This window comes from Bradyrhizobium sp. BR13661, from assembly GCF_029892425.1.
GTDB lineage: Bacteria > Pseudomonadota > Alphaproteobacteria > Rhizobiales > Xanthobacteraceae > Bradyrhizobium.
On sequence record NZ_JARXWB010000007.1, the window covers coordinates 1 to 54,179 of the forward strand.

A 54,179-nucleotide genomic window follows, 5' to 3' on the forward strand; every position below is an offset into this window, starting at 1 on the left:
AGTCATTGACGATCGGACCCGACGACATCGGCCGACTGCAATGATTGGCGGCAACGGCCGCTCCCGACCTGTGCGTTTGCACACAACCAAGACCCTCAGCGGACTCGGGGCGCTTCATTCAAAGTTGAGCATTTGATCGCGCGAAAGGTAGATATGTTCGGCTTATGCAACCGAGCGCCCAAGGCTGGACGGAAATCCCATGGCACCACCTCGTATCACCTTAAGTTTGACTGCCGATGGCCTGTTTGAGATGTGGCTCAATCCTGAGCGGCGTGACCTCCTCGTCCAGAGGCTGCAAGCGTTAACAATCGAGAACGAGCACTGCCATCTAAGCCCTGCACCCTTTGCAGAACTTGAAGTCGCCACTAAGGCCTATCGCGAGGGTGACCGGGTGCTTGAGTGGGGCAAAGTCTATTTCAGGACCGACGAGTGGGATGAAAAATACTTTCCGCACGTCGTCAGGCGACCATGAAAGAACATTCCTCCTGCCTCTCAAATGAGTGTGGGTCTAGTCGCCCTGTTCCGCGTTCATTAATTTGGTCTCTCGTCCTAGCCATCACGACGCTAGTTGCGTCACAACTTGTCCGTCTGCATCAACATCAAGCGGCAAGTTGGCTTCTCTGGGACTACGCGGGTCGGATTGCTGCTCTCACTGTTTTGGCGGCTACGCCTTCTGCTCGGGTCGCAGCATTTCGAACCAGTAAACGTCAAATTTACCGATTTGAAATTGTCCTTTGGATACTCGGAATTTGCCTGTTGGATCGTTTTCTCCAGTTGCCGCTTTATCTTCTCGATGCTGCATTCCCTGCAACCGTTCTCGGCGTATATCCAAACTCGACTGGATGGCTAAAATCGTTCGATCTTACTTTTGGTTTGGTGCTGGTTGCGGCCAGCGAAGAAATCTTCTTCCGCCAATACATCTGGCATGGATTTCGGCCTTATCTTGGTAACGATACATTCGCCGTTCTCGCCACGTCAGTTTTGTTCGGCGCATATCACTGGTGGTCCGGCCTTGGCAATGTTCTTTCCGCGACCATCTTTGGCATTTTCTTCATGTTAATGCTGCGGCGATCAAGTGCGCTATGGCCGGTCGTACTTGCACATTATTTGGTAGATTTGATCCACTTCGCTTAACGAGCTTTGTAGTCCGTGAGTTGCGACCGCTTGTGGCCCATCGCTGCCGCATCCACGGCCGAGGATATGTCGGCTGTCAGGCGTAGACCGGGCTTAACTTAAACCGGGTCAAACCGTCGCGATTGACCCAAACCGGAAGTCCGGCATGTTGGTGTGGGCGCTGTGTCGGCTATGATAGTGTCTACCCTTGAAGGGACGATTATGGCTTTCGAGTTTCGGTCCGGCATGAAGATGTACGAAGTCACCTGGGAACGTGACGGAGAGAAGCTGCATGTTGTCAACCTTCATGCGGCGGATGAAGTAGGAGCCATCGTTCGAGCGGAAGAGATATTTGCCGAGCACCCTGAACTCGACTTTGATCGCAATGACACTGTAGTGCGCGTTCGTCTTCTCGTCTGAGGCCCACTTGTGTCCCGAAAGCGGTCCTCGTAATCGGTTATTCAAAGTTGAACATTCCGCCGCACACAGAGTAGATAAAGTTGCCCTATGCAACCGGGGCAGCAACTTTGTTGCAGTCCGTTCTTTGTGCCGCTTGGGATCGGTAGACAAATGAAGCGTCCACGTCCGCAACCGCCAAAAGACGCACCTCCAGACGCGGTATGGTTTGGGGGGCCGATCTCTTGGTTCTCGATTTCGCTGACCGTTCGGGCGGATGACCTCCATCCGGAGCACGTCACTCATCAGCTTGGGGTCGAGCCGACCCATTCACAAGTCAAAGGCCTACCGCGTTCGGCGAGGGCAGACGCACCTCCTGCTAGATTCGGTTCCTGGACGGTTCGTCTAACGTCGGAAGAGACCGACGAATGGGACGTTATGGAAGCGGTTAGAGCAATTATCGCCCGCTTCCCTCAAGCGCCCGCAGTCTGGGAACAGCTACCTGCGGGGGCACAAGTTCGCCTGAGCTTTGGTCTCCACCTCGAAACTAGAAATCAGGGATTTTCGATACCTGCTGACATCCTCAAGTTCGCGGCCGACCGCAACATCGAGCTTGATTTCGACATATACAGTGAGCGAACGGCGACTGTATGAGGACCGCTTCTGGCCCATCTGCGAAGTTGAGCCAGATCTGTCGGAGGTCCGCTCATTGCAGTGGAGCCGACCAGATTTGCTCAATCTGAGTTCTTCGCATTTTGACCCGAACCTGACTCGCGGTCGCTAGTGAGAATCACGGATAGAGCTCCACAAATTCACCGATCGCTCGCGTGGTGGCCTTCATCTTCGTGTCGTAGTCCGGGTCGCTCTTGAACGGTATGGATTGAATGATGACGTCGAGTGCTTTCTTCATGTCTTCGTAGGCTCGAAGCGCATCCTCCTTGTCGGAGAAAAAGCGAGTGTGCACCATCCAATCGTATATGCCGCAGGTGATTGCGAACGGCGCAACCCCGCCGTCACGTTCGAGGGTGATCCTAGCCCCCTCACCGTGTTCCTCATCGAGCAGAATGACACCCGCCTCTGAGCCGGATTGTCCGATCGTTCGTCCTTGATCAAATGACTGCCACATCGAGGTCTCGATCCCCTAAATTGCCGCAGACTGGAATCGACCTGAATCGAGGCGTGCACAAGTCGGCTTGTGGCCCGTGGCTGACCTCACGCCAGAGCGCGGCGATGTCCGCTTGCGAGGGATGACCCGACCAAGACCGTGCCAGCTGCCGAGGGCAGCGATTGACCCACATGGGACATGGACGCCTTGGCCGGTAGACGCGGATTCAAATCAATTTTTGATTGCCATGCCGCCTATTCCTGCGAAAGGCTAATCGCAGACTGGTTACCGAATTTTCCATACGACCACGGCTTACGACATTTCTCCGCCGCAAGGGCGTGCCGCTTGGAAGACGCGCTTTTATGGAGGAATGAAGCAAAATGTAAGGGATGAGCGAGCAGCCCTTTAGCCACGCGGTCATCCGGATCTGCGAGGGCGTCGTTCGACTGATCCACCCACCTGCGGCCCGCCGCGGCGACCGCGGCGGGCTGTCATGATTGATGGCTTGGGTGCGGAGCGCCGCACCTTGAGTCAGCCTTGACTAGCGATCCCGGCCACGGCCGCGGTCGTGATCGTGATCGCCATCACCGTCGTCGTGATCCTCGGCGAATGTGAACAGGTTCATGAGATCGCCGATCGCCGGACGATTGAGCGGGACATAACGATTGTCGTCGCGGTCATGAATCGGATTCGGCAAGTGATCGCGGCTGACGGCCGAGATTTGCGGTAGATTCCAGTTACGTTCGATGAATTTCAGCACTGAGACGTGATCGTAGTAGGTATGATCGACATAACCCGTCTTGGCAAACGGGGACACGACGATGAACGGAATGCGCGTGCCGTCGCCGAAGAAGTCGACCGGCTGCACATAGCCGGAGTCGTAGTAGCCGCCGCCCTCGTCGGTCGTGATGATGATGGCGGTCTTGGCCCAGAGCTGCGTGTTGGCCTTGACCCGATTGATCAGGGTCTTGAGGAACAACTCGTAGAGATCCGATGTCGAATCTGCGGGGTGACCAGCCAGCGCCTCGAATGGGCGGACGAACGACACCGCGGGCAGGGTGTTGTTCTGAACGTCATTCAGGAACGCGCCGTAGTTCTGCAGCTTGGCTTCCTCGGACGGGCTTTTCATGATGCTGAAAAAGCCGGTCAGCGGATCGCAGATGCCGCAATAAAAATGGAACGGCAGCGGCACGCCATCGACGGAGGTTTTGAAGACCGTCGTGTCGTTACCGCGGTCGGAGTTGTAGTATTTCCAAGAAATGCCCTTCGCCGTCATCACGTCGGCAATCGTCGGGGCGCTTTGCGGGGGCAGGGTGAACTTGTCCGAGCCCAGCGCCATGGGTGAGCTGCTGTTCTGGTTCCAGTACATGTTGTAGTTGTTGACGAGATAATAATGGTTCGGCGCACAATTTCTGTGATAAACGCCGTTCTTGGAGAGCTGCTCGGTGACGGAGGCGACGCCGGGCGCATTTGGGTCGGAACAGTTCACGTAGGACCCGCCACCATAGCCGTCCTGTTTGTAGTAGTTGTTGGTGCCTGAAACCGGATCGGGGTTCTCGATCTGATTGGCGTAAGGAACCGCGGCTGAGCCGTCCAGTTTGTCCGGATTGGTGAAGAACGCCGCATGGCCGGTCACCAGAGCCAGGAAGTTGGCGCCCGTGCCGCCCATGATCGCCTGGTGATAATTGTCGCTGATGGCATACTGGTCGGCGAGCGATTTGAAGAATAGCGCATCACCCGGCTGTGCCTTGCCGGATGCGTCGGTGAAGGGGTTCATGTTGTAGAACCCCATGGAGATGGCGCCTTCCATGGGATTGAACCCGCCCGCCGGAAAGGGAGCGCCGTTAGATCCCGTGCCGATGGTCTCTTCAACCCAGACAAACTTGTCGTTCTTGCCGCCATCGATATCTTGCCACATCTGGAAGAACCGGTGCACGGGATCGCCGGTATAGGCGGCGTACGGCACGTATTTGCTGATCTGGAACGGACCGTTGGGCAGGTTTGCCGGGAAGCGCGTGTCGAGCACGTTCTGCGGCAGGCCGGTAGCTAGTGGGGAGGCCCAGGTGGTGTAGGGTTGCGGCAAGGTCGCATACGCGCCTGCGGATGCCGTCTCGGCGTTGTAATGCACTTCGTCGCGGCCGATGCGCTGCTCGGCCTTCTTGAAATGCGGACCCGGCGTGCCGTCTTCGTTGACGATTCCCTTGCTCAGGAGATTGTCGATGGTCTGGCCGGCCTTCGGCTTGTAGGTGCCGAACAGGTTGTCGAAGGTGTGGTTTTCACCGACGATGACAATGACGTGCTCGATCGGTGTCGTAGTTGCTCCGGCAAAGGCCGGTGCGATGCTTCCCGCCGTAAAAATGACGGTTGTCGCGAGGCACAACGATTTGTACCGCCCCGTGTGGTTTTTCATGGTTATCTCCAAAAATGAAAGTTGCGGTTGGTAGCGGGGAATGTTGGGTTCGAACGGTTTTCCGATCCGCCCAACGACTTTCGCCAGCGTGAGTTGCGGCAGGATGTCGGTCGGGAGTCAGATTTGTGAAACGCATGGAGAAGGACGAAAGAGAGCTCGCGTTCAATTCTCTTCGGCTCGGCAGATGGCAGCCGTGCCTGTCCAGCAATCGAAAAACCCGACTTGTCATCAATCTCAAGACTGCAAAAGAAATTTGGGCTGACCGCTTCTGCTATTGGTTGCCCGTGCCGACGTCGGAATTCGAGCAATGTCCATTTTGCGGCCCGCCAGTTTCGGCCAGGCCATGTCGGTGACAAGCAGCCAAAGCTACTGCGACCGAGGCTAGGCCGGACAGGCCCGGTCACCTTGGGCAGCTGGCCGTCCTGCGACCCTGGACGGTCTGCCAGGGGGGGCGGGCACCCCAATTTGGTTAACACTCTCTTTACGCGAATCGGCGCCTGCTGGCGTCCAATCAGCGGGCCTTTCGACCCATCCCAGTTGCGTTTGTACATGCGTGGCCCGGCAATGCATGCCATCGGCAACCAAGGGTGCAATTTGAGCAAGAACGCGAAGGCCTCCGCTCCCAGCAAGCTCGAGGTGTTGACAGGTCAGCTCACCGAGCTCGGCAACAAATATATCGAGGACAAGGACTATATCAGCGCGCAGCTGACCTTCAGGAAGCTGCTGCAGCTGGACAGCAAGGACGTCAACGCGCGCTTCATCTACGCGCATCTCATCGAGGACGGCACTCACAAGAAGCACGCCGAGGCGCGCGATCTGCTGCTGTCGATCCTGGACGACCACCCCGAGATCCTCAACACGCCGACCGAGGACAATCTGAACCTCGTCAGGGGCGCGGCGCTGAGGTGCAGCAATATCGGGCCCAATGACAGGGCCATCGACCTGCTTCGGAAGCTTGCCCGCGCGTCAAATCGCGCCGACGACCATTTTCATCTCAGCGAAGTCCTGACGCGGTGCAACGCCTTCGAAGAGTCGATTGCGAGCCTTCAAAAGGCGATGCAGCTCGATCCCAGGGGATTCGACACCGAGGCGAACAGGGAGACGCTGAAATTTGCCAGGTCGCAGCTGAACAAGGCGACCTCCGGCAGTGCAAAGGACAGCAAGAAGGTCGGTCGCTATCCCGAGACCTCGGATTTCACCGGAGATCTTCGCAAGCTGATCCGCAACCATATCGCGGTCAATCTGAACAGCGCGCCGAAATTCATCGACAAGAGCACGCGCTTCTTCACGATGGGATCGTGCTTCGCCAGGAATCTCTCCAAGAACCTGATCGAGAGCGGCTACACCAGCCACCACATGGAGATCTCGGAGTACATCAACACGACCTTCGCCAACCGGGTGTTCGTGGACTGGCTTCGCGACGCTGATATCGACGAGACCATCAAGGGCAGGTTCGTCGAATTGCTGCCGCCGGGCTGGAGCAAAGAGAACACGCTCCAGGCCATCAAGAGCAGCCATGTGTTCATCCTGACCCTCGGTGTCGCGCCCGCCTTCTTCGACAGGGACACCGGCAGCTTCGTCCTGCCGCGCCCGACCGCGCTGAATTCTCGGGCGCTTGCGGAGAAGTACCTGTACCGGACCACGAGCGTGCAGGAGAACGTCGACAACGTTCTCTACCTCCTCGATTTCGTCAGAAGCGTTGCGCCCGACATCAAGATCGTCGTCACGGTGTCTCCGGTGCCGTTGCAGGCGTCGTTCGAATTCGAGTCCGCCGTGCAGGCCGACTGCCTGTCGAAGAGCACCATGCGGCTGACCGCTCATGAGGTGGTGAACAATTCTGATATCCAGAACATCTTCTACTGGCCGTCGTTCGAGATCTTCCGATGGGCCGGATCGAATGCCGGCGATTTTTACGCGGCCGATGACGGTGCGGCCTGGCACGTCTCCGAGGACAAGGTTTCGAGCACGATCCGGGCGTTCGTGGAGATGTTTTCGCCGACGTGATGGCGGACGTGTAAGCCGCCGACTTAACCTACAGCCGCCGCGATTTGACGAGGCGGACGGCTCCTTTGGCTCCTGCCACGCCACCTGCGACGGCGCACACCAGGATTGCGAGCAGCACGACGGGGTCCAATCGCTGTGGATACCTCCTGGGACATGCCCGAGAAACGATACCCCGATCGCCAGCGCTGCGTAGCCAAGTGCGGCTGCTCCAAGCAAGCAGCCCGCCAAGCCTGCAAGCAGGTCAACCAAAGACGTTCTCAAAATCCTTAGTCGCTGATCGGGACCGTTAGTGAACACTCGCCGGTATTAGGTCTACGCCGTCGCTAACGTCTTTCGGTCCCGCCAGCTCAGAATCGGCCGTTCGAAATAATGATAGAGCCCGGCGGCGAGGACCAGGCAGATGCTCGCATAGAGAACGGCCGAGATGAACGTCGCCACCGAGGCGTGCGGCTCCAGTCGCCAGAACGAATGGATCACGATGATCACGGGAAGGTTGATCAGATAGAGCGCGTACGACCATTTCGACAAGGCGGTCACGCCTGCCGCTGTCCGATAGGGGAGCTGGACACGGCCGACGCCGGCGACGATGAGCAGGGCGACCGACAGCTGCACGAGGTTGAACAGCAATGTTCTGGCGAAGAAGCCGTGATCGAGCTCCGCTTGAGGCTGCGCCAGAACAAGAATCGAAACGGCAAGGATCATCAGGCCCGCCACCAAAAGCGCCGGCTTGTGTGACGGCCTGATCCACCTCATTGCGATATAGGCGAACACGCCGGTCATGATGGCATCAAGCCGGAAGATCGCGACCTTCCGGATTCCCGCTTCCATCGTCGGCTCGAACAGGATGACGGCGCCGATCCTGGTGGCGAGAGAGATCAGGAAGACGAAAGCGCCGGCCGCGATGAAGGTTCGCGTCGAGCGACCATGCAGCTTGCTGAAGGCCATCACGATGAGCGGAAAGAACAGATAGAACAGCTCCTCGATGGCGAGGCTCCAGGACTCCGGAAAGAACGCCGGAATGGGATGCGCGAAGTTCTGCAGGAAAGCAAAGTACGGAGCCAGCGGCGGGAGCCCCGAATTCTGGTAGATCAGGATGTTGAGCCCGAGGAACAAATAGTAGCTCGGCAATGTCCGGATCCAGCGGCGGGCCCAGAAGGTTGGCAGCAAGCTCTGCCAGGGCGCGCCGGACTGGACCTGTTCGAACAGGATGCCCCCGACCAGGAATCCGGAGAGGACGAAGAAGATCTCCACGCCGAGCGTTGCCGTGACATTGGCGAAGACGCTGTCCTCGGGATGCTCGAAGAACCAGCTGCCATGCGAGGCGAGCACGAGGCTGACCGCCAGCGCGCGCAAGAGATCCAGCCATCCATCGCGGCTGCCAGACGGAGGCGATCTATTCTCTTTCACTTAACGACCTGCCAGTGGCGCAAAAAGCGCGCCATTGTCCGTCGCGAGTGGTTACTTTTGTCCTACGAGAAAGGTGAGGCGGAGTTCGTCACGGCAGGGCAGGCGGCTGCTTCCCGGGACATTTCGCGCGAGAGCGTCACCGAGAGCCGATGGGAGCGGCGTGCCTCACACCAAGAGCTCTGTTTTATACTTCGCCGCAAGCGCCTTTGCTCGTTGTATGCGCTCCACCTGCTCGGCCTTGCTGAGGTTCGGCGGTGGCGCGTTACGGCTATCGACGGGATCGCCAACCTCCATGAAGAACTCGTCCTGCCCAGCTGGTGTGCACATGCAGAGCATGCGTGCCGGTTTGTCCGAATTGTTCTTGAAGGCGTGGGGCGCGTTCGCCGGGATGTTTACGGTCGATCCGGCACTCGCCTTATGCACCTTGTCCCGGAAAGTCAGCTCGATCTCGCCGTCCAGGATCGTGAACATCTCCTCGAAGTCGTGACGATGCGGCGGCGGGCCGCCGCCCGGGGGAATGAGCATGTCGACCAGACAGTAGCGGCCGCTTGTATCCTCTCCGCTCACAAGGATCGTGTAGGTCCCGCCCGCCACGGAGACATGACGCAGTTTCGGGTCATCGGGGCTGGCCAAGGTGAGCTTGTTGTTCACATTGTCGGGCGGTATCGCCGCGGAGGGTTGATCGCTCGAATTGACCGTGTTGGCCATCTGACGGCGCTACCTTTCTGATTTGGCTATGTCCGAAAAGTCATGACCGACTCTTGGGACACATTCGACGGACGTCGTGGGAGTACGTACTTCAAGGTCGAAACGCCCTACTATCCGGCGCGCCCATTAGGGGCAGCTCAAGCCGGCAGCATTAAGGCCCTGCGATTGACGTTGCAGCCGGGTCATATCGGTTGACGACGACCAAAAAACTTTCGCGCCCCCTTGGAAATCGAAGCTGATGAGCGCGCAGCATCCCGTCATGCGCCATCACGGCGCCGGACACGCGGCTCCCGTCTTCGCCCACGCCTCCACCAGCGCGCCGGCCTGGGCCTGCGTGCCCGGCACGGGGGAGCGGCCGAAGCCGGGCTTCCAGGCCCAGCCGACAAGGGTGTCCTTGCCGATGTGGTCGATCAGGTCTTCGACCTTGCGGCCGCCGTTGCGGGCGGGGTCGCGGATCTGCTCGCAGATCTCACTGATGCTCTTGCCTTCCCAGGCCATCTCGCGCGGGGCGAGGTGCCATTCGGGATGGCCGGGAATGCGGCCCGGCTCGAAATTGGCCTTCTGGTGGCAGGTGTGGCAGCGCATCGCCGCGGCGCCGTGGCCGTCGGCGCCGCGAGTCACCAATGGTTGATGCGGGTGCGGCGTGTCGCCCTGGCGGGGGCTGTCGCCGGCGGGATGGCAGTTGGTGCAGCGCGGATGCGTCAGCACTTTCCCGAGCTCGGTGAAAATCGCGGCCGAGCGTTTTTCGGTGTCGACGATGTTGGCGAAACTTTCTGGCGAGGCGAGGCCGTGGCTCATTGTGTCCGAGGCGGCGTAGCCTGCGCAGAGGCTGCTCGTGAGGGCTGCCACCGCGACCATCATCTTGAAGCGCGCGTTGATCATCGCTGGCGCATTCATTTGGTGGCGACGAGATAGCGGCTGGAATCGGCGAGGATCACGTCGCGCACCGCCTCGTGGTATTTGATGTAGCCGGTGCAACGGCAGAGATGCCCGTCGAGCGCATCCGCAATCGTCTGCTCCAGCGCATCGCGAGCGACGGGGGTGCGCGCGAGACGTTCGAGCAGCACCTGGCCCTCGTTGAGAAAGCCTGATGTGCAATAGCCGCACTGGAACGCGAAGTGATCGATGAAGGCCTGCTGCAGGGCCGAGAGCTGGCCGCCCTTGGCTTGGCCTTCGACGGTGCGGATCGACTTGCCGTCGAAATTGACGGCGGGCGCGACGCAGGTCGGGCTGGTGTAGCTCGTGCCGTCGGGCTCGTCGACGATGATGGCGCAGCTCAGGCACTGCGCGGCGCCGCAGCCGAACTTGGTGCCGGTCATGCCGAGCATCTCGCGCAGGAGATCGTTCATCGAGAGATCGTCGCGGACGTCCATCGGGCCGTGCTTCTGGCCGTTGATGGTGAGGCTGAGGGTCGTCACGCGAGCACTCCCTTCAGGAGATTGGCAGTCACCGGCAGCGCGCGGAAGCGATGGCCGGTGGCGTCGTGGATGGCGTTGATCAGCGCCGGCACGATCGGGATCATCACGACCTCGGCCATGCCCTTGGGCGCTTCGTCTGCCGTGAGCGGCCTCAGCATCTCGATCTCGAGATCGCGCAAGGGAAGATCCGAGCCGCGCGCGACGAGGTATCGGCCGAGATTCCATTCGCCGTTGCCGGGGCCGCCTTCGAACGGCGGCAATGTTTCCAAGAGCGCGTAGCCGACGCCCATGGCAAAACCGCCATGGGACTGGCCCATCACCACTTCGGGGACGAGCGCGGTGCCGCATTCGAACACGCTGTAGGCCTTGGCGATGCGGACCGCGCCGGTTGCGCGTTCGATCTCGACGCGGACGAGCGTGCCGCACATCGAGGTGTAGGCGGTGCCGATGCGGTTGTTGTCGGTCGGCGGAAACTTGACGCTTGAGCGGTTGATCCGTTCGAACTTGTTGTTGCCGCGGCGGATCGCAAGCGCGTCGATCTCGGCGCGATATTGCTCGCCGAACAGGGGGAAGCGCGCACGCGACCAGGCCCAGCGCGAGAAACTATGCGCGACGGCGCCGGTGACGAAACCGCGCGCATGCGCGGTTGCGGCGAGGGTGGCGAGCGCCAGCGGTTCGAGGCCGGGCATGGTGAGCTGGCCGTTCTGCCAGCTCGCATTTGCGGATTGTCTGGCGCGCGCGTCGGTCTTCGGAATGCGCCACAGCTCCAGTGCAGCGGGCCACAGGCCGAAGCGGAAGATGACGCGGGCGGCTTCGGATGACGAGTGCGTGCCGACATGGGCGCCGATCGAGGCCGAGGTCGCCGAGGAGATCGAAGGCACCCAGCGCGGATTCTTTTCCGCGGCGTCCTGGGTCTTCTGGTCCATGGTGTAGGGATCGCCCGAGGTGACGAGCCCGAGCACCTCGTAGCTGTCGACGCGGGCGACCGAGACCTCGTCGGCAATAGTGCCGAGATGCCCGGCGACGCGGTTCGCCAGCGCCGTGCCGATGCCGTTGCCCATCTCGACATGGTCGCAGAAGATCGCGATTCTGCCGTCGGCGCCGAGTTCGACGCGGCCGAGCGAGCAGTCTGCGCCGGAGCCGTAATCCTTGGTGACGCAGGCCACACCCGTGCCGACCAGGCGGTCGCCCGAGGTTTGCCTGAGGTCGCTGCGCTGCTGCCAGATCGGATGCTTTTCGAGCTTGTCGAGAATTTCCGGCGTGCGCACCGAGACGATGTAGGGATTGCCGGTCATGGTCCGGCCGTTCTGCTTCAGCGCATTGCGGCGGCGAAACTCGATGGGGTCGAGCTTGAGCTCGGAGGCCGCTTCGTCGATCAGCGCTTCGAGCGCGGTCATGGTCTGCAGCGTGCCGTAGCCGCGCATCGAGCCGGCGGTGACGCCGCGCGAATGCAGCGCCGTGGTGGTGACGTCGACCTTGGGGATATCGTAGATGCCGATCGCGCCTGTTGCGGCGACCACCGCGACGTTGGCGGAGAAGTTCTGCAGGCCGCCGCCGTCGAGCACGTGATCGGCGGCGAATGCCTTGATCAGGCCGGTCGAACGATCGATGCCGATGCGCGAGCGCATCTTGATCGGATGGCGTTTGATGCCGCCCTGGAATTGCTGGTAGCGGTCATGCGCCAGCCGCACCGGCTTGCCGGGGAAACAGATCGCAGCCAGCGCGACGTAGAGAATGAACGGCGTGTGGTCGCGGCCGCCAAAGCCGCCGCCGACATGGGCGAACTGCGCGTTGATATGCGAGGGCTTGTAGGGCGCGTGCGCCTTGGCCAGCAGATGCGCGAGCGATTCCGCGGCTTCGTAAGGAGATTGCACGCCGAGCACCAGCTCGAGATTGCCCCCTTGGCCGTTGTACCAGGCGAGCCCGCATTCGGGCTCCAGGAACATCGGGTCGACCGATTGCGTCTCGAACTCGCGGTCGAGCACGAGCAGTGAGGCATTGTCCGCGGCCAATTCAGCGCGGATCTGGTCGCCGAGCTTTGCGGCCTTGACGTAGTCATCAGGCATGTCCTTCGCGAGCGGCGACCACACCGGAAGTGCTGCGTTCTGCACCTTCTTCGGTGAGACCCAGCCGGCCTGGATCGGCGAATAGACATCGGGCTTGTCGGGCGAGGGACCCGCAACGCGGGTGAAGCGGTAGGAGCCGTAATCGGGCGCGATCACGGGCCCGGTCTCTTCACCAAATTTTACGAATGTGCCGTCGCGCAGCACCAGGCGGGCCTGGTCGAAGGCGTCGAATTTTTCGTAGATCAGCAGCGCGACCGGCTGGCCCAGATAGAGCGGCGTCTTGCCGGGCGGGCAGAACAGATCGCCGGCGTAGAACTCCGGGACTTGCGTGCCGATACGGTCGAGATCGCTCGCCGTGACGATGACGGAAGGCTTGAGCGGGCCTGCGAGGCGGGCGAGGTCCATGCCGGTATAGACATGCGTGGCGTCGTTGGCGCGGACCAGGATCGCGTGCGAGGTGGTCTGCGGCCATCCCGGCATGTCATTGGCGCGGAAGTCGGAGGCGTAGAGCTTTGCGCCGGTGACTTTGGCGACGCCATCGACGCGGCCTGCGCCCTTGGTCGCGGGATTGAAATTGCCGCGTCCCGGCAACGTCTCATGGGTTGCGAAGGGCGCGTTTGCCGCCGAAGCCAGGTGCGACAGGCTGACCGAGATGCCACCCGCCGATATCAACTTCACGAACTCGCGTCGCGAAGGCCGCATGATCTCATCCTTGTACAAGGTTCTCTCGGGCACACGATGCTTGCGGCACCACCGCCACAACTACGCACCCACGCTGGCGTGAAGCTGTCATGATTCGCCTGTCGGCGAATAGAACAGAGCGGCCGTTTACGAGAGATGAAGGCGGCTGCCCCTGAATGCAGCCGCCTTGTGTTTCGATGTTTCTATTTGAGGTCGGCGATCGTCGCGGGACCGGGGCCCGGCGTGACCAAGGTCGGCCATTGCTTTGAGCCGAACGGAACCAGCGGCGGCAGGAACGGCGTCATGCCGCGCTTTCCTGTTTCAGCGATGATCGCGGCGCGCGCGTCGCCTCCCATCAACTCGTAGTCCATCAAATGATAATTGCCGAAGAACAAGGCGCCGACCGAGCGATCGGCGATGATCCGCGTCAGCGATTCCAGCATGTCGGCTGGTGTGGTCGTGAAGGAGACCGTCTCGATCAGCAGCAAGCGCGTGTTGATGGCGTCGGGGCCGAAGAACTGCGCGAGCACGCTGAAGATCACGTTGTTCTGCCGGGCGACATAGATGGTGTTGCTTGCAGCATAGGTCTTCTCCCAGTCGGGACCGAGCTGCGCCTTCCAGTCGGCCAGCACGCCCATCCAGTGTGTGACCTGGGTCTGCGCCGCCCATGCGACGTTCCTGGCGAGGAACGGGGCCTGCTGCTTGCCGAATGCCTCGAGCTTGGCGAACGGAATGGCGCCGTTCGCAAGGCACTCGTCCATGAAGGCGATGTTGTTCTTCAGGATGGTGCGGTTGTTGTCGCGCCAGTCGGCCTGCATCGGCGTTGCGTCGAGGCTGTCGAGCGCCGACTGCATCCGGCTGCGAAACGCCAGCATCGCGCCGCGCCAGGATTTGTTGTCGGGATTGTCGACATAGGGGCCGACCACCTCGGCCAGCGCCATGGTGCTGTGGCCGACTGATTTGAGCAGCTGATAGACAATCGGCACCTGCGGCGCATCGAGCGGCGGCTGGCCCGGCCGATAGAGGATCAGCCGTCCGCCGGCGCCGGAGAACAGGCCGAGGATGACGGGGTGCTTGTCCAGGATGTTCTTCTGGAACACTTTTGCAGCGTCGCCATAGAGGTCGAACATCGTCGTGTTCAGCGCCAGCACGTCCCTGGTGGCGACATCGCCGGGCGCGGCGTTGGCCTTGCCTGAGATCGGCGCCATGTAGTCGGGCAGGGTCTGGGCCGTCGCGCTGCCGCCGAGCATCAGTGCGGCGGCCATGGCCAGGCCAAATCGGGTTTTCATTGGTATTCCTCCCGGAAGCATTCCAAGCGTCAGTTCGGCAGACGTCCGTCAGAATCGCCGCACGGCGCCGTCTGCGCTTCTGGCTGAAAATTGCTAAGGATTTGTCAGGACGGGCGAAATCCGTACGCCGCCGGGCTTCCCCTGGGGGCCGGCATGGCCTATTACGCTGCAACGCAAAATTCCCCCAAAGACAGTCATGATCCGCCTCGACAACGTCAGCAAGCAAGCCGGCCACCAGATCCTGTTCATCGAAGCCTCCGCCGCCCTCAACAAGGGCGAGAAAATCGGCCTGGTCGGCCCCAACGGCGCCGGAAAAACCACGCTGTTCCGGATGATCGCCGGTGAGGAGTTGCCCGACGAGGGGCAGGTCTCGACCGATCGCGGCATCACCATCGGCTATTTCAACCAGGACGTCGGCGAGATGTCCGGCCGCAGCGCCGTGGCCGAGGTGATGAATGGCGCAGGTCCCGTCAGCGAAGTCGCGGCCGAGTTGCACGAACTCGAGGTCGCGATGGCCGACCCCGACAAGGCCGACCAGATGGAGGAGATCATCGCTAGATATGGCGAGGTGCAGCATGCCTTCGAGGAGCTCGACGGCTATGCGCTCGACGGCCGCGCGCGCGAGGCGCTCTCCGGCCTCGGCTTCAGCCAGGAGATGATGGACGGCGACGTCGGCAAGCTCTCGGGCGGCTGGAAGATGCGCGTGGCGCTGGCGCGGATTCTATTGATGCGCCCTGACGTGATGCTGCTCGACGAGCCGAGCAACCATCTCGATCTCGAAAGCCTGATCTGGCTGGAGAAGTTTTTGCACGATTACGAAGGCACGCTGCTGATGACCTCGCATGACCGCGAGTTCATCAACCGCGTGATCTCGAAAGTGGTCGAGATCGATTCCGGCTCGCTGACGACCTACACCGGCAATTACGAGTTCTACGAGCAGCAGCGTGCGCTGAACGAGAAGCAGCAGCAGGCGCAGTTCGAGCGCCAGCAGGCGATGCTGGCCAAGGAGATCAAGTTCATCGAACGCTTCAAGGCGCGCGCTTCGCACGCTGCCCAAGTGCAGAGCCGGGTGAAGAAGCTCGACAAGATCGAGCGGGTCGAGCCGCCGCGCCGCCGCCAGACGGTTGCGTTCGACTTCCTGCCGGCGCCGCGGTCCGGCGAGGACGTCGTGGCGCTGAAGAATGTCTACAAGGGCTACGGCAACAAGCGCATCTATGACGGGCTGGATTTCATGATCCGCCGCAAAGAGCGCTGGTGCGTGATGGGCGTCAACGGCGCCGGCAAGTCGACGCTGCTCAAGCTGGTCGCGGGCGCAAGCGAGCCTGATGAGGGCACGGTGGCCGTGGGCGGCAGCGTCAAGATGGGCTATTTCGCCCAGCACGCGATGGATCTGCTCGACGGCGAGCGCACCGTGTTCCAGTCGCTGGAGGACCAGTTTCCGACCGCGGGGCAGGGTAGTTTGCGCGCGCTTGCCGGCTGCTTCGGCTTCTCCGGCGACGACGTCGAGAAGCGCTGCCGCGTGCTGTCAGGCGGCGAGAAGGCGCGCCTCGTGATGGCCAAGATGCTGTTCGATCCGCCGAACTTTTTGGTGCTGGACGAGCCGACCAACCATCTCGACCTTGCCACCAAGGAAATGCTGATCAACGCGCTGTCCGATTTCGAGGGCACCATGCTGTTCGTCTCGCATGACCGGCATTTTCTCAGCGTGCTGTCGAACCGCGTGCTGGAGCTGACGCCTGAGGGCATCCACCAATATGGCGGCGGCTACACGGAATACGTCGCGCGCACGGGCCAGGAAGCGCCGGGATTGCGGAGCTAGTTGCTCCATCAGCGACATGGGCGCTTCTCAGCGCCCATCCATCGAAGTCTCGATCTCCTACCGCGAGCAACACTAGCGGACAGAACCACCCGACCATCCAGCGGACGATCGCCGTGACTTACCTACTTCGTGTTCTCTAGAGGACGGCCATACGATTTAGCTTGGCTCCATGTTGATATTTGAGGATGTCAGTAGGGCCAGCCAGCCTAGTGAGGTTGTCGCCGGACAGGCAGTAAACATCTCCTGTATGATCGCAACGCCATTCGCCTTCTCCTGAAAGGGGGAGGGGTATCTTCTCTCCAAATGCGCTGACCCAGCCAATATGCCGAGCTGGTGAGCCAACCATAAAAGACCAATCCTTCGTGCTCTTAGTCAAGGTAGAGCCAGCGGCAAGGAATGTGCCCATGCCGACCGTGATATCCGGAACGACGGTTGAATTGGCACCAAAAGTTGTTCCAGTCTTCACCAGCGTCTTCTTGAAGACCGCATGGCGGTTCACGGCAGCTCGCGGAAACGCGATATGCGTGAACACCATGTAAGGAGCGCAGAACACGAAGTCCTGAAGCTCAACGTGGCCGAAGATGGAAACGGAATTGCCTAAGCGGCATGCGTTTCCAACGATCGCGTCAGGCGCGACGTAGGTGTTCTGTCCTAGGCTGCAGTTCTCGCCAACGACAGCTCCATTGTCCACGTGAGAGAAAAGCCAAACCTTGGTGAAGGCTCCGACTACCGCCCGTGGTTCAACTACCGCAGTCGGATGAACAAACAAGTCGCCGCCTTCAAACTGCAAATCCATTAGCACCTCTCCTCAAGAAAGTAAGGCTAGCACCACCGCTTGCGAGTGCCAAGAGAATGACCACCGTCCGAACCCGTTTCGGCTGGGGCGAAAACGCCCGCGCATGGCGGTTTGAGCCAACCGGCAATGTCACCCAGACAAACGTACAAAGGGCCATTTAGCAGGTTCAGGCGCATGTTGATACCGCAGACATTACTCTCCTCGCGCGTATCGCCTGGAATGACACGTCGAGTATCTGGCGCGGCCGCCGACGCGCGTATGAGGCTTGAGCGACGCGTCTGCATCGCTGCGCGATCTCCGTCGCAAGAGTCCGATCAAACTCACTGCTGCGTGCGTGCAGGGAACCCGGAAATGCGGGCCCGTGCTCTCGCGCCTTGAACGCTGCGAACTCGTTCGTTACGCTTGAGAAAAATCGGGAGGGGCGCGTGAAGCAACTGACGATCGGTGACATCACCATCGATGCGGTGATCGAGCGGGAAGGGCCGTGGCGCCGGCCGCAGGATTTTTTTCCGGGATACGACGACGCCGTGTTCAGGCAGCATCTGCCGACGATGGAGCCGGAGGTGTTCGACGCCGCGCGCGGCATGATGGTCATCACCTATCAGACGTTTGTCGTGCGCACTCAGCGCTACACGATTCTGGTCGACACCTGCACGGGCGAGGACAAGGGCCATCCGCCGCCGTTCGACTTCCCCGGCAAGGAGCGCTGGCGCAACGAACTGTTCGCGCTCGGGATCGGCTTCGAGCAGATCGACTACGTCTTCTGTACGCATCTGCATATCGATCACACCGGCTGGAACACGACGTTGCGCGACGGCCGCTGGGTGCCGACGTTCCCGAACGCGAAATACGTGTTTCACAAGGGCGAGTACGCGGCCTGGGAGGCGGAGCATGCCAAGGGCAACAACCCGCCCGGCACCGTGTTTCGGGACAATTGCCTGCCGATCGTCGAAGCGGGCCAAGCGCTGCTCGTCGATGACGACTACGCGCTGGACGACACCGTCACGCTGACGCCGACGCCGGGCCATTCGCCCTGCCATTGCTGCGTGAACATTTTCTCGAAAGGCCAGCGCGCCGTGGTTGCCGGCGACCTCATGCATCACCAGATCCAGTGCCGCGAGCCGGACTGGTCGGCGAGGCCCGATTGGGATGCGAAGCAGTCGGCGGTGTCGCGGCGGAAGTTCTTCGCTTCCGTCGCCGACACCGACACGCTGATCCTGCCGATCCATTTTCCGGCGCCGACGGTCGGCCTGATCAAGCCGCTCGGCGCCGCCTTCGACTACCGCTTCAAGCGGGAATGAGCGGATGGTCTAATAGGTATAGAACATCCGCTGGATTTCCTTGGTATCGCTCGTCTTGGTCAGCGCCAACATGAGCAGGATGCGCGCCTTCTGCGGATTGAGCGTATCCGAGACGACGAAGTCGTGCTCGTCGTCCTTGGCTTCGCCATTGCGTGCGACGATGCCGTTGCCGACACGGCTGCTGCGGACGATCACCACACCCTTCTTGCGGGCTTCGTCGAGAGCCGGCTCGACAGCGGGCCGGGCAAGGCTGCCGTCGCCCACGCCGGCATGTACGATTCCCTTGGCGCCGGCCGCAACGAACGCGTCGACCGCGACGCGGTTCATGTTGGCATAGCCGTAGACGATATCGACCTGCGGCAGGACATCGAGGTTGGACACGTCAAATTCGGAATCCGCCGTGTGCCGGCGGGTCGACTGACGATAGAAGTAAGGCTTGTTGCCCTGGATGTAGCCGAGAAAGCCGAGCTCAGGCGTGCGGAAGGTGTCCGCCGTCGAGGTGTTGTTCTTGGTGACCTCGCGCGCCGCGTTGATCTGGTCGTTGAGAGCGACGAGCACGCCCTTGCCGACGGCCTCCTCGCTGCCCGCGAGGATCACCGCGTTGAAGAGGTTGATCGGCCCGTCCGCGCTGATCGCGGTCGAGGGCCGCATCGCGCCGACGATCACGACTGGCTTCTTGCTCTTGACGACGAGGTCGAGGAAATAGCTGGTCTCCTCGATCGTGTCGGTGCCGTGCGTGATGACGATCCCGTCCACATCGTCCTGCGCGAGCAGCGTGTTGACGCGCTTGGCGAGCTTCAGCCAGTAGTCATTGTTCATGTTTTCGCTGGCGATCTGGAAGACCTGCTCGCCCTTGACGTTGGCCACCGTTTTCAATTCGGGGACGGCGTTGAGGAGGGTCTCGATGCCGACAGTGGCTGCGGTGTAACCGACCACGGTGGTGCTGCTCGCCCCGGTGCCGGCGATCGTGCCGCCGGTGGCCAGAACCATGACGTTGGGCAGACCGACGCCTCGCGCGTGCGCCACGTCAAAACTGATGAGCAGTGCGAACAGCACGCTCATGGCCGCCACTACGTGATCACGCACTCGAACTTGCGACATCTCGATCTCCGTTGCCTGGAAAGTCTCGGTGATGCGCCCCACTTCGCTCAGCACGCCATGATCCGTCAGCAGCGGTCTTCTGTCTAGGGTAGCGATGATTTGATTTTGCGCGCTCGGCGCGTCCTTGCTCCGACTGCCGGAACGCAAATGGCCGGGACATCTAGCGCGAAGACGCGCTTCTGCCCGGCCACCCGCGACGTTCGATTGCTGATTGCTCGTTAAAGGAGCGGCGAATGCTCAGACGTTACGCGCCCATCTCGCACTTCTTCATAAAACTGTTCTTGGCGGCGCCGGCGAGCGGCTTGCCGTCGGAGCCCACGGCCTTGGGCGTGCAGGCGTCTTCCTTGCACTTCTTCAAGAACGAGGTCTTGGCTGCGCCGGCGAGCGCCTTGCCGTCCTTGCCGACGGCTTTGCTCTCGCAGGTGTCATCGGCCAGCGCCGAGCCTGCTGCAAAGGTGGCAACGACCGCAGCCAGGAAAATTCGTTTCATCATTGGGTGTCTCCCTAAACCAAAAATGGCATGCGGATTGGAGCCCGGAATCATGGCGCAATCAAGCAGGGGCGTCGGCATGGAGCTCAATTTTTCCAACTATCGAGCCGGGCCGCGGCCTTGACGAGGGCGTCGTTCATGGCGGCCTGATTCCCAGGCGTCGCCTGCCGCTGGGACGAGGGCTCGTCAAAATCATGGGTCGCGCCAGGATAGAGAGTGACGTCGATCCGGGTACCCGCCTGTTGCGATCGCTCGGCAACGTGCTGGCAGATCAGGGGTGAGACCTCTTCGTCGTCAGAGCCGAGAAACATGGCAATTGGAGCTATGGTGGAGATGGTCGGCGCGAGCAATGCGGTCTCCCCGCAGCCTGGATAGAATACGAGCGCACCTCGATAACCCGTCCGGTTTCCCTGCTGGCTTCCTTGCCGGATCATCACGTTCAGCGCGGTGCTCCCGCCATTGGACCAGCCCTGGAGAAAGATCTGCCAGGCGATGATGTCGCCCCGGCTCTGAAGATAATTGAGAGCGCCGTCGGCATCGAGCGGGCGCACGGTCAGTTCGTTGACGTCAGCGCGATCGGGGTTGTCATGGGAGAAGCGGCCGAAGCCGTGCGCCTTGCCGCGCGGACCAAAGCTGTCCGGCAAAATAGCCAGATAGCCACGTGCCGACCAATATTCGCCCCACATCGTATGGCGCTTCGATAGGGTGCCTGCATTGCAGGGCGAGGCCCTGCCGGCGCCGACAAAGCTGCAATCGGCATTGTCGTTGCTGGAGTAAGGGCCTCCACGTCCGTGCAGCATGACGATGGCGGGCCAGGGGCCCGGTGTTCTCGGCAGGAACACATAACTCGTGAGCGCAGTGCGGCCGTCGGCGCTCGGGAAATACACCGTCTGCGGTGCTGCAGTGGCGACCGCGACCGGCAGCAGCACGGCGAGCAAGCTGACAGGAAGCTGACGCAATAATCTGCAGCGCAGCACGGTCAGACCCCGCGCGCCAGTTGCACGCTGAAACAAGGCTGGCGCCTGGCATCGCCGCCAAATTTCGCGACCCGGTCGAACACGTCGCCGGCAGCAGTGAAGCCGACACGCGCATCGCGCGCTGCAGCCATGATCGGGTCCTCACGGGGTTCTTGGTCTTGCTCGACCGTTAGCATAGATTTGGCGCGCCACATCGGCAACCGGCGACACCTTGGGATTGCAGTGCCGGCGAAGGAACGGGCAGGGAGGTCCTGAGGTGGAATTCGAAACGCTGGTCCAGTCGCGCCGCAGCGTGCGCGGTTTCAAGAACGAGAAGGTAGAGCGCACGGTGATCGAAGCGATCATCGAGAGCGCCAAGCGTGCGCCGTCGTCGATGAACACCCAGCCCTGGCATGTCCACGTGCTCACCGGCTCGCCGCTTGAGGAGGTGAGGTCGCTGGGATTCAACGACGAGTTCGTGCGCTATGTCGGCTTCGCTGACTGACTTCGTTGATTAGCTTGGAGAAGGCCGGAGGAGATTATTCCCTTGCGATATTTTTTCGTGCGGACTCGCTGCGGCCTCTTGCAATCTCGATCGTGCAGGAGGAACAATACGTGGACTCGTAGGTTTGATGCTGGCGCGAGGGAATCGACATGCGGCGGCTGGCTAGCCTGGTTCGATGGTTCTTCGGCCCGCGGATGCGGCGCCCGATCGACGATGATCCGAGCCTTCCTTTTACCCCTGATGAGTTCAGCAGGCTGATCCGCAGCGGCAAACACGAGGACATGAAGCTGCTCGCGGACGGGCTGGCCTGTCGCTCGATCCCGCGCCGCATCAAATACCGGGCCACACACTAGCACGTACTCGAGGATTTATCTGCGCGTGGCGTCGTTCCCTGTCGAAGAGCGGGCGCACGTTACCTCGAGAGTGCGACCTCCTTGAAGGAGGTGATCAGCGCCTTCTCCAGCTTTCCGGTCATCCCGCAGAGAATATTGTAGGCCTCCGTGCGCGGCATCGTCGGCTTGTAGTGGCGGTGCTCGATCAGCGCAGCGAAGATGTCCGAGATGGTGAGAATACGCACGATGTCGTTGATGCTGTTGCCGGCCAGCGCGTCCGGGTATCCGCTGCCGTCGAGATATTCGTGGTGGTGGCGGACCGCATCGAGAATTTCCGGCGAGATCGTCTCGTGGTCCTTGAGGAAGTCGTAACCCGCTGCCGGATGCGTTTCGATCATGGCGCGCTCGTCGGCATCGAGCCGGCCCGGCTTGTCCAGGATCGCGAGCGGGATCTGCGCCTTGCCGATGTCATGGAACATGGCCGCCGAATACAGGCGCTCGAGATCGGCTCGTCCGACGCCCAAGCTCAATCCGAAGTCGATCGCGACGCCGGTCACCAGCAGGCAGTGCTGGTAGGTTCCCTCATGGTGACGGCGGACGGTCGTGAGCCATTCGGACAGGCCGTGCTCGGTGATACGTTCTGCGATCTTGCGGCCGGCCTCCTTGGTGCCGTCAACGTCGAGCGGTTGACCCAGCGTGACAGCCGTGAACATCGACGCAATGGCGGTCGCCGCTGTCTGAACGGCGTTGTCGGGCTGAGCTGACCCGCTTGCCGGCTCGGCTGGATCAGCCAGCGCCGCCAGCAGGCTGGTCTTGTTGAGCGGGCCGGGAAGAACGAGCGTCGCGCCGAGCGCATAGGCCTGCGAGATGCAGACGTGTGAGGAGTGCTCGACGAGGAAGATGCGCTTGGTAGCCTTGGCCAGCCTGGCGGACCGCTTCTTGATCGCTGCGATGTTGTCGACGTCACGCAACTCCGCGCGGATGACGATCGCGAACGGCACTTGCGCCAGCCTGGCCTCGGCGTCGAGCCGTTCGCCCGCCACGGTGAATTGCTGTTCGAGCGCCGAGCAGATGGCGGACAGTTTATCGGAGGTATCGGCAAGCACATGCACGAAGGGACGCGTCGATTGCGCCGCCCGGGGGCTGCCGTCGCCTTTGATCGGGCCGGCTATGGTTCGCGCATTCGGCACTGTGGACATGGGCGATGCTGAAGTTGAACGAGATTGATGATGTCTTGAACCTATTTGGTCGCGGTGGCGCTCTGCGCGGCAGCTGCTTTTGCGGCCGCCGGCTTCTTCTTGCCGTCGGCGGTGACGAAGTGCACGCCGGCCGTGGTGCCGTCGATCCAGACCAACTCGCAGCGCCGGTAGGCGAGCCCCGTCGACGACAGCACCAGGAAGAACTCCTTGGCCTGGAGGACGTCGAGCGTGCCCTCGACCTCAAGCTTGGCGCCGGTGTTCGACACGTCGAGCAGCATACAACTGCGCCGCCAGGTGCCGTCCGAGCCCATCAAATTGACGGGTTGCCGGTGGTCCATTTTTACGCGAGGGTCCTTGCGGCCATCGAATCTCATCGGCTATTCCCCATTTTCGCACCGCGATGTCCCGGATCGTTTGTGCAGGCGCTGGCTGCTATTTCCCCCCAGCGCACCGTCCATTGGCTGGTCGACAAGAGAAGCGTTTCGAAGATGTGTTGGGCGCGTTCGCGTTGGGCGAAAGAGAGGCGCGTGCCGCTGCGGTTGCTCAGGATCGCGAGCGTGGTGGTCCAGTTCAGGCGCGACGCCCGGCAGGCCATCACGAGGCCCTCGCAGTCGTCGTCGGCCATGACATGCTCGACGATCTCGATCGGCGCCCCTGACAGCACCGACAAAGCGGTGAACAGATTGGCGGTCTCACCGCGGATCGCAAAGCGGTTCACCGTGGAATCGTTGAGCTTGCCGACGCGGTTGAGCGCAATGATCTCCGGCCGCGCGCTGGCATAATCGGCCGAATTGGGCGGCCGTTTCGGCGGAGCTGGCGCAGGCGTCTGCGCGGAGGCGTTTGGCTTGGCCGTGGCTTTCGATCCCGGTGAAGCCGACAGCAGCTTGCGCAAGACCAGGTCGGGCGTTCCGGGCCTGAGCGCCAGCGCCTTGGTGATCTCGTCGTCCGCCGCATCGTTCTCGATGAACAACGCGTGGACCGCATCGGAGAATCTGGCGCCGGGGTTCTTGATCAGGGCAAGGCGGACCGCGCGCGCGCCATGCGCGACGAGCGCTTCGCAGACAGCCGCTTCGACCCCGTCACGGGACGCGATCGCGAGCTGATGTGCCTCGCTGCATGACGCTGCAACCGTCGCCAGATCGTCGGTTGAGAGCGCCGGCGATTTCTGCAGGAGGGGGCATGCGATCTCCGGATCATCGTGGAATGCCAGATGCCGCAACGTATCTTGCGGCGCAACATAGAGTCCAACCAGTGCCTCACTCAGCTGAGTGAGCGCGGCAGGCGGGACGCGCCCGATTAGCCGAAGCAAGACGCCATCGACCACATTGACCAGCAATTCCTGCGGCTTGTCGCGGCCGGATGTGAGCAGGCGAACGATCCCTGACAGGATACGAGCCGAGCGCTCCGGAGGGCAGGCTGCGACCGCATCTTCCAGTTCGCCGAAAATATCGGCAGGCGAGTTTGCCATCATGGCAGGGCCTGTACGGAAAAAATAGGACAAATGAACGTCCTTCATTTCGCGCCAAAGTTGTTAATGTGAACTATATAGCTTTAGCGAACAGGTATCGGTGCACCGCTGGCGTCCCTGGAAACGATATCGAAATTTGGCAGGATACGCGCCGTCAGCCTGTCCTTTGAATTCCGTCCTCGCCAATGGATCGCGAGAGGTTAGGATGATTTTCTTGGGTAGTGGGGCAACCGGGGGATAATAGATCCGGTCCTGTCGCCGGATGCGCGTCGTTTCAGGACGCTGTTTTTCATTTTATCATGACCAGCATTGATGATGCGCCCGGGTTGGCGCCAAGGATATTTCGCTTTTCGGACGTCGATGAGTTTCGCAGTTCCATCCGCGGCCTGAATGTCGAGTTCACGCCGTTCGTGCGGAGGATTTCTGCCGAGCAGATCATCCTGCGTCTGCCCGGCTGCGACGTGAACGTCACGCGCGCCTTTCCGCGCGTGGTCGATGCGCAACTCGTTGCCGATTGCACCGCGATCGGATTTACGATGGACGATAGCGAGGTGCCCATTCGCTTCAACGGCGCGCAGCAAGATCGCTCCGTCATCGTCGTCGGCGACGGCGGTGCCGCCTACAACACCGTCGAGGAGACGCAGCGGCAGATCGCCTCGCTCGTTTTCAGGCCGCGCATGACGGATCGCGGTTGGCCGGAAGCGCGGTCGAGCTTCAAATTGTTCGAGACCAGCACGGAGGCGCTCAACCGGCTGCGGCGCGTCGTCACCGAGGTCGTGGCGGCCGCGTCCGAGCCGATCGACGCGGCCGAGGTGTTGTTGAAGGCGACGGCCATGCGGGAATCCCTGATCGGCGCCGTCGATGCGGCGATGGCCGACATCGTTCCGTCGCGCTGGACGCTGTGGCCCAATGACGAGCGGAACTTCAGGATGTTTCGCGAGATCCGTGCGCTGCTGTCGGACGATCCTGCCCAGCCCATCTACAGCGAGGAGGTCGCGCGCAAGCTTGGCCTGTCGGTCCGCACCATGCATGACGTGGTGCGGCGTTATCGCGGCATGAGCCTGCACCGCTTCCTGCGCCTGCGCCGGCTCTGGCTGGTACGCCAGCGACTGCTCGCCGGCGCCGACAGCGTCAAGGCCGTCGCGCTGGCGTTCGGCTTCTGGCACCTGTCGGATTTCTCGCGGAGCTATCGCGACCAGTTCGGCGAGACGCCGTCGGAAACCCTGGAGCGTGGACGCCGGCGTTAGCACGACAAAGCGATTGGGGATGGGCACCGGTTTCGTGCTAGCCTCCCAGCCATGAGCAACCGCATCCTCGTCCTCTACGGTTCCTACCGTTCCGACCGCATGGGCATCCGCCTTGCGAATTTCGTCATCAATCGCCTACGGAGTCGCGGCGAGGAGGTCGAGTTCATCGACGCCAAGGCGATCGGTCTGCCGATGCTCGACCGCATGTACAAGGAATATCCCAAGGGCACAGCGCCCGAAGCGCTGGAAAAGCTGGCAGAGCAGATCCGCGGTGCCGACGGCTTTGTCTTCGTCACCGGCGAATATAATTGGGGCATTCAGCCTGGCCTGAAGAACCTCACGGATCACTTCCTGGAGGAGTGGTTCTGGCGGCCGGCCGCGATCGTGAGCTATTCCGCCGGCCGCCTGTCCGGCGCGCGCGCCTCGACCGCGTGGCACGGCACGCTGTCGGAAATGGGCATGGTGGTGATCTCGAGCACCATCGGCGTCGGGCCGATCGCGCAGACGCTGTCCGCCGAAAGCGAGCCGATCGGCGAGGGCGGCAAGGCGCTCGAGCGTTCGTTCCCGCGTTTCGCCGATGATTTGACCTGGTGGATCGAGGCGGCGAAAGCGCAGCGGGCGCGCAAGGCGCCGCCGTATTGAACGCGCAGCCTACGCCGCCCTGACTTCACCGAGGAAGCGGTCGAACTGGCCGGCGAGGTCGCGCGACTGGGTCGAGAGCTGTTCGGCAGCACCCAGGACTTCCCTGGCGGCGCTACCTGTGTCGTCGGCGGCGCGCTGCACGCCGGTGATGTTGGCGTTGACCTCCTGGGTGCCGCGGGCGGCCTCCTGAACGCTGCGGGAGATCTCCCTGGTCGCCGAGCCCTGTTGCTCGATGGCGGCGGCAATCGCCGTGCCGATCTGGTCGATCTCGGCGATGACGTCGGCGACATTGCGGATTGCGGTCACGGTGTGGTCGCTCGCGGTCTGGATCGCCGTGATCTGCTCGGAGATTTCGGTGGTGGCCTTGGCGGTCTGGCCGGCCAGCGATTTCACTTCGGAAGCAACGACTGCGAAACCGCGGCCGGCGTCGCCGGCACGGGCGGCCTCGATGGTGGCGTTCAGAGCCAGCAAATTGGTCTGCTCGGCGATGCTCTGGATCAGCGTCACGACATCGCCGATCTTCTGCGCGCCCTCGGCGAGCGCACGCGCGGTGTCGCCGGTGCGACGGGCGTTGTCGACGGCGCGGGCCGCGATCTCCGTGCTTTGCGCTACCTGACGGCCGATCTCGGCGATCGATAAACTAAGCTCTTCCGTGGCGCTTGCGACCGTCTGCACGTTGGTCGAGGTCTGCTCGGAAGCGGCGGCGACGATTGCGGCCTGGCTGTTGGTCTGGGCGGCCGTCGAGGTCATCGACTGCGCGGTGCTCTCCATCGTGGAGGAGGCCTGCGACAGGCCGCCGACGAGTTCGGTGACCTTGGCCTCGAAGGCGCGAGTCAGTTCGTCGAGCGCCTGGGCGCGGCGCATCTTGCCGTCGTTCTCGGCCTGCTTCTCGGCGGCGAGCCTGTCGGCGCGGATCATGTTGTCCTTGAACACCTGGACGGCTGTGGCCATCGCCCCGATCTCGTCGGAGCGTTCGGCGCCGGGGATCTCTTCGGCAACGTCGCCGTCGGCGAGCCGCGACATCCGCGTCGTCAGGCTGACGATCGGGGCGCAGACGCGGCGGCGGACCATCACGATGAGGCCGGCGCTGGCGATCAGCACGGCGAGCAGGCCGACAAGTGCGATGGTGAAGCTGGTGCGCGCGGCGGCGGATGCGCCGGAAAGGATCTGCTCGGCGTTGTCGTAGAAGGCGTCGCGGACGCCGATGATCGACCCCAGGCCGCGTTGCGATCCCGTGTAGAAGGTCTCGACGTCGATTTCGTATTTGCCGCTCGCCGCGCCGTCCTTGACGAGCTTCAGCTCGCGGCCGAAAACTTCGACATAGGCCGAGTTCAGCGTCTCCAGCGACGCAGCGACGTTGGCGGGCGTGGTCGGATTGCCGCGCAATTCCATCAGCGACGTCACGAGCTGGTCGTTGCGGCCCTGCATGCGGGCGACGTCGGCCTTCTCGGCATCGGTCGCGACCTTCTTCGAGCCGACCAGGTTCTTGTGCAGACTGGCATTGAGGCCGCCGATGTCGCGCAGCGTCATGGCCATGTTGGCGTAATTGGCCTGGCGGTAGGCATCGCCATTCAGGATCGCCATGCGGCGCACCTGCTCGTTGAGCAGCGCCGTCACGCCGTTGTTGAGCACGGCATTGTCGGCGACGATCTTCCTGGCAGCATCCTTGCGCGCGTCCGCCGGTCCCGCGATCGCCTTGTCGATGGCCTCGCGCAAGCCCGTGAACTTCGAATTGATGCCGTCGATGTTGCTGCCGATGCTGTTGCCGTCGTCGAAGGTGCCGGGCAACTCCTTGCGCAGCGCGATCATCTTGTCGCGCGCGCCGTCGGTCTGCTTGCGCAGCTTGTCGTGTTCGGTGAGCTGCGCCGGGTCGACCGTTGCGGGTCCGTAGAGGATGTTGGTGGCGAAGCCGCGCTCGGGGTTGAGATAGCGCGGGATGTCGCTGACGGCGCGGACGATCGCGAGCCGGCCCTGTGCCTCCGTGATCCGCTCCATCGTCTGGTATTTCGTGACGGCGACGTAGACGGCGAGGCCGCCGCCGACGGTCGAGAGCGAGACGATGGCCGTGGTCAGCAGCGTACCGATTTTCATGATCTGTCCGGCAATTGGCGCGGGTGGAGAATGATCTTCTCCGTAAAAATAAGGGGAGCCTGTTAAGCGCGGGTTTACGCTGTGCGCGCCGGCAGGTGCGCCGGCCAAATCTTTCGATCGAGGGTTGACAGGATTCCCGGCGCGAAACGCCCGGTCGGGGGCTCCGACAAAGCATTTGAGATCGGCAAATACGGTTATATGATACCTCACTCGCGCTTGTCGGCCGTGATTATGCCTAACTTTTGGCTCCCAATATGCTAGCTGGTATAGGAGTCTCCGGGTGGGGGTTGGGCCCCCCGGGGGTCGATTTGGGGATCTGATGGTTTCCGACCGCGCACGCGCCGAGAGGGTGTTGTCGCGTCGCCGTATTGGGCGCGCCGAGACGATTTTGCTGTCTATGGCTGCCATCGCGCTGGCGGTGGGCGCAGCCGCGTGGGTCGCGGACATGGGCGATTCCACGCCGCTGGTTTCCGCCGCGCTGCCGCCGTCCAATACACCTTCGTTCGAGGACCGCTTCGCCTCGCTGTCCGGCAATCCGCCCGCGCGCGAACTTGGTCTGCGGACGATGGAGCGCTCCGCGCTCAATGCGGTCCAGCTCAAGCTGCGCGACGCCAAGGCGATGCTCGCCCAGAAGCTCCAGGGCAACGATTGGCGTTCAACCCTGACCGACAACGACCAGGCTGCGACCGAAGAGCCGGCGAGGGGCGCGCAGCGCGCCGACGCCGTGCCGATGCCGCGCTCGCGCCCGGTGCAGGCAGATCTCAGCGCCCAGATTGCCTCCAGCCAAGCCTTTGCCGACGCCAATCCCAGGGTCGACAACCGCAACTTCTTCGAGAAATTCACCGACAAGATCAGGCTGGCCTCGCTGAACCCCAGCGACGGTCTCTTGGGCAGGGCACCGGATCTCGCAGCGCTCGGTTACGATTCGAAGACGGCGGTGTATGACATCTCCGCCAAGGCGCTTTACCTGCCGAGCGGCGTCGCGATCGAGGCCCATTCGGGCATGGGCGCGCTGATGGACGATCCCGAGCATGTCGACCAGCGCATGGTGGGTGCGACCCCGCCTGCGACGTATGACCTCAAGCCGCGCGAAAAACTCTTCCACGGCGTTCGCGCGCTGCGCATGACCCCGACCGACGGCACCAGCGCGCTCGGCCGCGTCGGCCTGCTCACCCACACCTACATGCTCGGGCCGCGCGGCGATTCCAACGGCTGTGTCTCGATCAAGGACTATGACCGCTTCCTCAAGGCTTTCGACAATGGCGAGTTCAACCGCCTCGTCGTGGTGCCGAGCCTGAGCGGTGCGGCGACCGCCTCGCAGCGCGCGAGCACCGATTCCTGATCCTTGCCAGATCCTTGCCAGATCCTTGCCAGGTGCGGCGGGGCTGCCGTTTTCCCTTCGTTAAGCCGTTGTCGTCCAGAAGCAGCCCATGAGTGATCCAGCAAGCTCCGAGACCCCGCTGCGCACGACGTTCAAGATCAAGCTGAACGGTGACACGCTGGCGATCGCGACCGTCGGCCAAGCCTATCAATTCCTCACCAACTTCAAATCGGTCGAGTGGATGGAATTCCGCTCGCTGCATGACGACGCCGTCCACGCGCTCGAGGGTGCGGCCGGCAACGCCATGCTCGCGGTCCAGGCGACCAACGCGGTGCGCGCGTTGTTCGTGAGCGCGAAGCTGCTCTGAAGCGGCTTCCTGCCAGCTTGAACTCCGCCATAGGAACAGGCAAACGGTCTCCGAGGCCGGGTACAAGGCCGTTCATTTGAAACTTACTTAAGGGAGAGCCCCATTATGAAACGCCGTACATTCCTCAAGGGCGGCGCGGTCGCCGGCGCGACGACGCTGGTTGCTGCGCTTGCGATCGCGCAGTCGGCACCCGAGATCAAATGGCGCCTGACTTCGAGCTTCCCGAAGTCGCTCGACACTATTTACGGCACGGCGCAGACCTTTGCGAAATACGTCGCTGAGGCCACCGATAACAGATTCCAGATCCAGACCTTTGCCGCCGGCGAGCTCGTTCCCGGTCTGCAGGCGCTCGATGCCGTCAGCGTCGCCACCGTGGAGATGGCGCAGACGCCGCTCTATTTCTACATCGGCAAGGAGCCGGCACTCGCCTACGCGACCGGCGCGCCGTTCGGGATGAACCACCGCCATCAGGAGTCCTGGTGGTACTTCGGCGGCGGCGCCGACCTCGCCAACGAGGCGCTGAAGCCGTTCAAGACGCACGCCATTCTCTGCGGCAATTCCGGCACCCAGATGGGCGGCTGGTTCCGAAAGGAGATCAAGACCGTCGACGATCTCAAGGGCCTCAAATTCCGTATCGCCGGCATGGGCGGCCATGTGCTGGCGCGGCTCGGCGTCGTGCCGCAGCAGCTCGCGGGCGGCGATATCTATGCGGCGCTGGAGAAGGGTTCGCTCGATGCGGTCGAGTTCGTCGGTCCCTATGACGACGAGAAGCTCGGTTTCCAGAAGGTCGCCAAGTACTATTACTTCCCGGGCTGGTGGGAAGGCGGCGCCATGCTGCACATGATCGTCAATGACGAGAAGTGGGCCAGCTTGCCGAAGCAGTACCAGGCCGTCGTCAACCAGGCCGCGTCCGCAGCCGGCGCCTGGATGCTCGAGAAATACGACAGCGTGAATCCGGCAGCGCTGAAGCGGCTGATCGCCAATGGCGCTGAGCTGAAGGCATTCCCGCAGCCGGTGATGGAGGCCTGCTACAGCGCGACCCAGGAGCATCTGAACGAACTTGCCGCCAAGAGCGACCTGTTCAAGCGCACCAAGGAAAGCCACGACGCGTATCAGAAGGAGCTGCTGTTCTACACGCAGATCGCGGAGAATTTTTACGACAATTATGTGCTCGGCAAGATGCGGAATAAGACCTGATCGTGAGGAGGGCGCGGCACCTACGCCGCGCCCAGCCCGAGCTTGGCATAAATCCGCCTTGCATACGCGCCGAACGCGTCCGTCGTCTTCAGCGGAAGGTCGCGCGGGAAGGGCAGGTCGATCGGGAAGTAGTCGGCCATCTTCGCAGGTCCCGCGGTCAGTACCGCGCAGTGTGAGGACAGGAAAACGGCTTCCTGGATCGAGTGCGTGACGAAGACGATGGTCTTGCCGCTCTCGCGCCAGATCCGCAGCATCTCCAGATTCATCTGCTCGCGCGTCAGCGCATCCAGCGCGCCGAACGGCTCGTCCATCAGGATCAGCTTGGGATCGTGGATGAAGGCGCGTGCAATTGCCGTGCGTTGTTGCATGCCGCCCGACAGTTGCTGCGGATATTTTTGCTCGAAGCCGGCGAGGCCGACGAGATTGAGCAGATCGCGCGCCCGCTCGCGCGCGGCCTTCATGGGAAGGCCGACGATTTCCGCTGGCAGCAGTACATTGTCCAGGATGGTGCGCCACTTTAAAAGCAGAGCCTGCTGGAATACCATGCCGATGTCGCGCGTGGGATCGAACGGGCTGTTGGCGTTGCCGATCTTCACCGTGCCGCCGTCGGCGTTGTGCAGACCCGCAAGAATCTTCATCACCGTGGTCTTGCCGCAGCCGGACGGGCCGACCAGCGAGACCAGCTCACCTTCCTGCACGTCCATTGTGACGTCGGACACCGCGAGAAATTCGGCGCTGCCGCTGCGGTAGATCTTCCGGACGCCTTGCAGGCTGATGAAGGGGTTCGAGCTCATGCCAGCCATTTGTCCAGATTGGCCGTGACGAAGGAATCGTCGCCGAGATCGGCATGCTCCCGCGTGACGCGGTCGATCTCCTCCTTCTGGCCGGGGCTGAGGCCTTCATTCGGATCGAGGCACCAAAGGCCCTGCAACAGGCCCTGACGCCGCAGCACCTCGTGACAACCGGCGATGCAGCCGTGGAAATTGTTGGCGACGTCGAAGAAGGCGCTGTTGCAATCGGTGACGCGGGCATCGAGCGCGAGCAGATCGGCCGGCACGCTGTCCTTATGCCGGGCCGCCTTGCAGCGCTCGAACTGCTTGATGGCACTCGCGGTCCAGACCGACCAGTGGCCAAGCAGGCCGCCCTTGAAATAAGTGCGCGTGATGACTCCCTTATCGCGCAGATCGAACGGCAGCATCAGGTCGAGCAGGATGTGATCGTCATTGCCGGTGTAGAGCGCGACCCGCTCGAGCGCGCCGGCGGCTGCGACACCGCGCAGGACGTCGAGCGTCCGATAGCGGTTGAACGGGGCGATCTTGATCGCGATGACATTGTCGATCGAGGCAAAGCGCTGCCAGAAGCGGCTCGACAGGATGACGCCGCCCACCGCCGGCTGAAGGTAGAACCCGACCAGCGGGATCTCGGCGGCGACAGCGGTGCAGTGAGCGATGATCTCGTCCTCGGAGGCGCTTTTCATCGCGGCGAGGCTGAGCAGGCCGGCGTGATAGCCGATGTCGCGCGCGGTGCGCGCTTCAGCAATGGCCTGCCGGGTCGGACCGGCAAGTCCCGCGACCATCGCCAGCGGCCGCTTGGTCCAGCTCGCCGCGGTTTCAGCGGCAAGCTCAAGTACCGGCCGGTACAGGCCGACGTCGCGGATCGCGAACTGCGTCGTGTGCACGCCGACCGCAAGGCCGCCGGAGCCAGCGTCGATATAATAGCGCGTCAGCGCCCGCTGATGTTTCCTGTCGAGCTGGCGCTCGGCAGTGAGCGCCAGCGGATGCGCCGGCATCACGGTGCCCTCGGCAATCAGCTTGCGGACGTCGCTGTTGATCTGGCTGTGGTGCATGATGTTCTATCCAAATTCGGGGCCGGCGACGGCGAATGGCATTTCTTCAGCCCCAGCGCTGGCGGGGCCGAGCCGCATGCGCTGGAACGGACGCTCAATGGTCCAGCCCGATGCGGTCAATCCTTCCAGGAACGCGGCCTGCGGGGCGACCGCGTCGATCAGCAGCGGACCGGTCTCGGATCGCGCAATCGCATGAACGAGCGCCAGCGCCTCCGCGGCGTTGTCAGCAAACAGCGGTCCGATATGCCGCGCGGTCCTGCCGTCGCGGATCAGCGCCATCGCCCCGCGTGTTGCAGCGATGCGCGACCCGGAGCGCCCTGCAAAGGCCGTCAGAAGCGCACTCCGGTCGAAGCCGGTGGCCCGCCGGTCCCTTGCGCGAAGCGCGTCGAGCGTTGCGGCCGGGGGCGCTGGGGCGGGTGCCTGCGAAGGCTTCGCCAGCTTCAGCCGGCGCAATTGCATGGTCGGCGTGAATCCGAGTGGTCCATAGACGGCGACGCCGTCCGCTGTCGCGTCGAGCCAACTGGTCAGGCCGTTCCTGCGTGCGGTGTCCAGGCAGGCACCGACGAGACGCGTGGCGAGGCCACGGCGGCGATGACCGGACGTCACCAGCACCATGCTGACCCAGGCGTTGTTGCCGGAGTAGGGCAGCAGCGCAGCGGTTGCGACCAGGAGGACGCCGGTGCGGATGCCGAACACGACGCCGTCGCGCAGGAAGATGCGCCAGTCCTCTTCGGTCTGGTTCCAGCGCGCCTCCGTCGAGAGGACGAGTCCTGCCATCGCATCCTCAGGCCCCAGCTTGACGACGGGAGGCCCGTCAGTAGCGGCCATCGCGCACCTCGTATTTGGTCGGCTTGCCGAGGCTCGGCATGGCGCGGGAGACCCAGTCGGCGGTCCAGGCGATCAGCTGCTCGGTGTCGACGATCGGCAGGCCGAACAGCTCCACGGCGCGCGACGTATCGGTCAGCCAAGCCGTCGGCTCTTCCTTGCCCGTCAGCACCGGCGCGCGTCCGAAGCGGGCCCCGAATCTTGTTGCGAGATCGCGCACCGCCAAGATCTCGTGGCCGCTGACATTGATCGGCGAGGTCGGCGCGGTGCAATGGGCGAGACACCGTAGCGCCTGCGAGGACGCATCGCCTTGCCAAATGAAATTGACGTGGCCGAGGCTCACGTCGATCGGCGTGCCCGTCAGAACTTTCGTCGCGATGTCGTGCAGCACGCCATAGCGCATGTCGATCGCGTAATTGAGCCGGAACAGGCGGCCCGGCGTTCCGAATTTGTGCGAAAAATACTCGAACATGCGCTCACGGCCGACGCAGGACTGGGCGTATTCGCCAGGCGGGTTCGGCGCCATGTCCTCGGTCGAGCCTTTGCCGTCGACCGGCACGAACGGATAGACGCAGCCGGTCGAGAACGCTACGATCCGCGACGACGGGAACGCCTGCGCCACCAGCGCTGGAACATGCGCGTTCATCGCCCAGGTCAGCGATAGATCTCCCTCGGCGCCGAATTTGCGGCCGGCCATGAAGATGATGTTGGGTGCCTTCGGTAGCGCCTTGATCGCGGCCTGGTCCAGCAAGTCGCAATTGATGGTCTCGACGCCGCGGGCGTGCAGCCAGTCCTTGACGCTCGCGTCGCTGAAACGGGCGACGCCGATGACGCGGCGATCCGGGGCTGCCGCCTTCGCCAGCCCCGCCAGCGTTGGCCCCATCTTGCCGGCGACGCCGAGGATCATGATGTCGCCCTCGGCCTCCTTGAGATCGTCGATCAGCGCCTGGGTCGGACGGCAGAGGAGATCGTCCAGGGCCGCAATGTCGGGGATCGTCTTCGGCAGCGTCTGGCGGGTGAGCAGCATCGGTAGGTCCTTTTAGGTCTGCCTGGCGTCGCCGACCACGAACATGCGTTCGAGGACCAGCACCAGGCCGTAGAGGGCGACCCCGAGCAGCGTCAGCAGCACGACAGCCATCACCATCGCGGGCGTGTCGAGCGACGACTGCACCTGGATCATGAGGTAGCCGAGCCCGCGCTCGGAGGCGATGAATTCGCCGACGATGGCGCCGGCGACCGCGAGGATGGCGCCGACCTTCATGCCGGAGAACACGTAAGGCAGCGATCCCGGAAGCTGGATCTTGCGGAACAGCGTCCAGCGCGAGCCGCGCAGCGATTTGACGAGATCGAGCAAATCAGGCTCGACCTCGCGCAAGCCCCGTGCAGTGGTGAGCAGGATCGGAAAGAAGCAGATGCTGAAGGCGATCAGGATGTTCGGAACGATGCCGTAGGAGAACCAGACGATGAAGAGCGGGCCGAGCGCGACCTTCGGGATCATGTTCAGCGTGACGAACAGCGGCAGCAGCACGAGGCTGAGGAGCGGCGCCCAGCTGAAGATCACGGCGAGCGCGACGCCGACGAAGGCACCGAGCGCGAAGCCGCCGAGGATCTCGACCGCCGTCACCAGTGTATTGGCGCCCCAGGAATAGCTCGCGGTGCCCAGCGTCTGCACCGTCGCGAGCGGCGAGGGCAGGATGAATTTCGGCACGTGGAAGGCGTCGACCGCGACTTGCCAGAGCACGAGCACGGCCAGATGCACGATCAGGACGATCGCAACGCTGCGCGCTGGCCTCGCTCCGTCGCCTGCCACCGTGTGCTCCCTGTTGCTTCGGCTCCGCTGCCGCGACGCCGAGCCTAACCGGCCTCGGCGCAAGTTTCAACCAGTTGGTTGATTACGGCCGGAGCGACTGCAGCACGAGGTCGGCGACATGCCGGCGCCGGGCGCGCCGGGCGGTGCGGCTCGACAGGTCCTTGCCGAAGATCGCCGACAGCGTCGGGGTGTTGGAGAAGAAGAAATAGCTCAAGCCCGCGATGGAGATGTAGAGCTGGACGGGGTCGATCCCCTTGCGGAACATGCCGGCGCGCACGCCTTCATGGAGGATGTGGGAGACGCTCTTCACCAGCGGCGAATGCATCGCCTCCAGCCGCGTCGAGCCGCGGACATGGCGGGCGCCGCCGCGGTTCTCGTCGTTCAAAAGCACGATAAAGTCGGGGTTTGCGGCCAGATGATCGAACGAGGCCTCGATCAGGCGGCGGATCGCCTTGTCCGGCGGCAGGCCCTCGAGATTGAGCCTCCGCTCCTGCTCGCGGATGTCCTCATAGACCCATTCGAGCACGGCGAGGTAGAGCGCGTCCTTGTCGCCGAAGTAGTGGTAGACCAGCTGCTTGTTGACGCCGGCGCGCTCCGCGATCTCGTCGACGCGGGCGCCCGCAAAACCGTGCCGGGCGAACTCCTGGCGCGCCGCGGTCAGCAGCTTCTTGCGGGTGGCGACGGGGTCGCGCCGCTGCGGCGCGGTGTCGCCTGAACGTTTTGCGGGCATTTCCAACCAAACAGTTGACAAGTTGAGGGCAGCTTGTTGCATTGGTAACCTCACATGGGGAGAGCGACAAGCCGGGTCGCGGCAATGAGGAGACAGGCGATGAAGCGTTTGCAGGCGGCTGTTGTGGCGCTCGTGCTCGGTTTGCCGGCGGTGCCGGCGAGCGCGGGCGAGGCGGTCAATCTGATCCTGAACTGGACGCCGACGGCCGACCACTCGCCGTTTTATTACGCCAAGGCGCAGGGCTGGTACGAGAAGGCGGGCATCGACCTGACCATCGAGGTCGGCAAGGGCTCCGGCGTGTCCGCCGCCAAGGTCGGCTCCGGCGGTTCGCCCTTCGGCATCGCCGATCTCGCCACCATGCTGGTGGCCAAGAGCAAGGGCGCCGACGACGTCGCGCTGATGAGCATCTACGCCAACACGGGCCAGACCTTCTACTGGCTGAAGAGCTATGGCGTGAACGGCGTGAAGGATTTTCCGAGCCACAAGATCGGCAATCCGCCAGGCGATGCCTCGCGCGTGATGTGGCCGGCGTTTGCCAAGGCTGCCGGCATCGCGCCTGATGCCGTCAGCTTCGTCAATATCGGGCCGACCGCGAAGATCGCCGCGCTGAAGAGCCACACCGTCGACATCATCAGCGACTTCTACAACGAGCACGATCTGAAGGTGATCGAGTTCGGGCAGGACCTCGGCTACGTCAACTGGAAGGACATCGGGCTCAACCCCTATGGCAATTCGCTGATCGTCAACGGCGCCTATCTCCAGAAGAATCCCAAGCTCGTCGAAGAGTTGGTGCGCGTGACGCAGAAAGCCTTTGCGGCCTGCGTCGCCGACGTCACGCCGTGCCTGAAGGCGCTGCTCGACCAGGTCTCCGGTCTCGACAAGGAGAACCAGGAACGCCAGTGGGAGCGCATCAAATACCTGATGACGGACGAGTTCACCACCACCAAGGGTCTCGGCTGGATCGACGGCGAGCGGATGAAGAAGGACTACGATCTGGTCCAGACCTATCTCGGCATGGAGAAGCCGTTCGACGTGACGACGGCGTTCACGACGAAGATGTTGGACCCGAACGTGAAGATGGATGCGAGCAAGGTGAAGAAGTAGGGGGCGGCTTGTTGCCCACTCTCCACTCGTGCCCCGGACGCAGCGCAGCGTCCCTTGACGGTGCGCTGCAGAGCCGGGGCCCATGTCGAGGAAGTGTACCGTGTCGCCTTCTGGGTCCCGGCTCTGCGCAGCAACGCTTGCGCGTTGCAGCGCGTCCGGGACACGGGGACCCACCCACGTAACCCCACGGGGAAATTAACCAGCCATTAACCATATCGGCCGCATCGTTAACCATTCAATAACAGGGAACGAGTCGGCCGCCATGGAGGCCCTAGCAAAACCTCAACGCCAGATGGTGCGCCTGCGCGGGCGCTCCTATGTGGCCTTCGTGTTCGTGCCGACGGTTCCGATTCAGGATTGGCTCCAGGAGATCGACACCACCATCGCGCGCTCGCCGGGCTTCTTCGCCGGCCGACCCGTGGTGGTTGATCTGTCTTCGGTCGACCTCAGCCAGTCCGGCATCAGTCATCTTCTCACCAGCCTTCAGGACCGCAACATCCGCGTGCTCGGCATCGAGGGCGTGGAGGAGGCGCGGCTGACGCCGGCGATGCCGCCGTTGCTGTCGGGCGGACGCAGCTGCGTGATCGAGCCGGCCGCACCCAGGAAACCCGAGGCGAAGGTCGAGACCAAGCCGACCTCGCTCTTGCTCGAAAGCCCGGTGCGCTCGGGCCAGACCGTCATCTTCCCGGAAGGCGACGTCACCATTCTCGGCTCGGTCGGCTCCGGCGCCGAAGTCGTCGCCGGCGGCTCCATCCACATCTACGGCGCGCTCCGCGGCCGTGCCATGGCGGGCGTCAACGGTCACGCGAGCGCGCGCATCTATTGTCAGAAGATCGAGGCCGAACTGCTTGCAATCGATGGATTTTACCAGACTGCCGACGATATCGATTCGGCCTTGCGCGGCCGGCCTGCCCAGGCCTGGCTCGAGGGCAGCACCATGCGAATTACAGCGCTGAACTGACCAGTTAAGGAGGATATTTCAATGGCCAAAGTTCTGGTCGTCACATCAGGCAAGGGCGGCGTCGGCAAGACCACGACCACCGCCGCGCTGGGCGCTGCGCTCGCGCAACGCGGCGACAAGGTCGTCGTCGTCGATTTCGACGTCGGCTTGCGCAACCTCGACCTCGTGATGGGTGCCGAACGCCGCGTGGTGTTCGACCTCATCAACGTGGTGCAGGGCGTCGCCAAACTCCCGCAGGCGTTGATCAAGGACAAGCGGCTGGAGAATCTCTGGCTGCTGCCGGCTTCGCAGACCCGCGACAAGGACGCGCTGACGGAAGAGGGGGTCGGCAAGGTCATCGCCGATCTGCGCAGCCGCTTCGACTGGGTGATCTGCGACAGCCCGGCCGGCATCGAGCGCGGCGCCTCCATGGCGATGCGCTTTGCCGACGAGGCCGTGATCGTCACCAATCCGGAAGTCTCCTCGGTGCGTGATTCCGACCGCATCATCGGCATGCTCGATTCCAAGACCGTGCGGGCCGAGAAGGGCGAGCGCGTCGAGAAGCACATTCTCATCACCCGCTACGATCCCTCCCGCGCCGCGCGCGGCGAGATGCTGACCATCGACGACATCCTCGAAATCCTCGCAACGCCTCTGCTCGGCATCATCCCGGAGAGCCAGGACGTGCTGCGCGCCTCGAACGTCGGCACGCCGGTGACGCTGTCGAACGCCGAAGGCGCACCCGCGCGGGCCTATATCGACGCGGCGCGAAGGCTCTGCGGCGATACCGTGCCGATGCAGGTGCCGACCGAGCGCAAGGGCTTCATGGATCGCCTGCTGCGACGGAGGGCTGCATGAGCATGGGTCTGCTCCGGCTTCTCCGCGGCAACAAGGCTTCTGCTCCCGTCGCTCGCGAACGGCTGCAGATCCTGCTTGCGCATGAACGCGGGCTGCGCGGCCAGCCCGACCTGCTCGGTGTGCTGCGTGAGGAAATTCTCGCCGTCGTCTCCAAGCACGTCACGCTGGATCCGACCAAGGTGATCGTGCGGCTCGAGCGCGGCGACGAGGTCTCGACCCTCGAAGTCGATATCGAGGTGCCCAACGATTTCGAGCGCAAGAAAGTGGCGGTCGGGTAGGGGTACCCGGCCGGCGATTTTGGGGTGGGTGAGAGGCGGTCCGCTGGGCACAGCGGGCCGCCTTTGCTTTGCGTGCGACGGGAACGGTACCTGCGGTGAGATCGTTGTCAAAGACCCGCGGAACAGCACGAACAATGCGCCGCGGTTTCCAAGACCGGAGAGCGCCCATGATGTCCGAGGTCCAGGTTCACACCGTCGCCCGGCAGATGCTGGAACAGCACGGTTTCGCTGCGATTGCGAAGGCCGCTGAACAGGCGCAAGCCTGCGAGGGCCGCGGCGATGCGGATGAGGTCAAGGAGTGGCGTCATATCGCCGACGCCATGAAGATCATGCGCGGCCCGCATCAGAGTTGATGCGCGGGACCGTCCGTCACCTGATCAAGTGGAGTGCTCGGCCGGGTCTAACGCTCGCCCCGGTCGGCGCCTTGCGTTCCGGATTTGTGCTGGGTCTGCGGCTGGCTGCGCTCACCGGTCTCCTTGCAGGGGAGCTGCTCCCACGAACCGTCCGCGGCCTGCTGATAGGCGCTACAGGATGACGAGACGGACTTGTCGTCGCCTTTCTGGGCCTGGTTGTTCCTCGCGACGGAGGGAGCGGTGAGCGCGACACCGATCGCGAGGGCACCGGCGAAAATGAAATAGGCATTCCGCAATGGGGGTCTCCTGTTCGAAGAAGCCGCATGCTGCCGAGGAATGTGACAATAATTTGCCGCGTCGAGGGTCTCGCTGCGGCTTGCTTAAAACTTGGAAAAGGCCGCTAGCCGCCCTTGCTGCGGATCAGGCCGGCGAGGTTGGTCTTCTGTTTTTCGCACCAATTGCTCATGCCGAGCCGGCGCTGGTCGAGATCGGTCGTCTGCGTTGCGACCGCGACCTCCGCCATGATGTCGTCCGACTGCTTCTCACCCATCTTGCCGCCGGTGTGCATCCAGGCAATTGCCTTGCGCACCTGCTCGGTGGTGCCGTCGGGCAGCTGCATCTGCTGCGCCTTCTGCACCAGGTCCTGATAGACCACATCCGTGCCAGGACATTCGACCTTGGCGGCGAAGGCCTGCAAGACCATCGTCACGTAGTTCGAGCGTGTATGATCGTCAGCCGCTCGGGCTGAGGTTGCGATCAGCAAAAGGCCTGCCATCAGCAAAGGGGCGCGCATCCCTGGGTCCTCCTCATTTTCCAAGGAGGCTAGCGTCCCGCGGGACGCTTCGCAATGGCGCCGGGCGCGATTGTCGCCCCTTCGTGCGGTGCCTAGCGCCGCCAGGCCGGCACGGGATCGAGCGGCGTGCGATAGACCTCGTTGTGATCGCGATCGGTGACGCGCACCGCGCAACCCTTTCGCTGCAACTCAGGCTTCACTTGCGACAGCTCGCTCGCCAATTGAACGGCGCGATCGGAGGCGACCTCGATATCCTCGAGAATGATTCCGCCCTGGTTCTTGAACTCTTCACCAACCACGAGATCGAAGGAATAATACGGCATCCGAATTCCCCGGTGTGACGATCCATCTCCAAAAGAAGGCTTCAACGGAAGTCTTCAAGACATGCTGAATGATAACACTGAGTCGATATCCAACCGATGAACGGAGCGCGCAATCTCTGTGCGTATGGCGCAGAAATGATGTGCAGCGTTCGGGTGCTTTAAGATTTTATTAAATATGCCGGCCTGATCATGAGGCATTGGAATTGCAGCAGAACCGGGCTCCGGGAACCGGCAGCTGCAAGAGAAGGCCGGCGGCATAGATCCCGACGGCCTTTTCTCTCTTTGTGCGCAATGACGCACCACCGTAGTAACATCACCGTAGTCGCACGGACTCACATCATCACATCGAGTCGGACAGCTCGCATCGTCGATTGATGCAGCTCTAGTGCACCGGCATCGGCGGACGCACGACAGGTCCGTCGTCATCGGCAACTGTTTGCGTCGTCGCGACCGGTGGTGCCGCCGGCGGCGGCGCAGCGGCAGCTTGTGACGGCGGCGGAGGTACGAGCGGCGTGGGCGGGTAAGCCGGCATGTAGGTGTGCGACACCACGGGCTTCGGTTTGCGAACAGGCGGCGGTATCGGCCCCGGAGCGCGCGGCGGCAGCGCCGACACGCGCGCGGGATTGGCCGCCGGTTTCGCCTCAGCGATCGGCTTCGGTGCCGAGGGCTTCGTCATCTCGCGGACCATCTGCTCCTGACCTGCCTTCAACTCGGCGATGTCAGCCTTGAGCTGCTCGATCTGCTGCGCCATCGCGGCGATGTCGCGCGTCATCGAGCCCGCCGCTGGCGCGGCATCGGGCTGAGCTGCGGCAGGCGCAGGTGCCGCAGCGGCACTCTGTGCTGCCGGTGCTGATGGCGACGGATCGGCCGCCTGATCCTGTGCAACGGGTGGGGCGGCTTGCGTGGCCGCGACAGGCGCGGTCTGCGACGTCGACGGCAGCAGCGATGCCAATACCGGTGTCCATCGGGCGAGCGCCTGCGTCGCGGTGTCGCCGTGCTTCTCCCAGGCGATGGTGGCAGCGGCGCTGCCGCCTGCGAACAGGAACGTGAGGAATGCACCGCGCAGCCACCTGCTCGCGGCGGATCGTCTCGCGTGGTTGCGACCATCGTCCGCCGTCACCCGCACGGCGGTATCGACCGTGGGCGCCTCTGCTTGCGGCTCCAGAACGGGACCGACTTTCGGCTCCAGATCGAATTTGGGCTCGACCGCGAACTTCGGCTCCGGACGCGTCGTGAACTCCGGCGCTAGCGTTGGTGCGTCGCTGCCGACGCGCGAGGCCATCACCACGTCAGGCGAAATTTGCACGGCGTCATGCGGATCGTTGTCTTTCATGGTGTCCTTCACGATCTCGTCGACGATTTACCGGCTGTTCAACGTCGCAAGCATCCCAGCTCCTTTGACCCCTTGGTCGTTCGCATTGGCGCGAGCCGATCTGTTGCGTGGGCCGATCCAAATCCTGGGACTGGCCCGATGCCGCACGAGTCCAGCCGGGTTTGACCAAAGCAAGGCGAGGGGGTGGAGAGATCGCGACCGTCTTCCGCCAGATGTGGTGATGGAACCGGCTGTGCCGAACACGGGCACGTGTTGCGAATTGCCATGTTTTCAGCACGATTTGGGCAGCATCTCAGCCCTGCTGGGGGCGCTGCTATCCGCTATCGGGGGCCGGCGGTGCCAAGATCTCTACTCGCTTTGTTCGTCGTTGCCTTCCTGCCGCTCGGCGGCTGCATGCAGACGACTCTCTCGCCATCGACCGACGCGAGCATGACGCCGCGCGATCGGCAATTGCTGGCGCACACGCCTTACGCCCAGGCCAGCGTGCCTGAGCAGTATCTCCGCCATATCGTCGATTATCCGCGCAAGGAGCAGCCGGGCACGATCCTGGTCGATACCGATGCGCGCTACCTCTATTACGTGCTGCCCGATGGCAAGGCGATCCGCTATGGCGTCGCGGTCGGCGAAGAGGCGATGGCCTTTTCGGGCGTCGCGCGTGTCGGCCGTCTGGCGGAATGGCCGGACTGGGTGCCGACCCCAGAAATCCAGGCGCGGCTCGGGCCGTATCCGGCGCGCGTGCCTGGCGGTCCCGCCAATCCGCTCGGTGCACGTGGCATCTACCTCTATGCCGGCAACAAGGACACGCTCTACCGCATCCACGGTACCAACCAGCCGGAATATATCGGGCAGGCGATCTCGTCGGGCTGTATCCGGATGCGCAACGAGGACGTGATCGATCTGTTCGACCGGGTGAAGCTCAACGCGACCGTCGTGGTGCTACCGCCGGGGCAGAACGCCCAGATCGAGGCGGGGCCGAGCTGGCGCGGGTGAAGCGCGCGGCGCTTGCCGACAATTTTAGGCATTGTCTTGCGCAGGCCGTAATGCTTCGCGTCTAACGTGCAGCGAGCAAGGGGTTGCTCGCATGTATCTCGTCAAGAATTCGCCGCGCGCGCTGTTCGCTGCGCTCATTCCGCTCGCCATCGTCGAAGCCGTGTTGATGGTGTTTGCCGTCGCAGGCGGGCAGGTGACCGATCCCGAAGGCGTGCCCGCGCCGGATCAGATCCTGATGTTCTATGCGGGCCGCATGGCGATCAATGCCGCCTTCCTGTTCGCCGGGCATCTCGTGCTGCGGCAGTGGACGATCTCGAGCCGGCTCGCTTACGGGCTCATGGGCGGCGTCATGGCCGCCGCGAGCTACGGCATCGCGATGCGCAACCACATTCAGCTCGCAGCCCCTGGCGACGGCACGGTGATGACGATCGGCCTGTTGCCGACCATTGCAGGGATGATTGGTGGATTCCTCTATGGTCAATTCGCCGGGCTCAGCCAGGTCGCACGCGCCGTCGGCGCACCTGCCGCGGCCAGCGCGTCCGAAACGCCGCCGCCCTTGGTTTTCGATGGGCCGGTGCGGGTGCGCACGTCGGTCGCGGGGATCGCGATCGCGGCAGTCATGCCGACGGTGCTCGCAACCCTGTTGCCCTACACCTTGCTGCCGCTGTTGATGAACGGCTTTGCGGACAAGAGCACCGCCCACATCTTCGCAGCCGTGATCCCGGCCCAGACATTCCTCGTGATGCTGACGATCTCGGTTATTCCCGCAACCATCTTCATGCTCTGCGTGCACCATGTCGCGCGGGCCATGGACCGCCGCAGCGCCTGGCAATATGCGGTGATCGGCAGCGTTGCGGCATTCGCCTGCGCGCTGCTGCTCGCGTTTGTGGCGCCGCTGCTCGCCGTGCTGGCGGCGCCGGCCGCATTCTGCGGCGCGGTCATGGGGGCGCTCTATCGCCGCTTCGCCGGCCTCGAGCCTTTGCCGCTGCCCGAGGCGGTGATCGCAACCGATCCCAACGCGCTGGTCGGTGCCGATCATCCGTCGCGGCACCAGCACGACGTCATCCTCAGCAACTAGGCGCGCCGGGTGGACACATGAAAAGCGTTGCTGCGATTGGTGTGGGCATGGTGATTGCGGCGGCTGCCGCGCTCTGGTTTGCGACAGGGCCTGTGGTGGTAACGTCTGAGATCAGGCCGCTCCCGGTGAATCCGAGTTTGCCGGTATTCAAGCAGGTCCCGTCGAAATTCGACGGCAAGTGAGCCAGAGGTGCTGACCTGCTTTTAGCAGCCAAAGGTGAATTGCTTCACAGGCGTTTTGCTGCAGTTGCGCTATGCCTCAATGGCTCGTTGCCATTGGAGGCATCATGCAAAATTTCAATGATCAATTTGACGAGAACGACCGCCGCATCGTGCGCAAATGGCGTTTGGCCACGCTCGGCTTCTACGGATCGGTCCTGGCCGGACTGGTCGTGTACGCGGCGCTGCACTGGAATCCAGAGGTGAACTACGCCTCGGTCGATTCCGCGGCCCACGCCAGGCTTGCGGGCGGCGGCGGGCGCGCGCCGTTCGCGCCTTAATTGTCAGGCCGCGCGATGCGCCATTGCAGCGTCGTGGCGGTGCCGTTGGCATCGCCCGGCGCCTTGTCCGCCGGCGAGGTGTAGAGCGGGCGATAACGGTACGCCCACATCTTGCTGCCGTCCTCGCGGTCGATCACGGTGAAGTCGCCGATCGCCTTGGCTTCCGCGGTCGCGGCGAGCGGCACCCAGCTTTCGGTGCACTTGCCGTTGCAGGTCGACGTCTTGCCGGTGGTGTCGCGCTCGTAAGTGTAGAGCGTCATACCCTTGAGATCGACGAGCTTGGGACCCTGCTTGGTGAGGACCACCTTCGCAGGCGCGGTCGTCGCTTCAGGCTTCGGCGGAGGAGGGGCCTCGCCGCCGCCATGTCCATTCGCGAGCGCATGACCGGTCGACAGCGCGATGACTGTGGCCGCAATGACGAACCTGAACATCCAAAACTCCAGACCGGCAAAGTTAATGGCGCGTTAAGCGCAGAATTGGCGTCAACCGTAACAGAAGAAGGTTAGTTCCAGGTTTCGTCGCATTGCGACAAATACGCATGAAGGGGGCAGTCATGCCTGCATATCGCGCAAAGGTGCGCGACTGAGCTCGTTGCCGGCGGCGATCGCCTTGCGCAACAGCCGCATCAGTTCCTCGCCTTCCCTCGCGCTGAGGCCGCGCAACATGATCTGCTGGGCCGACTCGACCGCTGGCGTGATCTTGCGCAGGACGCGGCGACCCTCATCGGTGATCTCGAGCTCGCGGGCGCGGCGGTCGCGGGGACTGGCGCGGCGTTCGGCGAGGCCCTTCTGCACCAGGCGATCGACCACGCCGGTGATGGTGGTGCGGTCATAAGCGATCAGTCCTGCGAGCGTGACCTGGTCCAGTCCCGGATTGGCCTTGATGGTCGCGAGCGCCGCGTACTGCACCGGGGTGAGGTCGAAGCCGGCTTCGCCGACCTCGGCCAGGAATACCGCCACCGCGATCTGTTGAAATCTCCGTGCAAGATGCCCGGGCATGTCGTTGTTGTCTCTCACCGAATTCTCCTCGAACACAGGGACGGTGCACGGTCATTGACAAGTATACTGATAGTCAGCATACTGAGCAATATCGAAAAGACATCAACGGGAGAGGTGCTCATGCAATTCCATCTCAATGGATTCCAGCCGGGCGATCCCGAGATTGCCGATCCCGCGGAACGCATTCAGGCTGCAGGCGCTGCGGGCGCGGTGCCTGATGAGGTCGATGTCCTCATCGTCGGCTGTGGCCCTGCCGGCCTGACGCTGGCCGCCCAGCTCGCGCAATTCCCCGACATCAAGACCTGCATCGTCGAGCAGAAGCCGGGCCGGCTTGCCATCGGCCAAGCCGACGGCATCGCCTGTCGCACGATGGAGATGTTCCACGCCTTTGGCTTCAGCGAGCGCGTGCTGAAGGAAGCCTATTGGGTCAACGAAACCACGTTCTGGAAACCGGATGAGCGGGCGCCGGAGAAGATCGTCCGCAGCGGCCGGGTGCAGGACGTCGAGGACGGGCTGTCGGAATTCCCGCACGTCATCCTCAACCAGGCGCGCATCCATGACGGCTTTCTCGACGTCATGCGTAGATCACAGGCCAAGCTCGAGCCCTACTACGGAAGGCGTCTGCTCGACCTCCAGGTTGATCCTGCCACAGGCCCCGCCGATCATGCCGTGACGGTGCGCCTCGAACGTGGCGAGGGTGCGAACGAGGGCAAGATCGAGACGATCAAGGCGCGCTATGTCGTCGGTTGCGACGGCGCGCGCAGCACGGTGCGCAAATCGATCGGCCGCGAGCTGCATGGCGATTCCGCCAACCACGCCTGGGGCGTGATGGACGTGCTTGCGGTGACCGATTTCCCGGACATCCGCTTCAAGAGCCTGATCCAGTCGGCGAAGGACGGCAGCCTGCTGATCATTCCGCGCGAGGGCGGCTACATGGTTCGCATCTATGTGGAGCTGGCAAAACTCGACGTCGGGGAGCGGGTTGCCAACCGCAACATCACCGCCGATGATGTCATTGCTAAAGCGCAACGGATCCTTGCTCCGCACAAGCTTGCGGTGAAGGAGATCGCCTGGTGGTCGGTCTATGAGATCGGCCAGCGTCTCACCGACAAGTTCGACGATGTGCCGGAAGCCGAGATCGGCACGCGGCTGCCCCGCATCTTCATCGCCGGCGATGCCTGCCATACCCACAGCCCGAAGGCGGGGCAGGGCATGAACGTCTCGATGCAGGACGCCTTCAATCTCGGCTGGAAGCTCGCGGCCGTTCTGCGCAAGCAGTGTGCCCCACACCTGCTGCATTCCTATTCGGCTGAGCGGCAGGCGGTGGCGAAGGAGCTGATCGACTTCGATCGCGAATGGGCAGGGATTTTGGCTTCGGCGGCCAAGGCCGGCGGTGCCGATGCCGCCAAGACGCAGGACTATTTCGTCAGGCACGGACGCTACACGGCGGGCACGGCGACGCACTACACGCCGTCGATCCTCACCGGCGAAGGTTCGCATCAGCATCTCGCGCAAGGCTTCGTCATCGGCAAGCGTTTCCATTCCGCGCCTGTCATCCGGCTTGGAGATGCCAAGCCAGTGCATCTTGGCCACGCGGCGCAAGCCGATGGCCGTTTCCGCCTTTACGCGTTCTCCGGCGCGGAGGATCCGGCGGCGGCCGGGTCAGCCGTTCGCGCGCTGTGCAATTTCCTTGCGGAAGCCAGGGAGTCACCGCTGAAGCGATATACGCACGCAGGAGCAGACATTGATGCCGTGATCGATCTGCGCGCTGTGTTTCAGCAGGATCATCGCGAGCTCGCGATCGAGGCGATGCCGACACTGTTGCTGCCATGCAAGGGACGTTACGGCTTGCTCGACTACGAAAAGATGTTCTGTCCGGACCTCAAGAGCGGCCACGACGTTTTCTCCATGCGCGGCATCGATCGGAAGGTCGGCTGCATGGTCGTGGTGCGGCCCGATCAATATGTCGCGCAGGTGCTGCCGCTCAACGACTTTGCTGCGCTCGCGGCATATTTTGACGGCTTCATGCTGCAGGTGAATTAACGCTTTGCTCCGCCGATGAATGGCGGATGAATATTGAACTGCGTGCGCAGCCGCTCTCAATCTTTTGGCTGATACGACGATCGTGAGCGGAACGCTTTATTCCGCTCGCGCGTTCCGCCTCTCAGAGGAGGACTTCGTCATGAGATTGAGAACCGCTTTGGTTGCAGCATTGCTGCTCGCGCCGACGGCCGCATTGGCCGCTCCCGGAATCGTCACCGTCTCGACAGGACTGCGCGCCGGCCCGGGTGCGGGCTTTCCGCTGGTCGACCGCGTTCCCGAAGGCGCTCGCGTCAACATCCATGGTTGCCTGCGCGGCAATGCCTGGTGCGACGTGAGCTTCTCCGACGACCGCGGCTGGGTGTCGTCGCAATATCTCGAATATCTCTACCGCAACCACTACGTCTATCTGCCCGACTACGCCGACGAGGTCGACGTGCCCGTGGTTCCCTTCGTGCTGAGCTCCTATTGGTCGAGTTACTATGAAGGGCGCCCCTGGTATCACCGCCACGCCTACTGGAATAGCTACTGGACCTCGCATGAGCGCTTTGCGACGCAGATGACGATCGACCCGCGCGCCGCGCGCATCGGGCGCGCTGCGACTCGGGACGCTACGGTCGCGCTGGGACGCGATGGACACGCCAAGGGCAACGTCGCAATCTCCGGGCGTGATGCTGCGACGGCCCGCGACTCGACAAGCGCCAAGCGCGATGCCGCAGTCGGCGTGGCTCGTAACCGCGCCGAGCGGAGCCAGCGTTTCGTCAATGAGCGAACCGCCGTGCAGGAGCGCAATCCCCGTGACGCGCAGGCGCGCATGATGCACGAACAGGCCGCAAGCCGCGCTGCGGTACGCGCGCAACCGATGGCGCGTGCACATGAAGCACCGCGCATGTCGGCTGCGCCTGCGGCCCTGCCTGCGATGCCGCACGTCGCTCAGCCGAATGTCAGTCATGGTGCGCCGATGAATGCTCATGCGCAGATGCCGGCGCCGCGTGCGGCCGCACCTGCACCCGCCATGCCGCATCCGGGTGGAGGCGGCGGCGGTGCTCCGCACATCAGTGCTGCGCCACCACACGGCGGCGGCGCGCCAGGCGGCGGCCGCGAGAAACACTAGCGTCGTTGAAAAGCCCGGCCTTCGTGCCGGGCTTTTTGTCGGGATCTGACGCGGGTTCCGTGCGCGTACAATTTGAGAAGGTTCTTCGCGGGCAGATTTCATCGATCGTAATATGTCTATTCAAAGCTGTAAGCATCCACTCGGGGCAGCGGGGCACGGGAGGATGCAGATGAGACAGAACCAGGCGGAGTCGCGCCGCCAGAATGTCGCGAAGCGTTCGATGACCAAAGAGGCCAAGCAACTCGCCGGTCTGATTGCCGGCTTGCGCAAATCCCTCGACGGCATCCACAAGGAGCGGGCGAGCACCAAGCTCTCCGGCGCCGAGATGGGTCTACTCGACGAGCGGCGCAACAATTTGTTGTTGACCATTGCCGCCCTGGACGACCGTCTGTCGGCCGTGCAGGGTTTGATTGATCTTGGCCGTCCACACGTCATCCGCGTTCACTAGGCGCGCATTGCAGGCATGATCGGTTCCGTCGCGGCGGCGATGGGCCCAGCCTGGCCGTGGCGGCGAACAAGCTCCCGGCAAGCAGAATCACATTCATGAGGCGGCAGACGAATGACCTCGGTCGCCGGCTGGAACCGGCGTCGGCGCACAATGCCGCCGTGGATGGCACCAAATTGCCACGCTCCCGGCGAATTGCCGCCAAAGGCCGCTGTCACGACGAGGACGGGTGCGGGATAACGCAAGGGGATGCGCATTGGCGTATAAAATGATCGCAGAACGCGACAATGAGAAGTACAGTTTTTCCCGCGAGAGCCGGCTGCTCATCGTGGCGAAGGGAAAAGTTTGGGCGAGCGAAGGATGGCGGGTCGTCATTACCGATCAGGACGGCAAGGCCTACGCGCCGCCGGAGTTCGACCAGTTGCTGGCGGCGTGACCGCAGCAGGGGCTAGGGGACGACATTGAGATCGCTGTTTCGACCGGGGCGCGAGGTTATCGCGCCTCTGGTGATTCTTGAGACGATTCTTGGGAGCATGGCTGTAGCGAGCGTCGTGCTGACGGCGCCGCTCGCGTCCGCGCAAAATCTCGACGCGGGCAAATCGCCCGAAAAGCTCTTTGCCGACGGCTGCTCGGCCTGCCACCGCAGCCCGCGCGGACTGGCCAAGGGGCGCATGAGCCTGACGCTCACCTGGTTCCTCCAGGACCATTATTCGGCCGGTCCTGACACCGCCAAGGCGCTCGCAGCCTATCTGCAGTCTGTCGACGAACCCCCGCCGAGCGCCGCAGCCAAACCGCGCGCAAAGTCATCCAAGCCGCGCCCGCCCAAGCCGGTACAAGCCCACTAGATGTCGGTCCGGATCCTGGCTACCCGCGCCGATGGGTCTGCGCGATCAGATGGCGACGCATTGCGCGCAGATCGGCGCTCATGCGGGTCTGTCCTGTCGTGACGAAGGACAGCCAGGCGCCGTCGGCCGCAAGACGGACGATGTGGAGTTCGAGCGCGGCGTCAGTGGCGCGATGCCGCTTCAGGCGCGCCTTCATCCAGTCATTCCAAAGCCTGCGCAACGATGGATCGGTGACGACCACCATGCTCAGCGCCGCCCAAGGTGTTGCGAAGCCGAAGGCCTTTCCGGTGAAAACGGCATTGACGTAAGCGCGCGTAAAACTGCCGCGCGGCTTCGGGTCCGCCTCGATGGCCGCGTCAATCTCGGCATCGACGCAGGCGAGCAGGTCGGCGAATAGCCCCTCGATCAGCGCCTGCTTGCTTCCAAAATGATGAAACAGCCCGCCCTTAGTGACGCCAGCGGCCGCTGCCACCGCCTGCACGGTCACTCCGGCGACGCCGTGGTCCAAGGCGATTGCGGCGGCGTGATCGAGCAGGGCGCGCCGGACCTGCTCGGGCTGCTTGGCGCGGGTGTAGGCGCTCGCCGGCATCAATGCGCCGTCGTTTGCGAGAACAGGTTGATGACGACGACCCCGGAGACGATCAGCCCGATGCCGACGAAAGCTGCGGCGTCCAGCATCTGGCGGAACAGGACGAAGGAGACGGTGGCGGTCAGGATGATGCCGACCCCGCCCCAGATCGCGTAGGCGATGCTCAACGGGATGACCCGGATCGCGACCGACAGCGCGTAGAACGAGGCGATGTAGAACAGCACCATCGCCAGCGTCGGCCAGGGGCGCGTGAACTGCGCGGACTGCTGCAGGAAGGCGGACGCCGTCACCTCGAAGACGATGGCAAGGGCAAGCGCGGCATAGGAGGTGACAGCGGACGTCATGGCGATCTCGTGCGGGACGCGCAAAAGATACCGCGCGGTAGGTATGTTTAGCGCGTAACATGGCTTTGGCCGGGACCAGGTATCACGTGTGAGTGACGCGCCTGCGACATGGGGAGAACCCGATGGCTCGAGGGTAACAAAACGAAGCCGCCACGCGGTGAATCGCGCGGCGGCTCCGGGTTATCGCAGAGGCTTTCGATGCGTCCTAGTGGATCCGCACGGTGAGTTCGACGTCCTCGGCGAAGGGCGTGGACATATAGCCGTTGCCGGGCTTGCGCACTCGCGCCAGATATTCCGGGCTGTGGTCGGCATTGTCGGCGACGATGATCGCGCCGGGCTTGAGGCGGTCTTCGACCAGATCGAGGATATCAGGGTAAAGCGCCTTGGCGCCGTCGAGCAGCACGAGATCGATCTGGTCTGGCAGATCAGCGCTGAGTGTCTCAAGCGCGTCGCCTTCGCGGATTTCGACGAGGTCGATCAGCCCGCCGGCCGACAGGTTTTCGCGCGCCCGTGCCGCCTTGGACGGCTCGAACTCGCTGGTGATGAGGCGGCCGCCGCCGTTATCGCGCAACGCCGCCGCGAGGTGCAGGGTTGAGATGCCGAAAGACGTGCCGAATTCGACGATCGCCTTGGCGCGTGAGCTCCGCGCCAGCATGTAGAGCAGGTGGCCGGTCTCGCGCGAGACTGCGAGCGGGGCGTCCTTCAGGCGTGCGTAGAGATCGCGGTAGCCGGTCTTGCTCCGCATCATCCTGACGCGGTCGGCGTCGGTCACGTCAGTGAAGGCGGCTCGCATGACGTCGCGGGCTGTTTCGTCCTGATCGAACAGGCGATCCAGCAGCGGTGCCAGCGACGTAATGGTTGGGGTGGTCATTTGATGTCTCCGGGGTTCGCAGCAGGGCGCGGCTTGCGTGCGAGCTGAAATACGACTAATTCGTCGTATTTCCTATTCGCATTCCCAGGGAGCCTTATGGCCGGTCGTCGAAGCCGTTCAGTTTCCACACGAAAACAGCCGCAGCAGGCCCGCTCCAACGAGCTGGTGGCGGCCATTCTGGATGCGGCAGTTCAGGTTCTGGCGAAGGAAGGAGCTCAGCGCTTCACCACCGCGCGCGTCGCGGAACGGGCCGGGGTGAGCGTGGGTTCGCTTTACCAATATTTTCCAAACAAGGCGGCGATCCTGTTCCGCCTGCAGAGCGACGAGTGGCGAAGCACGAGCGAGCTCCTGCGCGGCATTCTCGCGGACCGGACGAGGCCGCCTCCGGTGCGGCTGCGCGCGCTGGTCGACGCCTTCATCCGCTCGGAATGCGAGGAGGCGGCGATCCGCGGCGCGCTCAGCGATGCCGCGCCGCTCTATCGCGATGCGCCCGAGGCGCAGGAGGCGCGGGCAGCGGGCGAGGGGATCGTTGCAGCCTTCATGCGCGAGGCGCTGCCAAAGGCCTCGGAGGCAACGCGCGACCTCGCCGGAGAGCTGATCAAGACGACACTGGCTGAAGTTGGCAAGCGCTTCTCGGAGACAGCGCGCAGCGAGGCGGAGATCACCCGTCACGCCGATGGGCTGGCCGATATGTTCTGCGCCTATCTTGACGTGCTTGCACGACGCGGGAGACATTCCTGACATCTGTGTTTGCAGCCCAATATCGCTTCGGATTCTGTGGCGGCATGGGGTAGCCTCGCGTCGCCCTTCGTCCAGATCGGCTATGCTTGTGTTGCGACCCTACGGACTTCTGCATGCTCGTCATCTCGATCCAAAGCCAGGTGGTCCACGGCCATGTCGGCAACAGCGCGGCGGTCCACGCCATCCAGGCGGAAGGTGTCAACGTCGCCGCCGTGCCCACCACATTGCTGTCGAACCATCCGCGCTATCCGACCTTGCGCGGGCGGGTGCTCGATGCCGAGCTGGTCGCCGATCTGCTCAGAGGCGTCGAGGAGCGGGGCCTCGTCGATGAGGCTGCCGTGCTGGTCACCGGCTATCTCGGCTCACCCGACAACGCCGTCGTCATCGCCGATTTCGTCGAGCGTGCGCTGTCGCGCAATTCCAGGCTCCTCTATCTCTGCGATCCCGTGATTGGCGATGATGGCAGGGTCTATGTCGCCGACGGGATCCTCGACGTGGTGCGGCATCACCTGTTGCCGGCGGCACATCTGATCACGCCGAACCAGTTCGAGCTCGAACTGCTCTCGGGCGTCAAGATCGCCGATATCGAGGGCCTGCGCAGTGCGGCGGCGGCGCTTGCGGGGGAGCGCCGGACCGACGTCGTCGCCACCGGCTGCACGCTGGCGGATACGCAGGCCGGGCAGGTGGAAACGATCCTCTGCGCCGACGGACGATTGTCACGCTTTGCGACGCCGCGCTTGCCGATCCGCCCCTATGGCACCGGCGATCTCCTCACTGGCCTGATCGCCGCGCATCTCGCCAAGGGCACAGCAATCGAGGCGGCCGTGCGGCTTGCAGTCGAGACCATCTTTGCCGTGCTCGTTCGTACCCAGCAAGCAGGATCGGTCGAGATGAACCTCGTGCCGCTGCCGGCGTCAGGCACGTAAAGACCGGCTCAAGTCGCCCGCTTCGCGCCCGATTGCGCCGATTTCTGTGGCTTCGCCGGGCTCTTCTGCTCGCGCGC

Annotated in this window: 62 protein-coding genes (1 of these 62 running past the window's edge); 29 read left to right on the forward strand and 33 right to left on the reverse strand. The window is 63.1% G+C overall.

The genetic code is table 11. The annotated features are described in order from the left end of the window. The first annotated feature begins 199 nt into the window (after window positions 1-199). From M2427_RS13430 to M2427_RS13440, 3 genes are all read left to right on the forward strand, one after another. Window positions 200-472, forward strand: a complete 273-nt coding sequence (locus M2427_RS13430) for a hypothetical protein (RefSeq protein ID WP_280706806.1) — start codon at window positions 200-202, stop codon at window positions 470-472. A 284-nt stretch (window positions 473-756) separates the two neighbouring features. Next, entirely contained in the window at window positions 757-1,134 is a 378-nt protein-coding gene (locus M2427_RS13435; RefSeq protein WP_280706807.1) for a CPBP family intramembrane metalloprotease, read from the forward strand. Window positions 1,135-1,335: 201 nt separating this feature from the next. Further along, window positions 1,336-1,533, forward strand: coding sequence for a hypothetical protein (locus M2427_RS13440; protein WP_280706811.1), 198 nt, complete (start codon window positions 1,336-1,338; stop codon window positions 1,531-1,533). Between the two features lie 766 nt (window positions 1,534-2,299). Here M2427_RS13440 and M2427_RS13445 read toward each other — a convergent pair. Together M2427_RS13445 and M2427_RS13450 are read right to left on the reverse strand one after the other, a co-directional pair. After that, window positions 2,300-2,635, reverse strand: a complete 336-nt coding sequence (locus M2427_RS13445) for a hypothetical protein (protein WP_280706812.1) — start codon at window positions 2,633-2,635, stop codon at window positions 2,300-2,302. A 520-nt stretch (window positions 2,636-3,155) separates the two neighbouring features. Continuing rightward, entirely contained in the window at window positions 3,156-5,024 is a 1,869-nt protein-coding gene (locus M2427_RS13450; RefSeq protein WP_280706813.1) for an alkaline phosphatase family protein, read from the reverse strand. Window positions 5,025-5,618: 594 nt separating this feature from the next. Between M2427_RS13450 and M2427_RS13455 the strand changes: the two genes are divergently transcribed. Next, window positions 5,619-7,028, forward strand: coding sequence for a GSCFA domain-containing protein (locus tag M2427_RS13455; RefSeq protein ID WP_280706814.1), 1,410 nt, complete (start codon window positions 5,619-5,621; stop codon window positions 7,026-7,028). Window positions 7,029-7,340: 312 nt separating this feature from the next. Here M2427_RS13455 and M2427_RS13460 read toward each other — a convergent pair whose 3' ends face one another. The 6 genes from M2427_RS13460 to M2427_RS13485 form a co-directional block, all read right to left on the reverse strand. Continuing rightward, a complete protein-coding gene (locus M2427_RS13460) occupies window positions 7,341-8,435 on the reverse strand; it encodes an acyltransferase (protein ID WP_280706815.1) in 1,095 nt (364 codons plus the stop codon). 165 nt (window positions 8,436-8,600) lie between these two features. Then, window positions 8,601-9,143 carry a cupin domain-containing protein gene (locus M2427_RS13465; RefSeq protein ID WP_280706816.1) on the reverse strand — a complete coding sequence of 181 codons (543 nt, stop codon included), beginning with the start codon at window positions 9,141-9,143 and terminating at the stop codon, window positions 8,601-8,603. A 267-nt stretch (window positions 9,144-9,410) separates the two neighbouring features. Further along, a complete protein-coding gene (locus tag M2427_RS13470; RefSeq protein ID WP_280706818.1) occupies window positions 9,411-10,025 on the reverse strand; it encodes an Isoquinoline 1-oxidoreductase subunit in 615 nt (204 codons plus the stop codon). Window positions 10,026-10,036: 11 nt separating this feature from the next. Continuing rightward, window positions 10,037-10,561: a 2Fe-2S iron-sulfur cluster-binding protein gene (locus tag M2427_RS13475; protein ID WP_280706820.1), complete on the reverse strand. Its 525-nt coding sequence runs from the start codon at window positions 10,559-10,561 to the stop codon at window positions 10,037-10,039. After that, window positions 10,558-13,329: a molybdopterin cofactor-binding domain-containing protein gene (locus tag M2427_RS13480; protein WP_280706821.1), complete on the reverse strand. Its 2,772-nt coding sequence runs from the start codon at window positions 13,327-13,329 to the stop codon at window positions 10,558-10,560. The genes M2427_RS13475 and M2427_RS13480 overlap by 4 nt, the downstream gene beginning before the upstream one ends. Window positions 13,330-13,511: 182 nt before the next feature. Next, complete coding sequence (locus M2427_RS13485; protein ID WP_280706823.1) at window positions 13,512-14,597, reverse strand: hypothetical protein; 1,086 nt, start codon at window positions 14,595-14,597, stop codon at window positions 13,512-13,514. 196 nt (window positions 14,598-14,793) lie between these two features. Between M2427_RS13485 and M2427_RS13490 the strand changes: the two genes are divergently transcribed. Continuing rightward, complete coding sequence (locus tag M2427_RS13490) at window positions 14,794-16,416, forward strand: ABC-F family ATP-binding cassette domain-containing protein (RefSeq protein ID WP_280706824.1); 1,623 nt, start codon at window positions 14,794-14,796, stop codon at window positions 16,414-16,416. Between the two features lie 136 nt (window positions 16,417-16,552). Here M2427_RS13490 and M2427_RS13495 read toward each other — a convergent pair whose 3' ends face one another. After that, window positions 16,553-17,212, reverse strand: a complete 660-nt coding sequence (locus tag M2427_RS13495; protein ID WP_280706825.1) for an acyltransferase — start codon at window positions 17,210-17,212, stop codon at window positions 16,553-16,555. A gap of 425 nt (window positions 17,213-17,637) precedes the next feature. On the opposite strand from M2427_RS13495, the gene M2427_RS13500 reads away from it, so the two are divergent. After that, window positions 17,638-18,513 carry an MBL fold metallo-hydrolase gene (locus M2427_RS13500; RefSeq protein WP_280706826.1) on the forward strand — a complete coding sequence of 292 codons (876 nt, stop codon included), beginning with the start codon at window positions 17,638-17,640 and terminating at the stop codon, window positions 18,511-18,513. Between the two features lie 9 nt (window positions 18,514-18,522). Here M2427_RS13500 and M2427_RS13505 read toward each other — a convergent pair whose 3' ends face one another. The 4 genes from M2427_RS13505 to M2427_RS13520 all read right to left on the reverse strand — a co-directional run bounded on the left by M2427_RS13505 (window position 18,523) and on the right by M2427_RS13520 (window position 21,212). Further along, window positions 18,523-19,614, reverse strand: coding sequence for a type II asparaginase (locus M2427_RS13505; protein ID WP_280706827.1), 1,092 nt, complete (start codon window positions 19,612-19,614; stop codon window positions 18,523-18,525). A gap of 244 nt (window positions 19,615-19,858) precedes the next feature. Beyond that, window positions 19,859-20,107 carry a hypothetical protein gene (locus M2427_RS13510; RefSeq protein ID WP_280706828.1) on the reverse strand — a complete coding sequence of 83 codons (249 nt, stop codon included), beginning with the start codon at window positions 20,105-20,107 and terminating at the stop codon, window positions 19,859-19,861. An 83-nt stretch (window positions 20,108-20,190) separates the two neighbouring features. Beyond that, window positions 20,191-21,033: a dienelactone hydrolase family protein gene (locus tag M2427_RS13515; protein WP_280706829.1), complete on the reverse strand. Its 843-nt coding sequence runs from the start codon at window positions 21,031-21,033 to the stop codon at window positions 20,191-20,193. A 50-nt stretch (window positions 21,034-21,083) separates the two neighbouring features. Beyond that, complete coding sequence (locus M2427_RS13520) at window positions 21,084-21,212, reverse strand: hypothetical protein (RefSeq protein WP_280706830.1); 129 nt, start codon at window positions 21,210-21,212, stop codon at window positions 21,084-21,086. A 125-nt stretch (window positions 21,213-21,337) separates the two neighbouring features. Between M2427_RS13520 and M2427_RS13525 the strand changes: the two genes are divergently transcribed. Both M2427_RS13525 and M2427_RS13530 read left to right on the forward strand, forming a co-directional pair. Further along, window positions 21,338-21,565, forward strand: a complete 228-nt coding sequence (locus M2427_RS13525; protein WP_280706832.1) for a nitroreductase family protein — start codon at window positions 21,338-21,340, stop codon at window positions 21,563-21,565. Window positions 21,566-21,714: 149 nt separating this feature from the next. Continuing rightward, entirely contained in the window at window positions 21,715-21,918 is a 204-nt protein-coding gene (locus tag M2427_RS13530) for a hypothetical protein (RefSeq protein ID WP_280706833.1), read from the forward strand. Between the two features lie 59 nt (window positions 21,919-21,977). On the opposite strand, the gene M2427_RS13535 is transcribed toward M2427_RS13530, so the two are convergent. From M2427_RS13535 to M2427_RS13545, 3 genes are read right to left on the reverse strand one after another with little or no spacing between them, the layout of a single operon-like run. Further along, on the reverse strand, window positions 21,978-23,087 hold the full coding sequence (locus M2427_RS13535; protein WP_280707161.1) for an HD domain-containing phosphohydrolase: 1,110 nt from the start codon (window positions 23,085-23,087) through the stop codon (window positions 21,978-21,980). Window positions 23,088-23,137: 50 nt separating this feature from the next. Continuing rightward, window positions 23,138-23,470, reverse strand: coding sequence for a PilZ domain-containing protein (locus M2427_RS13540; protein ID WP_280706834.1), 333 nt, complete (start codon window positions 23,468-23,470; stop codon window positions 23,138-23,140). Continuing rightward, window positions 23,467-24,567, reverse strand: coding sequence for a DUF2336 domain-containing protein (locus M2427_RS13545; protein WP_280707162.1), 1,101 nt, complete (start codon window positions 24,565-24,567; stop codon window positions 23,467-23,469). The genes M2427_RS13540 and M2427_RS13545 overlap by 4 nt, the downstream gene beginning before the upstream one ends. A 296-nt stretch (window positions 24,568-24,863) precedes the next feature. Here M2427_RS13545 and M2427_RS13550 point away from each other — a divergent pair, with 296 nt between their 5' ends. Then, window positions 24,864-25,811, forward strand: coding sequence for an AraC family transcriptional regulator (locus M2427_RS13550; protein WP_280706835.1), 948 nt, complete (start codon window positions 24,864-24,866; stop codon window positions 25,809-25,811). 51 nt (window positions 25,812-25,862) lie between these two features. Then, window positions 25,863-26,453, forward strand: a complete 591-nt coding sequence (locus M2427_RS13555) for an NAD(P)H-dependent oxidoreductase (RefSeq protein WP_280706836.1) — start codon at window positions 25,863-25,865, stop codon at window positions 26,451-26,453. 9 nt (window positions 26,454-26,462) lie between these two features. On the opposite strand, the gene M2427_RS13560 is transcribed toward M2427_RS13555, so the two are convergent. Then, the gene (locus tag M2427_RS13560) at window positions 26,463-28,544 is read right to left on the reverse strand and encodes a HAMP domain-containing methyl-accepting chemotaxis protein (protein WP_280706837.1); all 2,082 of its coding nucleotides are present in this window, start codon (window positions 28,542-28,544) and stop codon (window positions 26,463-26,465) included. 319 nt (window positions 28,545-28,863) lie between these two features. Between M2427_RS13560 and M2427_RS13565 the strand changes: the two genes are divergently transcribed. From M2427_RS13565 to M2427_RS13575, 3 genes are all read left to right on the forward strand, one after another. Next, entirely contained in the window at window positions 28,864-29,886 is a 1,023-nt protein-coding gene (locus tag M2427_RS13565; RefSeq protein WP_280706838.1) for a DUF2778 domain-containing protein, read from the forward strand. A gap of 88 nt (window positions 29,887-29,974) precedes the next feature. Further along, window positions 29,975-30,232, forward strand: a complete 258-nt coding sequence (locus M2427_RS13570) for a hypothetical protein (RefSeq protein WP_194476190.1) — start codon at window positions 29,975-29,977, stop codon at window positions 30,230-30,232. 105 nt (window positions 30,233-30,337) lie between these two features. Beyond that, a complete protein-coding gene (locus M2427_RS13575) occupies window positions 30,338-31,429 on the forward strand; it encodes a substrate-binding domain-containing protein (RefSeq protein WP_280706839.1) in 1,092 nt (363 codons plus the stop codon). Between the two features lie 20 nt (window positions 31,430-31,449). On the opposite strand, the gene M2427_RS13580 is transcribed toward M2427_RS13575, so the two are convergent. From M2427_RS13580 to M2427_RS13605, 6 genes are all read right to left on the reverse strand, one after another. Beyond that, window positions 31,450-32,232, reverse strand: a complete 783-nt coding sequence (locus tag M2427_RS13580) for an ABC transporter ATP-binding protein (RefSeq protein ID WP_280706840.1) — start codon at window positions 32,230-32,232, stop codon at window positions 31,450-31,452. After that, window positions 32,220-33,275 (reverse strand): dihydrodipicolinate synthase family protein, encoded by a 1,056-nt coding sequence (locus tag M2427_RS13585; RefSeq protein WP_280706841.1) that lies wholly within the window; start codon window positions 33,273-33,275, stop codon window positions 32,220-32,222. The genes M2427_RS13580 and M2427_RS13585 overlap by 13 nt, the downstream gene beginning before the upstream one ends. A 6-nt stretch (window positions 33,276-33,281) precedes the next feature. Next, window positions 33,282-34,103 carry a GNAT family N-acetyltransferase gene (locus M2427_RS13590; RefSeq protein ID WP_280706842.1) on the reverse strand — a complete coding sequence of 274 codons (822 nt, stop codon included), beginning with the start codon at window positions 34,101-34,103 and terminating at the stop codon, window positions 33,282-33,284. Next, a complete protein-coding gene (locus tag M2427_RS13595; RefSeq protein ID WP_280706844.1) occupies window positions 34,090-35,127 on the reverse strand; it encodes an NAD(P)-dependent oxidoreductase in 1,038 nt (345 codons plus the stop codon). The genes M2427_RS13590 and M2427_RS13595 overlap by 14 nt, the downstream gene beginning before the upstream one ends. A 12-nt stretch (window positions 35,128-35,139) precedes the next feature. Next, the gene (locus tag M2427_RS13600; protein WP_280706845.1) at window positions 35,140-35,910 is read right to left on the reverse strand and encodes an ABC transporter permease; all 771 of its coding nucleotides are present in this window, start codon (window positions 35,908-35,910) and stop codon (window positions 35,140-35,142) included. A gap of 82 nt (window positions 35,911-35,992) precedes the next feature. Further along, window positions 35,993-36,640, reverse strand: coding sequence for a TetR/AcrR family transcriptional regulator (locus M2427_RS13605; protein ID WP_280706846.1), 648 nt, complete (start codon window positions 36,638-36,640; stop codon window positions 35,993-35,995). A 99-nt stretch (window positions 36,641-36,739) separates the two neighbouring features. On the opposite strand from M2427_RS13605, the gene M2427_RS13610 reads away from it, so the two are divergent. From M2427_RS13610 to M2427_RS13630, 5 genes are all read left to right on the forward strand, one after another. Further along, complete coding sequence (locus M2427_RS13610; protein ID WP_280706847.1) at window positions 36,740-37,744, forward strand: ABC transporter substrate-binding protein; 1,005 nt, start codon at window positions 36,740-36,742, stop codon at window positions 37,742-37,744. Window positions 37,745-38,006: 262 nt separating this feature from the next. Beyond that, a complete protein-coding gene (minC, locus tag M2427_RS13615; RefSeq protein WP_280706848.1) occupies window positions 38,007-38,705 on the forward strand; it encodes a septum site-determining protein MinC in 699 nt (232 codons plus the stop codon). A 21-nt stretch (window positions 38,706-38,726) separates the two neighbouring features. Further along, on the forward strand, window positions 38,727-39,542 hold the full coding sequence (gene minD, locus M2427_RS13620; RefSeq protein ID WP_200516394.1) for a septum site-determining protein MinD: 816 nt from the start codon (window positions 38,727-38,729) through the stop codon (window positions 39,540-39,542). Continuing rightward, window positions 39,539-39,820, forward strand: a complete 282-nt coding sequence (minE, locus tag M2427_RS13625) for a cell division topological specificity factor MinE (RefSeq protein ID WP_280706849.1) — start codon at window positions 39,539-39,541, stop codon at window positions 39,818-39,820. The genes minD and minE overlap by 4 nt, the downstream gene beginning before the upstream one ends. Before the next feature lie 167 nt (window positions 39,821-39,987). Further along, on the forward strand, window positions 39,988-40,173 hold the full coding sequence (locus tag M2427_RS13630) for a hypothetical protein (RefSeq protein ID WP_280706850.1): 186 nt from the start codon (window positions 39,988-39,990) through the stop codon (window positions 40,171-40,173). Window positions 40,174-40,220: 47 nt separating this feature from the next. Here the strand turns inward: M2427_RS13630 and M2427_RS13635 are convergent, their stop codons facing one another. From M2427_RS13635 to M2427_RS13650, 4 genes are all read right to left on the reverse strand, one after another. Then, window positions 40,221-40,469 carry a hypothetical protein gene (locus M2427_RS13635; protein ID WP_280706851.1) on the reverse strand — a complete coding sequence of 83 codons (249 nt, stop codon included), beginning with the start codon at window positions 40,467-40,469 and terminating at the stop codon, window positions 40,221-40,223. 104 nt (window positions 40,470-40,573) lie between these two features. Beyond that, window positions 40,574-40,966, reverse strand: coding sequence for a hypothetical protein (locus M2427_RS13640; RefSeq protein ID WP_280706852.1), 393 nt, complete (start codon window positions 40,964-40,966; stop codon window positions 40,574-40,576). Window positions 40,967-41,058: 92 nt separating this feature from the next. After that, complete coding sequence (locus tag M2427_RS13645) at window positions 41,059-41,289, reverse strand: hypothetical protein (protein ID WP_280706853.1); 231 nt, start codon at window positions 41,287-41,289, stop codon at window positions 41,059-41,061. 382 nt (window positions 41,290-41,671) lie between these two features. Next, window positions 41,672-42,622 (reverse strand): hypothetical protein, encoded by a 951-nt coding sequence (locus M2427_RS13650; RefSeq protein ID WP_280706854.1) that lies wholly within the window; start codon window positions 42,620-42,622, stop codon window positions 41,672-41,674. 336 nt (window positions 42,623-42,958) lie between these two features. On the opposite strand from M2427_RS13650, the gene M2427_RS13655 reads away from it, so the two are divergent. From M2427_RS13655 to M2427_RS13670, 4 genes are all read left to right on the forward strand, one after another. Continuing rightward, a complete protein-coding gene (locus tag M2427_RS13655) occupies window positions 42,959-43,612 on the forward strand; it encodes a L,D-transpeptidase (protein WP_280706855.1) in 654 nt (217 codons plus the stop codon). Window positions 43,613-43,703: 91 nt separating this feature from the next. Beyond that, window positions 43,704-44,690: a hypothetical protein gene (locus tag M2427_RS13660; protein WP_280706856.1), complete on the forward strand. Its 987-nt coding sequence runs from the start codon at window positions 43,704-43,706 to the stop codon at window positions 44,688-44,690. Between the two features lie 17 nt (window positions 44,691-44,707). After that, on the forward strand, window positions 44,708-44,872 hold the full coding sequence (locus M2427_RS13665) for a hypothetical protein (RefSeq protein WP_280706857.1): 165 nt from the start codon (window positions 44,708-44,710) through the stop codon (window positions 44,870-44,872). A gap of 104 nt (window positions 44,873-44,976) precedes the next feature. Next, entirely contained in the window at window positions 44,977-45,189 is a 213-nt protein-coding gene (locus M2427_RS13670; RefSeq protein ID WP_280706859.1) for a hypothetical protein, read from the forward strand. Here M2427_RS13670 and M2427_RS13675 read toward each other — a convergent pair. Both M2427_RS13675 and M2427_RS13680 read right to left on the reverse strand, forming a co-directional pair. Further along, window positions 45,186-45,620 (reverse strand): hypothetical protein, encoded by a 435-nt coding sequence (locus tag M2427_RS13675; RefSeq protein WP_280706860.1) that lies wholly within the window; start codon window positions 45,618-45,620, stop codon window positions 45,186-45,188. The two genes, M2427_RS13670 and M2427_RS13675, sit on opposite strands and share 4 nt — an antisense overlap. 120 nt (window positions 45,621-45,740) lie before the next feature. Next, on the reverse strand, window positions 45,741-46,205 hold the full coding sequence (locus M2427_RS13680; RefSeq protein ID WP_280706861.1) for a MarR family transcriptional regulator: 465 nt from the start codon (window positions 46,203-46,205) through the stop codon (window positions 45,741-45,743). Window positions 46,206-46,307: 102 nt separating this feature from the next. Between M2427_RS13680 and M2427_RS13685 the strand changes: the two genes are divergently transcribed. From M2427_RS13685 to M2427_RS13705, 5 genes are all read left to right on the forward strand, one after another. Then, the gene (locus tag M2427_RS13685; RefSeq protein WP_280706862.1) at window positions 46,308-48,230 is read left to right on the forward strand and encodes an FAD-binding monooxygenase; all 1,923 of its coding nucleotides are present in this window, start codon (window positions 46,308-46,310) and stop codon (window positions 48,228-48,230) included. 139 nt (window positions 48,231-48,369) lie between these two features. Continuing rightward, window positions 48,370-49,341: an SH3 domain-containing protein gene (locus M2427_RS13690; RefSeq protein WP_280706863.1), complete on the forward strand. Its 972-nt coding sequence runs from the start codon at window positions 48,370-48,372 to the stop codon at window positions 49,339-49,341. 169 nt (window positions 49,342-49,510) lie between these two features. Then, entirely contained in the window at window positions 49,511-49,789 is a 279-nt protein-coding gene (locus tag M2427_RS13695) for a hypothetical protein (protein ID WP_280706864.1), read from the forward strand. 226 nt (window positions 49,790-50,015) lie between these two features. Continuing rightward, window positions 50,016-50,222 (forward strand): hypothetical protein, encoded by a 207-nt coding sequence (locus tag M2427_RS13700; protein ID WP_348521923.1) that lies wholly within the window; start codon window positions 50,016-50,018, stop codon window positions 50,220-50,222. 97 nt (window positions 50,223-50,319) lie between these two features. Further along, window positions 50,320-50,631 (forward strand): hypothetical protein, encoded by a 312-nt coding sequence (locus M2427_RS13705; protein ID WP_280706867.1) that lies wholly within the window; start codon window positions 50,320-50,322, stop codon window positions 50,629-50,631. A 19-nt stretch (window positions 50,632-50,650) separates the two neighbouring features. Here the strand turns inward: M2427_RS13705 and M2427_RS13710 are convergent, their stop codons facing one another. From M2427_RS13710 to M2427_RS13720, 3 genes are all read right to left on the reverse strand, one after another. Further along, entirely contained in the window at window positions 50,651-51,220 is a 570-nt protein-coding gene (locus M2427_RS13710) for a TetR family transcriptional regulator (RefSeq protein WP_280706868.1), read from the reverse strand. Further along, a complete protein-coding gene (locus M2427_RS13715) occupies window positions 51,220-51,564 on the reverse strand; it encodes a multidrug efflux SMR transporter (RefSeq protein ID WP_280706869.1) in 345 nt (114 codons plus the stop codon). The genes M2427_RS13710 and M2427_RS13715 overlap by 1 nt, the downstream gene beginning before the upstream one ends. 205 nt (window positions 51,565-51,769) lie before the next feature. Beyond that, window positions 51,770-52,435 carry an O-methyltransferase gene (locus M2427_RS13720; protein ID WP_280706870.1) on the reverse strand — a complete coding sequence of 222 codons (666 nt, stop codon included), beginning with the start codon at window positions 52,433-52,435 and terminating at the stop codon, window positions 51,770-51,772. A 96-nt stretch (window positions 52,436-52,531) separates the two neighbouring features. Between M2427_RS13720 and M2427_RS13725 the strand changes: the two genes are divergently transcribed. Both M2427_RS13725 and pdxY read left to right on the forward strand, forming a co-directional pair. Continuing rightward, entirely contained in the window at window positions 52,532-53,176 is a 645-nt protein-coding gene (locus M2427_RS13725) for a TetR family transcriptional regulator (RefSeq protein ID WP_280706871.1), read from the forward strand. Between the two features lie 113 nt (window positions 53,177-53,289). Next, a complete protein-coding gene (pdxY, locus tag M2427_RS13730; protein ID WP_280706872.1) occupies window positions 53,290-54,102 on the forward strand; it encodes a pyridoxal kinase in 813 nt (270 codons plus the stop codon). Window positions 54,103-54,110: 8 nt separating this feature from the next. On the opposite strand, the gene M2427_RS13735 is transcribed toward pdxY, so the two are convergent. Continuing rightward, window positions 54,111-54,179, reverse strand: partial view of a hypothetical protein gene (locus tag M2427_RS13735; RefSeq protein WP_280706873.1) — the 3' end only. It continues 1,260 nt past the right edge of the window; only the last 69 of its 1,329 coding nucleotides appear in the window; its start codon lies off the right edge, out of view — the gene reads right to left on this strand; it ends in the stop codon at window positions 54,111-54,113.

What these genes read in the sequence shown, in the direction of transcription:
- M2427_RS13550 (WP_280706835.1), top strand. Translation starts at nt 24,864, where the DNA reads ATGACCAGCATTGATGATGCGCCCGGGTTGGCGCCAAGGATATTTCGC.
- M2427_RS13650 (WP_280706854.1), bottom strand. Translation starts at nt 42,622, where the DNA reads ATGAAAGACAACGATCCGCATGACGCCGTGCAAATTTCGCCTGACGTG.
- M2427_RS13440 (WP_280706811.1), top strand. Translation starts at nt 1,336, where the DNA reads ATGGCTTTCGAGTTTCGGTCCGGCATGAAGATGTACGAAGTCACCTGG.
- M2427_RS13510 (WP_280706828.1), bottom strand. Translation starts at nt 20,107, where the DNA reads ATGATGAAACGAATTTTCCTGGCTGCGGTCGTTGCCACCTTTGCAGCA.
- M2427_RS13630 (WP_280706850.1), top strand. Translation starts at nt 39,988, where the DNA reads ATGATGTCCGAGGTCCAGGTTCACACCGTCGCCCGGCAGATGCTGGAA.
- M2427_RS13640 (WP_280706852.1), bottom strand. Translation starts at nt 40,966, where the DNA reads ATGCGCGCCCCTTTGCTGATGGCAGGCCTTTTGCTGATCGCAACCTCA.
- M2427_RS13520 (WP_280706830.1), bottom strand. Translation starts at nt 21,212, where the DNA reads ATGGCTGCAGCGCGCGATGCGCGTGTCGGCTTCACTGCTGCCGGCGAC.
- M2427_RS13465 (WP_280706816.1), bottom strand. Translation starts at nt 9,143, where the DNA reads ATGGCCAACACGGTCAATTCGAGCGATCAACCCTCCGCGGCGATACCG.
- M2427_RS13495 (WP_280706825.1), bottom strand. Translation starts at nt 17,212, where the DNA reads ATGGATTTGCAGTTTGAAGGCGGCGACTTGTTTGTTCATCCGACTGCG.
- M2427_RS13645 (WP_280706853.1), bottom strand. Translation starts at nt 41,289, where the DNA reads ATGCCGTATTATTCCTTCGATCTCGTGGTTGGTGAAGAGTTCAAGAAC.
- M2427_RS13485 (WP_280706823.1), bottom strand. Translation starts at nt 14,597, where the DNA reads ATGAAAACCCGATTTGGCCTGGCCATGGCCGCCGCACTGATGCTCGGC.
- M2427_RS13530 (WP_280706833.1), top strand. Translation starts at nt 21,715, where the DNA reads ATGCGGCGGCTGGCTAGCCTGGTTCGATGGTTCTTCGGCCCGCGGATG.
- M2427_RS13690 (WP_280706863.1), top strand. Translation starts at nt 48,370, where the DNA reads ATGAGATTGAGAACCGCTTTGGTTGCAGCATTGCTGCTCGCGCCGACG.
- M2427_RS13555 (WP_280706836.1), top strand. Translation starts at nt 25,863, where the DNA reads ATGAGCAACCGCATCCTCGTCCTCTACGGTTCCTACCGTTCCGACCGC.
- M2427_RS13720 (WP_280706870.1), bottom strand. Translation starts at nt 52,435, where the DNA reads ATGACCACCCCAACCATTACGTCGCTGGCACCGCTGCTGGATCGCCTG.
- M2427_RS13450 (WP_280706813.1), bottom strand. Translation starts at nt 5,024, where the DNA reads ATGAAAAACCACACGGGGCGGTACAAATCGTTGTGCCTCGCGACAACC.
- M2427_RS13610 (WP_280706847.1), top strand. Translation starts at nt 36,740, where the DNA reads ATGAAGCGTTTGCAGGCGGCTGTTGTGGCGCTCGTGCTCGGTTTGCCG.
- M2427_RS13595 (WP_280706844.1), bottom strand. Translation starts at nt 35,127, where the DNA reads ATGCTGCTCACCCGCCAGACGCTGCCGAAGACGATCCCCGACATTGCG.
- M2427_RS13470 (WP_280706818.1), bottom strand. Translation starts at nt 10,025, where the DNA reads ATGATCAACGCGCGCTTCAAGATGATGGTCGCGGTGGCAGCCCTCACG.
- M2427_RS13445 (WP_280706812.1), bottom strand. Translation starts at nt 2,635, where the DNA reads ATGTGGCAGTCATTTGATCAAGGACGAACGATCGGACAATCCGGCTCA.
- M2427_RS13560 (WP_280706837.1), bottom strand. Translation starts at nt 28,544, where the DNA reads ATGAAAATCGGTACGCTGCTGACCACGGCCATCGTCTCGCTCTCGACC.
- minD (WP_200516394.1), top strand. Translation starts at nt 38,727, where the DNA reads ATGGCCAAAGTTCTGGTCGTCACATCAGGCAAGGGCGGCGTCGGCAAG.
- M2427_RS13545 (WP_280707162.1), bottom strand. Translation starts at nt 24,567, where the DNA reads ATGATGGCAAACTCGCCTGCCGATATTTTCGGCGAACTGGAAGATGCG.
- M2427_RS13540 (WP_280706834.1), bottom strand. Translation starts at nt 23,470, where the DNA reads ATGAGATTCGATGGCCGCAAGGACCCTCGCGTAAAAATGGACCACCGG.
- M2427_RS13695 (WP_280706864.1), top strand. Translation starts at nt 49,511, where the DNA reads ATGAGACAGAACCAGGCGGAGTCGCGCCGCCAGAATGTCGCGAAGCGT.
- M2427_RS13575 (WP_280706839.1), top strand. Translation starts at nt 30,338, where the DNA reads ATGAAACGCCGTACATTCCTCAAGGGCGGCGCGGTCGCCGGCGCGACG.
- minE (WP_280706849.1), top strand. Translation starts at nt 39,539, where the DNA reads ATGAGCATGGGTCTGCTCCGGCTTCTCCGCGGCAACAAGGCTTCTGCT.
- M2427_RS13580 (WP_280706840.1), bottom strand. Translation starts at nt 32,232, where the DNA reads ATGGCTGGCATGAGCTCGAACCCCTTCATCAGCCTGCAAGGCGTCCGG.
- minC (WP_280706848.1), top strand. Translation starts at nt 38,007, where the DNA reads ATGGAGGCCCTAGCAAAACCTCAACGCCAGATGGTGCGCCTGCGCGGG.
- M2427_RS13705 (WP_280706867.1), top strand. Translation starts at nt 50,320, where the DNA reads ATGGCTGTAGCGAGCGTCGTGCTGACGGCGCCGCTCGCGTCCGCGCAA.
- M2427_RS13660 (WP_280706856.1), top strand. Translation starts at nt 43,704, where the DNA reads ATGTATCTCGTCAAGAATTCGCCGCGCGCGCTGTTCGCTGCGCTCATT.
- M2427_RS13505 (WP_280706827.1), bottom strand. Translation starts at nt 19,614, where the DNA reads ATGTCGCAAGTTCGAGTGCGTGATCACGTAGTGGCGGCCATGAGCGTG.
- pdxY (WP_280706872.1), top strand. Translation starts at nt 53,290, where the DNA reads ATGCTCGTCATCTCGATCCAAAGCCAGGTGGTCCACGGCCATGTCGGC.
- M2427_RS13605 (WP_280706846.1), bottom strand. Translation starts at nt 36,640, where the DNA reads ATGCCCGCAAAACGTTCAGGCGACACCGCGCCGCAGCGGCGCGACCCC.
- M2427_RS13490 (WP_280706824.1), top strand. Translation starts at nt 14,794, where the DNA reads ATGATCCGCCTCGACAACGTCAGCAAGCAAGCCGGCCACCAGATCCTG.
- M2427_RS13570 (WP_194476190.1), top strand. Translation starts at nt 29,975, where the DNA reads ATGAGTGATCCAGCAAGCTCCGAGACCCCGCTGCGCACGACGTTCAAG.
- M2427_RS13715 (WP_280706869.1), bottom strand. Translation starts at nt 51,564, where the DNA reads ATGACGTCCGCTGTCACCTCCTATGCCGCGCTTGCCCTTGCCATCGTC.
- M2427_RS13565 (WP_280706838.1), top strand. Translation starts at nt 28,864, where the DNA reads ATGGTTTCCGACCGCGCACGCGCCGAGAGGGTGTTGTCGCGTCGCCGT.
- M2427_RS13585 (WP_280706841.1), bottom strand. Translation starts at nt 33,275, where the DNA reads ATGCACCACAGCCAGATCAACAGCGACGTCCGCAAGCTGATTGCCGAG.
- M2427_RS13670 (WP_280706859.1), top strand. Translation starts at nt 44,977, where the DNA reads ATGCAAAATTTCAATGATCAATTTGACGAGAACGACCGCCGCATCGTG.
- M2427_RS13685 (WP_280706862.1), top strand. Translation starts at nt 46,308, where the DNA reads ATGCAATTCCATCTCAATGGATTCCAGCCGGGCGATCCCGAGATTGCC.
- M2427_RS13480 (WP_280706821.1), bottom strand. Translation starts at nt 13,329, where the DNA reads ATGCGGCCTTCGCGACGCGAGTTCGTGAAGTTGATATCGGCGGGTGGC.
- M2427_RS13590 (WP_280706842.1), bottom strand. Translation starts at nt 34,103, where the DNA reads ATGGCCGCTACTGACGGGCCTCCCGTCGTCAAGCTGGGGCCTGAGGAT.
- M2427_RS13710 (WP_280706868.1), bottom strand. Translation starts at nt 51,220, where the DNA reads ATGCCGGCGAGCGCCTACACCCGCGCCAAGCAGCCCGAGCAGGTCCGG.
- M2427_RS13675 (WP_280706860.1), bottom strand. Translation starts at nt 45,620, where the DNA reads ATGTTCAGGTTCGTCATTGCGGCCACAGTCATCGCGCTGTCGACCGGT.
- M2427_RS13665 (WP_280706857.1), top strand. Translation starts at nt 44,708, where the DNA reads ATGAAAAGCGTTGCTGCGATTGGTGTGGGCATGGTGATTGCGGCGGCT.
- M2427_RS13725 (WP_280706871.1), top strand. Translation starts at nt 52,532, where the DNA reads ATGGCCGGTCGTCGAAGCCGTTCAGTTTCCACACGAAAACAGCCGCAG.
- M2427_RS13430 (WP_280706806.1), top strand. Translation starts at nt 200, where the DNA reads ATGGCACCACCTCGTATCACCTTAAGTTTGACTGCCGATGGCCTGTTT.